Raw genomic sequence first — 57671 nt, forward strand, 5'->3', positions numbered from 1 at the left:
ACTGTAAACATGAAAAGAATCCTGAAATTAATCTAAAAAAGCAGGGGTATTAGCTTTAAAAATGTCAAATTGGGATAATAAGAGCCAAATAGCATATCCTTATTGACTAAACTTACAATAAGGACAACTAATAAACAATCTTCCAGAAATCCCTAAAACAAAAATGACTGAGTAAGCTTAATACTATACTCAGTCATTTTTTTAAGTCTCTTAAAAAAATAGAAACTTTTTCAGTGCCCTCGATTTTTCTCCCCTTTTGATAGGAGTTTTATAATGTCAATGCTAAGCGAGTGAACGCAAATCGCCCATTAAATCCAAATTGTTGTCCGGTTCGAGAATATAAGAAATATCCAGCACCTTGTAAAGAACTTCCGTCACGAACTTTATCTGGGTAAACATCAAAAAGATTGTTCGCACCAATAGTCCATTTTAAGTTTTTAGTCAACTGATATCCTAAACTTAAATCTGTAACCACCTTACTGCCGAATGTTTGTCTGTCAGCATCTACATTGGTAGCACCTTCTACTTCACCAAAGTATACATTGCGTAAGAATACATTAAACTTATCTACCGTGTAATTGAACGAAAGGTTGATTTTCTGACGAGGAACAGCGGATTCCAAATAGATTCGAGAAGCTTGGTCAAAATAAATACTTTCCTTGCCCGATAATTTTTCTGACGCTTTGATGTCGCCTAAAATATTAGTTTTAACAAATGTTCCTGATAAATCTGTGCGCAATGTGCCTTTTCCTATGTTTTCATTATAGGTAAAAACTACGTCTAAACCTTTTGTTTCCGTATCAATCGCATTGGCAAAGAATCTCGCCGAAGAAGCATTCGCTGTTTGAAGTAACGCATAGATTTCTTTGTCTTGTTCGCTCGCAGCAGCCGCATTTGAACCAGAGAAATTACCCGTGTACACAATGCGGTCATCAATACGAATATAATATCCATCTACAGTGGCTTTTAATTTGCCAAAGTTTCCTGTAAGACCAGCACTATACGAATGTGATGTTTCTTGTTTCAAGGAAGGAATACCTAATAATTGCGCTGGACGACTATCGTTTGTAAAAGTACCAGAGTTAATAATTTGTCCTTCTACGAATAAACTAGATGTGGCATTAAAATATCTTTGGTGCAAAGATGCAGCACGGAATCCCGTACTAGCAGCAGCTCTAAAATTAAAGCGTTCATCTATTTTGTAACGTGTAGCCAATTTCCAATTTAATGTAGAACCAAAATCTGAATAGTTTTCAAAACGTAATGCTCCTGTGACTAAGAAGCTTGGGCTAAAGTTCACCTCTACATCACCATAAGCAGCAACAGATGAACGTGATTCGTTCACCGCATTATCTGGTCTAAATCCTCCAAAGGCTTGTGCTCCTGAAGCATATGGACTACCATTTGCTGCAAATCGTGTTTGCACATTTCCATTGATATTTGGTATCAATATAGCATTTCCATTAGCATCCGTTCCGACCCGTAATGCTTTGCCATAATCAGCATAAGAAGCCTCTTCTCCAGCTACTATTTTATAGTTTTCATAGCGATGCTCTAATCCAAATGCTACGTTAATTCCAGCTAAGCTGTTTTCAAAAAATCTGTTGATATCGAAGTTGGTCGTATTTTGAGCAAAACGGTAGCCTCCATCGTCAAAGCTAGTAGGTGAAGCTTTAAGCAAAGAGGCATTTAAGGTGTTTTCCGTTTTAAAATCTATGGAATTTCTGCCAAAGGAATTAGAGAAATCTGCATTCCATTCGCCAATTTTTCCTTTAATACCCGTAGCAAACGATTGGTCATAATTGTCTGTAACAATTAAGGGAAGAAAACCTAAAGGATAGATTTCGCTTATATTTTGGGTTAGTTGTGCCGGTTGTCTTCTGAAAGCCGCTGACTCACCATTACGATAATTCAAACCACCAAAAGCATATACTTCTGCATGTTCATTTAAAGGAATAACCGAATTGAAGAACAATGCTCCTCCTCTTGTTTGTGCTTGACCAATACGTGAAACGAAATCTCCGCGTGTAAGGCCTCTTTTTGCCAATTCCGCATCTGTGATATTTGCTCCTGTAGGATTTGGATATTCTGTTGGGTTGTTGTAATCGGAAAAGATTACCCCTGTAAATTCTTTTTGTCTGTTTGTCGGTTCACGGAAGTCATAAGAACCTGAGAAGTTAATGTATCCACCTTGATTTCCCAGGGGTAAACCAAAGTTTAAGTTGGCTTGTACAGTCTGACCATCAAATTTATCTTCTGCATTTTTTGATGCATATCCACCATATGTTGCCGATGCACGTAATTCTTGTACATTATCTTCTAATATAATATTGATTACTCCCGCGATCGCGTCCGAACCATACTGCGCGGCAGCACCATCACGAAGAATCTCAATACGTTTAATAGCTGCGGTAGGAATAGCATTTAAGTCTGTACCAACAGAACCTTTACCAAAAGTACCATTGATATTCACGACAGAAGTGGTATGACGACGTTTGCCATTTATTAAAACCAAGACTTGATCGGGACCTAAACCTCTTAATGAAGCAGGGTCTATATGATCTGTACCATCTGAAATAACCTGTGTATTGGAATTAAAAGAGGGAGCAACATAATTCAATAGTTGATTTAAAGAGACTTGTGCTACATCTTTTGTTAGATTTTTAATATCGATGACATCTACTGGAGCTGTGGATTCCAGATTCGTGCGCGGTACGGCGCGGCTACCTATTACGACTACTTCATCCAAAGATTTGGATTCAAGATCAAAATCTAACGTGTTATTAATAGCTTCGGATATGTGCTTGGTAAGGGAAGTATATCCAACAAAAGATACCGTAATGGATTGTGATTTATCGGATAATTCAAGGGAATATTCGCCTTGCGCATTTGTAGTCTTGGAAATGCCATCATTTGTTCGAACTGTGGCTCCTGCAATATGTGCGTTATTGCTACGTACATATCCTTTTAGTGTTTTGGTTTGTGCATTAAGATTTGCACTTAGCACGATTAAAAACAAAAATGTGGTGAGTTGGTATATCTGCTTCATTGTTCACGAATTAAAATAGTTAATGATACAAATATATAAAATCTATATACTAACTAGATTATTTTTGATGAATAATTTTTAGTATTAATTATCTTGTTAAATGAATTTCCGAAAATTGATTAATATACGATTACTTTAGCTTTTCGTTATTTTTATGACGTTCAGAATCGCGGTTAGTTTTTTTATCTAAATTCTTTTGCAGCGCTTCCGTTAAATCTACGCCAGTCTGATTCGCGAGACAGATTAAAACGAAAAGCACGTCCGCCATTTCATCAGCTAAATTGACTTCTTTGTCAGACTTTTTGAAAGACTGTTCTCCATACTGACGCGCCATAATGCGAGCAACTTCCCCTACTTCTTCCATAAGCATCGCTGTATTCGTCAATTCATTGAAATAACGAACTCCAGTAGTGGTGATCCATTTGTCTACAATTTCTTGGGCTTCTTTTATCGTCATAATCAATTAAAAATTATCCTTGTCTTTGGTATTCATTATAATCGTTACAGGGCCATCATTGCGTAAATCTATTTTCATATCGGCTCCGAAAATGCCTAATTGAACTTCTTTATTCAGTAACGAAGTCAATAGTTTAGCCATTTCTTCGTACATCGGTTTCGCTTTATCTGGTTTTGCCGCACGGATGAAAGAGGGTCTATTGCCTTTTTTTGTTTGTGCAAAAAGTGTAAATTGAGAAATAAGCAAAATATTCCCGTTGATGTCTTGAATGGATTTATTCATCAATCCATTTTCGTCCGAAAAAATGCGTTGATTGACAATTTTATTGGCTAACCATTCCAAATCGTCATTTTTATCTTCCTCTTCAACACCCAATAAAACTAATAATCCTTGTTCAATAGCTCCTGTAATCTTATCATCTACCGTACAGGATGCATGTGATACTCGTTGAATAACTGCTCGCATGATGTAAAAGTATAAATTTCATCACGCACAAAAAAGCGGTAATCTAACTGATTACCGCCAAAATAAATATTCAGTAAAAAAATTAAAATCTCAAATTGAGCCCTACTAAGAAGTTTGTAGTAGCCTGCGGGTAGTAAAAATTATAATAATCACGGGTGCCTTTGGATTCAAATATCTGTCCCCAGGTATATCCTGAGGTAACATATTTTGAGTTGAAAATATTATTTACAGATATTAATAAGTCTATATTTTTGATTCCAAGAGCCGAAAACGAATATTGTGATTTCAGATTTGTATAGGTGAAAGGATCAATAGAACGTTCTTTAGCCGAACTATTATCTAAATATACTCTTGAAACATATTTTGTCAATAGTGAAATAGACCATTTTTCTGTAGGCAAATACGTGAAATTGTTTGAAAGAATGGTGTTGGCCGCTTTTGCAATTTGCGTGTTCTTATAATAGAATTGTTCTTCTTTCACAAATTCCCATTCATCATCCAGTACAGTGACGTATTCTATGAAGTTTTTAATTTTATTTTCGCTCAAAGCTGCGGTTGCTGACCAAATAAATTTAGGATGAATAGCCCAGCTAGCATCCAATTCCCAACCAATGCGGTAGCTTTTAGGGATATTTACACGAATCTCCCCTCCAGTATCATTCAATTGCCCCGTAGGAATTAATTGATCTTTGTATAACATCGCATAAAAATTTGTTCCCACATTGAAATTTTCATTTCTAAATCGGTATCCAGCCTCTATGTCCTGCATTTTCTCTGGTTTTGGAAATTCATTACGCGGATTTTCTACATAGTCCTTACGAATAGGTTCCTTGCTAGCGTAAGCGTATGATGCGTATATGTTGGAATTTGGATTCAAAAAATAAGTTATACCAAATTTAGGATTGACAAAGTGTAAGTTATCCTTAAAATTGATTGATTTTACCTTGTCGTCATCGCCATTGACACGATAATTTACGTTTCGGTATTGTACATCTAAGTTGAATAGCCAATCATTTAATTTGAGGTCTGTTTTTAAATATGTATTGAAATCTTTTTTCTTAGCATCATTGAAATAATATTTATCATCAAATAGTTGATTTGGATAGATTTCTACAGATTTTACTTCACCATAATGGTCACCCAAATATTCATTATAGGCTCCCCCAAAAGTAAAGTTTAATGCATTAGATGGTTTATAGTTCGCTGAAAAGGTTGTGCCATAGAAATGATTGTCTAACCATTTTTGACGTACTAAATCCGATTTTGCAATAGTGCTCCCACCTTGAACCAAATTTGGAATACCGTATTTGGATAATCTGTCATTTTCTCGGAATTCTTCATAATAACCCGCTCCGCGTGTATAATGCAATGCTGCGTTTAAATTCCATTTTTCATTTGCAATGTAGGTATAGTGTAGGTGAGAATGCGTTTGTGTGTAGTTATCCGTTTGATTGTCATAAGTATAATAATTATAACGTCTATCTGCGTTTAGAAGACGTTCGAATTCGCTACCTGAATATAATCCAAAAGCATTATTGGCATAGTCTTCCAAAGCAGTTCTATCACCAGTCAACAAAGGTTCGGGAGTTCCATACCAAGCTTGGTAGGTTTTTTCCTTTCCAGTGAAAACAGTAGCTTTTAAAATATGTTTATCCGTATACAATCCGCCATCCAAATAAAGCGATTTCAAGTCCGATGTTGCTCGCTCTATATAACCATTAGAACTGATGCGAGACAGTCTGGTGTTAAAGGCAAATTTGTTATTAATCAAGCCTGTTCCTGCTTTGATTGTATTTTTCCAAGACTTGTACGATCCAAAGCTGTTATTTAATTCTGCATAAGGCTTCGTTTCCAAAGCATCCGTTTGGATATTCAACGAAGCACCAAATGCTCCAGCTCCGTTTGTAGAAGTTCCAACACCGCGTTGGATTTGAATACTTTCGGTGCTCGATGCAAAATCTGGAAGATTTATAAAGAAGGAACCCATGCTTTCGGCATCATTTAGCGGAATGCCATTTAAAGTAACATTGATGCGCTGATTGTCTGATCCACGGATCGTCATATTGGTATACCCAATTCCTGCGCCAGCATCCGAACCAATGATAACCCCAGGAGTTTGATCTAATAAATAAGGAATATCTTGTCCCAGATTATTTTTCTTTATTTCCTCTTTGTCTAAATTTTTAAACGTAGTAGCTGAATTTTCTTTTGCGCGTGTAGCATAGACAAAAATAGCATCGGATTGAATGGTAGCTAATTGCAGCTGTACATTATATTCTAATTGATTTGCTAATGTACGAATGCTGAATTCCTTATATCCCAAATGTTTTACATTCAGTAATAAAGAACTTGGATTTTGCATATTGAATTGTACGGTACCGTTATTGTCCGTCTGTTTCGCTGTGTTTCCTAATACGACAGTCGCGTTTTTAAGAGCTGTAGATTTCTCATCTACCACTTTGACGGTAATAATTTGTTGTGCGAAACATACAGTCGCGATGAGGCTCAATGCCCCAGTAGCAATAAATTGCTTAAACATAAAATAATTCTGTTTTTTTGAGTTAAACCTAATTACTGCAAGGGGTTACAGCAACTTCTATTTAACCGCCCATTCCCTACGCTGGCATTATCCAGATCAGGTGTGTTTAATTTATTTTCCTATAAATTAAACCGGGTATAATCTCAGCCTGTCTTTGTGTTGTAAACAAGGCACCCCTATTCGATAAAGCAAATCTACCTTTTTTTTATGGTATTAATAAAAAAATGATATAATTATTACTAAAAAATTGTATCTTTCTCAAAAAATTGGAGAAATCTTATTTTTTAAAATCACACAACACACACATAAAATTAAATGATACAATACTTTTCCGCTGATTATGTTATTCCTGTAACGTCAGATCCTATAAAAAATGGTATAGTAGCTATAGAGGATGGGAAGGTAATAGGTGTCTATAAGGATATAGATACATCTATTAATAAAGCTGATGTTAAATCATTTTCCGGAGTGTTAATTCCAGGATTTGTGAACACGCATTGTCATTTGGAGTTATCTCATTTATTCAACGTTATTCCTGAAAAGACTGGACTATTGGAATTCATTGGGAAAGTAATGGAAAATAGAGGTAAAGATACAGAAGAGATAATAACCGCAATGCAAAAAGCAGATCAATTCATGTTTGAAAATGGGATTCAAGCAGTGGGTGATCATGCAAATACTGCTATTTCTGCAGAGATAAAAAATACTAGTAAAATTGTTTACCATACTTTTGTTGAGATTATAGGTCTTAAGGAAGAGGAGGTGAATGCAAAGATTGATGAGGCACGAGATATCGAGTTTTATTTTGATTCTAGGCATTCTTCTATTACACCTCATGCTCCTTATTCTTGTTCTAAATCATTATTCAAGGCTTTTAAGAAGTCTGTAAGCGAAGACAATATTATTTCTATTCACAATCAAGAGAGTGAAGAGGAGAATAAATTGTTCCGATATAAAACAGGTGATTTCTTGAATTTTTATGAGAAGATAGGGCTAGACTTAAAGGAATTTAAAGCGCAAGCCCGCAATTCGATTCAATCTTATTTGAATTATCTGCCAGCGTCTAATCATACTATTCTAGTACATAATACCTATACTTCTATTAAAGATTTGGATTTTATTACGAGAATGGGGCGAAAAGTAACTTTGTGTCTTTGTCCGAAAGCCAATCTTTACATTGAAAATGTTTTACCGAAGGTTCAATTATTTAATAATCACAAATTTGATATTGCATTAGGTACGGATAGTTTAGCTTCTAATAATACTTTGAGTATTTTGGATGAGCTGAAGACATTGCATCAAGCAAATCGCGAGTTGAATATTCTGGAAACGATTAAATGGGCTACAATTAATGGCGCTAAAGCATTGGGGCTTGAAAAAGAGCTTGGTTCATTAGAAGTAGGAAAGACTCCTGGATTGGTCTTGTTAAAAAATATAACCAATTTAAAAATCACTGACGAGGTTACATTAGAAAGAATTATATAATTGCTTACTTTTGCTTTAATGAAACACATTAATATCAAAGTAAAAGGTAAAGTACAAGGCGTTTATTTTAGAGCAACGACAAAAGCTGTAGCTGACCAATTGGGAGCTAAAGGTTTTGTCGTTAATCTTAATGATGGTTCTGTCTATATAGAAGCTGAAGGGGATAGTTTTACACTAGACTCGTTAGTGGAATTTTGCCATGAAGGACCAGACCGTGCTGAGGTAGAATCATTAGATGTAGAAGAAACTTCTGATATAAAAGGTTTCAAAAATTTCGAAGTTCTAAAGCGTCTTAAATAATTCATCTATTGTGTCGGGCATAAAAAAATTCCTAAGTGATACCGTAATCTACGGATTGACTACTATTATCGCGCGTGTCTTAAATTTTCTACTAACGCCAGTTTTTCTTCGCAAGTTTGAGTCGTCCATCTACGGGATATTCACTAATTTATATTCTTATGCGGCCATGATTAATGCCATCTTGGCATTTGGTATGGAAACGACCTACTTCCGTTATTTGCAGCGTGTAGAAAAAGAAGATAAGGAAAAAGTCTTTAATAATAGTTTTATCGTGACGCTGTTTGCTACTGTAATATTCGTAGCGACAATGTTCATCTTTGCGCAACCTATAGCATCTTTTATAAAATCTGTTGACCTCAATCCTGCTGAATATATCATTTTCGTAAAATTGTTTGCGGTTATTTTAGGTGCCGATGCCTTGGCGGTGGTTCCTTTTGCGCGTTTGCGTGCGGAAGGAAGACCTATCCGATATGGCGCCATTAAGATTGTCAATATTGGTGTATTGGTATTCTGTAATCTATTTTTGTTGTATTGGCTTCCGAGCTTGATAGATAAATATACATTTTGGCAAGAGCTTGCTGAAGGATGGTTTAGAGAAGGTTGGTTAGGTAATGTGTTTATTTCTAATTTGATAGCGAGTGTAGTTACATTAGCCTTGTTGATACCACAAATTGCTAAGTTTTCATTTAAGATTGATGCTGCTTTGATCAAAAGCATGATTAGTTATAGCTTCCCCATACTTATTGCAAACATTTCCTTTATTATTAATGAACATTTGGACAAAATGATGTTTCCAAAACTTGTTCCAACCACTGAGGGAGAACGGGATTTGGGAATCTATGGTGCTGTAGCAAAGATTGCGATTTTCCTTAATCTTTTTGTGACGGCATTTCGATTGGGAGCAGAACCATTTTTCTTTTCTTATGCGAAAAATGAAAATTCCAAGCAGGTGTATGCCAAAATAATGGAATATTTTATCATAGCGATGGTGATAGTAATGATAGGTCTCTGTGCAAATATTTCTTGGCTGAAGGATTTCATTCGAGGAGGGAAATTAGAAAGAGAAGTATATTGGTCTGGTTTACATATTGTGCCAATATTATTGTTTAATAATGTCCTTTTAGGAATTTATATGAATCTTTCTATTTGGTATAGATTATCTGATCAAACGAGATATGGATTATATATTTCAGGAGTTGGAGCGATAATTACAGTAATATTAAATATTGTATTGATTCCAACTTATTCTTATGTAGGGGCAGCATTGTCTACTACACTTACCTATTTTGTAATGGTTACCCTTTCTTACATTCTAGGACAGAAGAATTATGCTATTCCGTACAATGTGATCAAAGCAGTAGGCTACATGTTGATATCTGTTGCCTCGACAGCTTTCATGTACTTTGTGTTGGACAATAATGTTTGGTTGAGCAATTTTCTGTTGGTGTTAGTGTTAGTATTTGTTTTTTATTTAGAAAGAAAATTTATTGTCAATATAACTGGTAAGATTAAAAAATAGTTATATATTAGAGGTTAATATATAATTATTTTATGAAGAGATTTTTACTTTCGATGATGATTCTTTCATCAATTTTTGGCGCCTTTGCCCAAAATCCCGAAGAACTGCCTAATTATAGAAAAAGTGATATTCTAATAGACCCATTCTGGCTTATTGGAGGTTTAGCATTAAATGCTTCTTATGAACGATTGATCTCAGAAGATTCTGGGGTAGGAGCAAATGCTATTTTTGGATTCGGAGATAATCTTGAAGATTTTACGCAGATTTCACCTTTTTATAGAGCTTATTTTGGAAGCAAATACGCTTCTGGGTTCTATGTAGAAGGTTTTGTTCCTATTACAATCAGTAGAGAATATGACAATGTATTCTGGACTGACGAAAGCAACAGAGGTAAAAGTGCAGTGTATACTACAGGTGGATTGGGGTTTGGATTAGGAGGAAAATGGGTTGCAAAGAAAAAGTTTGTTTTTGAATTAAATCTGGGGATAGCCCGAAAATTTATTGGAGATCGTGGGCCCGGAGATGCAGTGACGGGTAAAGGAATGATTGGTGTTGGTTTTGCCTTTTAACAAAATAAAATAGCCGTTTTTTAGACGGCTATTTCTGTAAAATTATATTTAATATCTTCTAAAACTTCTAAGATTTCTTGTTCGTTGGAAAGTCCCACTAATTTTACACGATAATCTTTGAAATTTGGAATGCCTTTGAAATAATTTGCATAGTGTCTGCGCATTTCGAAAATCCCTGTTTTGTTCCCTTTCCACTCGATGGATTTAATAAGGTGTGTTTTACAAACCTCCACACGTTCTGCAATCGTCGGCCCAGGTAATCTTTCTCCTGTGTTGAAGAAATGCTTGATTTCTCTGAAAATCCAAGGATAGCCAATCGCCGCGCGCCCAATCATTATCCCGTCAACTTCAAATTCTTGACGCCAAGCTGCTGCTTTTTCGACAGAATCTACATCGCCATTCCCAAAAATCGGAATTTTAATACGTGGATTGCGTTTCACATCACGAATCATTGTCCAGTCCGCTTGCCCTTTGTACAATTGCGCTCTAGTACGACCGTGAATCGATAGTGCCTTGATACCTACATCTTGCAATCTTTCTGCAACTTCGTATACATTTTTTGTATTATCATCCCAACCCAATCGTGTTTTTACAGTCACTGGCAAATGTGTAGCTTCAACTACCGCTTTGGTCATCGCAACCATTTTGTCGATGTCTTGTAAAAGTGAAGAACCTGCACCTTTACAAACCACTTTTTTTACGGGACAGCCGTAATTAATATCGATCAAATCCGGATTTGCTTTGGTACATATTTCCGTAGATTGACGCATACTTTCGATATCACCGCCGAAAATTTGAATGCCAATAGGTCGTTCATATTCAAAAATATCCAATTTTTGAAGTGATTTTGCAGCATCACGAATTAACCCTTCTGAGGATATAAATTCTGTATACATCAAATCAACACCATTTTGCTTGCACACATAACGAAAGGGAGGATCGCTCACATCTTCCATTGGAGCTAACAACAAAGGAAACTCAACAAGGTCAATATTTTCACCAATTTTTACAGACATGATGCAAAAGTACATATAAATTTATAAAATATTAAAGGCAACAATGTTGCGTTAATATATTATTTATATATTTGCAACATTGTTGCAACAACTTAGTTTAATGTTTATTATCAATTAAAAAATTATGTTAAGAAAAATCACAATCAATTTGTATGCTGTATTATGTGTAATTGGTGTTTTGACATCTTGTGATAACAAAGAAGATTACACTGCTGACCTAGATCTAAGTAGATCTGAATTAATTTTTACACCTGTCTTAGGGGATGATGTGCTTCCCCATGGAGATCATTTTCATGGATTAGATAATGGAATTTTGGGGCAACCCTTGGTCTTGAAATTTGATAAAACTACACCACCTATTAATAACGTAGCTAAAATAAAAGCTGATGTAGCTTACAAAATTGAGCTCAAGACATGGGATAAAGAGGGTAATGAGATCCAAGATAATTTTATAAAAAATAAAGTGACTGCTGATAAGTATAAGGCTTTCTTACAAGGTGGGAATTTTATTCTAAATCAAAATTCTGAAACTGATCAAGGGGCGTTGTTTGTTCCTCGTGAAAAAAAATATGGAGATGGAAATGATGTTGTAGGAAAATATGAAGTAACTGGTGTGTTATCTTATTTTATTCTCGGAAAAGATAATGTGTCAAAAACTCCGAAAAAACTAAAATATGTACTTCGAGAACTGAAAGATGGTGAAAAGTCTAAAATTGAACGAGGAGATTGGAATAGGGACGATTACGAAAAGGCTTTCGTAGGAAAAAATATATTAGAGTTAAATTTCGAACTACAAGTCGAGGATAAATAATTTTTGTTAAAAGGAGAAGTGTATCACTTCTCCTTTATTATAATAAATTGACAAATTCTTTAATAGCTGCGGCTGGATCATGAGTTTTCATAAAATTTTCGCCGATCAAAAAGCTATTAAATCCTTTAGATTTTAAATCTTTTATAGTTTCTGCATCCGAAATTCCGCTTTCTGACACTTTGATATAATTATCAGGGATTTTGTTTACCAAATCATATGAATGATCTAGGGATACAGAAAAATCTTTTAAATTACGGTTGTTGACCCCGATAGCATCTATGGTTGGAAAAATATTTTGAACCAATTCTTCCTCATTGTGTACTTCAAGAAGCACGTTTAAACCTAAAGATTTTGCGTAAGTTGAAAATTCTTCGATCTCTGCAGGAGTAAGACATGCCGCTATCAACAATATGATGTCTGCACCGTAAGCTTTTGCTTCAGCGATTTGGTATCTGTCCACGATAAATTCCTTGCGCAATAACGGAATAGTCAATACCGCTCTTGCTTTTGTCAAATCTTCCAACGAACCTTGAAAGAAATCTGCGTCGGTCAAAACCGAAATAGCTGAAGCTCCTGCATTTTGATAACCTAAAACGACTTCTTCTACAGATGAGTGTCCATTTATTAATCCTTTGGAAGGCGAAGCACGCTTATATTCTGCGATTATTCCCGTTCTATCGGCATGCAGTACAGAATCTTTTACGGAATAGCACGTTCTCTCGAATAATGGATAAGTGGTCAATTCTTGTAAAGAAACCTTAGCCTTAGCTGCAGCTACTTCTTGTTTTTTTCTTTCTACGATTGTATCTAAAATAGTCATAGCTTATTTTAACCAGTTAGCAATAAGTAATTTACCGTTGTCAGTCAGCACAGATTCTGGATGGAATTGCATCCCACGTACATCATATTCTTTATGCGCTAAGGCCATAATAATTCCGTTGTCGTCCACTGCAGTCACGTGTAGTGAATCCGGCAAGGTATTCGGGTCTACAGCCCAAGAGTGATAACGTCCTATTTTAGAATCTTTAGGAAAGTTTTTAAACAGCTTTTCTGATTTATCAGTGACTTTAATCGATGTAGCTACCCCATGCAAAGGTTTTGGAAGATTGAATAACGTTCCACCGAAAACTTCCGCAATAGCTTGTTGCCCAAGACAAATCCCTAAAATACTCTTAGTAGGTGCGTATCTACGGATAACTTCCATCAAGAATCCAGCCTCTTCGGGAATACCAGGGCCTGGAGACAATAATATTTTGTCAAATTGTTCTACATAATCCAGTTCAAACTTATCATTACGAACCACGACGTATTCGTACTTCAGTTCTTGTAAAAGGTGAACAAGATTATATGTAAATGAATCATAGTTGTCTATGACCAATATTTTATTTGCTTTCATCTTATCTGAAACTACTTCATTCTTTAAAATCGAATCGATTTTTTCAAATGTTTCTGCTTTTTTGACGTATTGTTTTTTTAATTCTTCCAATTCGTTGATGCGCTCTTCTATAGTCGCTATCGAATCATTGAAATGTTTTTTGTCGGTACAATATTCTAACGGACGTATCATATATTTTGCGCTAAATCTAAAGCTCTGCGTAATGCTGCTATTTTATTATTTACTTCTTGAAGTTCTTTTTCTGGGTCGGAATCCAATACAATTCCTGCACCTGCTTGATAATGTAATACATTCTTTTTACTCAAGAAAGAACGAATCATAATAGCGTGGTTAAAATCGCCATTGAAGCCCATATATCCCAAAGCTCCTGAATAGAATGAACGTTGTAAGCCTTCGTATCTATCGATAAGTGTCAGGGCCATATGTTTAGGTGCGCCAGAAAGTGTTCCAGCAGGATAAGTATCACCCACCACATCAAAAGGATTGGCATTTTCTTTTAATTTCCCTGATACTTTTGATACCAAATGGATAATATGCGAATAATACTGTGCTTCTTTGTAGGATTTTACTTCTACACTATGACAATGTCTACTCAAATCATTTCTGGCCAAATCAACTAACATGACGTGCTCAGCGGATTCTTTAGGGTCATTCTTTAAGGATTCTGCAATTTTTTCGTCTTCTTCTAAATTACCTGTACGTTTGAATGTACCGGCAATAGGATAGATGGTAGCTTCTCCTTTTTTGATGGTAATTTGTGCTTCTGGTGATGAACCAAATAATTTGAAATCACCATAATCGAAATAAAATAAATAAGGAGACGGGTTAATGGAACGAAGGGCGCGGTAAACATTAAATTCGTCACCTGCGAAAGGCGTAGAAAAACCTCTTGATGGTACAATTTGGAATACATCTCCGCGCTGGATATGTACTTTCATTTTTTCGACTAATGCTTTGAATTCATCGTCAGTCATATTCGAAGATTCACTTCCTTTTACCTCAAAAGAATATTCTGGGAAGTTTTTGTTTTGAATCAAATATTCCAAACGGGTTAAGTCTGATTCTTCATTTTCCAAAAGATTCTCGAAAATGTACAATTGGTTTCGGAAATGGTCAATGGCAATAACATATTTGTAGATATGATATTGCATAAAAGGAATATGGCGAGCTTCATTTGTGGTGGCAGTCAACTTGATGTCTTCAAAATGTTCCACAGCGTCAAATGTAAAATAGCCAAAAAGACCATTTGAAATCACATTAACTTCAGGCAACTCTATACTATCAAAAGCTTGTCTGAATGTCGATACTTCCTCTCGAAGATTGATATCAGCAGCTTTTTTGATTTGTTTAACTTGATTTGGATACGAAATAGTTAACTCTTCTTCATTTAAAGTTATGCCGCCAATTTGCTGACAACAGATATAGCTAATGTTGTTGTCGCGACTATGGTATTCGGAACTCTCTAATAAAAGACTATTAGGAAACGTATCCCTTAATCTTAAATAAATACTTACTGGCGTGGTCGTATCAGCAAGTATTTTTTTATAATTAGTTTTAAATGAGTATCTCATATTTTTTAAAATGTTGTCAATAATAATAAAAAAGCCCGATGTATTTACATCGGGCTTAAATGGTTTTGGTTGATTTAATAAAAATGTTCTATCTTAGAATACCAATAAGTCATTACCCGATGCTTTTCGCTTCAGGCCACCACCACAATTGATATGTAAAATTCGTTTTCATTTATATTACAAATATTGTAATTATTTTTATACAATCAAATATTATTTAATAAAAAAATAAAAAATCATCAAAATGATTAATCATTTAATAAGTCAGGTCTTCTTTCCTTAGTACGTAATAACTGTTGTTCATCACGCCATTCATTAATTTTTGCTTCATTTCCACTCAACAAAATATCTGGAACACGAAGTCCTCTCCACTCTGCAGGACGCGTATAAATAGGAGCATCCAATAAACCGTCTTGAAAAGAATCCGATAATGCTGACGTCTCATCGGATAATACGCCTGGAATCAAACGTATTACTGCGTCTACCACTATAGCCGCTGGTAATTCTCCTCCTGACAAAACGTAATCGCCTATCGAAATTTCTTTTGTAACAAAAACGTCGCGAATGCGCTGGTCTATCCCTTTATAATGACCGCAAAGTATGATAATATTCTGTTTGGTGGAAAGATCATTTGCAATTCCTTGATTTAAGGTTACTCCATCAGGAGTCATGTAAATAATATCATCGTAGTCACGTTCACTTTTTAACTTTTCAATACAAAGAGCAAAGGGTTCGATTTGCATCACCATGCCCGATCCACCACCATAAGGATAATCATCTACAGATTTGTGCTTATTAAAAGCATAGTCACGAAGATTGTGGACATGAATTTCTGCTAATCCTTTTTTCTGCGCGCGCTGAAGAATAGAATGCGCAAAAGGACTTTCTAATAAGGAGGGTAAAACCGTAATGATATCAAATCTCATGGTACAAAGATAGAAAAGATTGTAATGTTATGTGGATGTCATTAGAAATGGATTTTAATAATACGACATACAAATATGAAAATTTTGTTTAAAATATGATGTTCCAAATATTATTCTGTTTATTGTTTGTTTTTTCGAATCTATGTTAACAGAAGGATTGTTTGCATAATTTTTAGTTAGTATAGGCTTTTTGTTGAGGATTGCTAAGCAAAATGTTTTTTTGTTAAAAAACTTGCAATAACAACTTCAATACTATAGATTTGCCTTCCGTTTGTTAAAAAATGTTAAACAAACGTTATATTTACTAACGAATTATTTATTCTGAATTAATGAAGAGCATAAATATGCAATTCATTAATAGATAGTCGTCTACCGTCTATTTGCCTTTCTGGGTTGCATGTGCAATTAATATGTAAAATTTTTAAAACAATTAATAAACACATGAAACAAAAGTTACTCAGTACTATGTTTGCGCTGGCTTGCCTTGCAAGTTCGACGTATGCGCAAGATCGTCAAGTGAGTGGTAAAGTAACATCTAAGGATGGGGCACCAGTGAGTGGTGTATCTATTTCTGTAGTAGGTACTACTTTCGCAACACAAACTGACGCTTCAGGTAGTTTTACCTTATCAGCGGCTCCGGGAGCTACTATCGTAGCTTCATCAATCGGTTACACAACTCAGCGTGTTATTCTTGGAAACTCTACAGTTGTTTCTATCATTTTAGAATCTGAAGATACAGCTTTAGAAGAAGTGGTAGTTGTTGGTTACGGTAGCACTACAAAAGAAGCTTTCACAGGTTCTGCAAAAAGAATTGACGCAGCGAATATTGAAAAGAAAAATGTTTCAAATATTTCACAAGCCTTAACTGGTGAGGTTGCTGGTTTGCAAGTAACTACTTCATCGGGTCAGCCTGGTACTTCATCTACTATCCGTGTTCGTGGTTTTGGTTCTGTAAACGGTAGTAGAGATCCTCTTTACGTTGTTGATGGAGTTCCTTACTCAGGAAATTTAACTTCTATCAACAATGCCGATATCGCAAACGTAACAGTATTGAAAGATGCGGCTGCAACAGCTATCTACGGTTCACGTGGTGCCAATGGTGTTATCATCGTGACTACTAAAACAGGTCGTGGTAAAGATTCTTTCATTGAAGCTGATGTCAACTACGGTGTAAACATGTCTTTATTGCCACGTTATGATGTTATTAAATCACCAGAAGAATATGTAGCATTAGGCTGGGAAGGTTTATATAACTACGCTCGTCTTTTGACTTCAGGAGGTAAACCAACATATACTACAGAAGCGCAATATATCAATTACGCTAATCAAATGTTGTTTAGATCAAGTGGCGTTGGTTTGAGACCAGCTAACAATATTTGGGAAACTTCTGACGTTTCGCAAATGATCGATCCAGAGACACGTACTTTCAATTCTAATATTAAAAGAAGTTGGAATCCAGAAAACTGGGAAGATTATGCTTTCCAAAATTCTAATCGCCTAGATGCAAACGTGAAATTTGGTGGTTCTACAGAAAAATCTGATTACTTCACATCATTTGGTTATTTGAATGATAAAGGTTATTCAGTAAACTCAGATTTCGAGCGTTTCTCAGGTCGTTTGAATTTGAACCAAAAAATTACGCCTTGGTTGAATGCTGGCGTTAACTTAAACTACGCACGTACACAACGTAATAATAATGGTCAATCTTCAGATTCAGGATCGATCTTCTGGTTTGTAGACAACATGCCATCTATCTACCCATTATTCAAACGTACTTCTACAGGTGAGATGATTGCGGATGATATTTTTGGTGGTTACCAATATGACTATGGTGATAGCAATGGTCGTCGTTTTGGTTCATTGACAAATGCGATTTCAGATGCTACATATGACATTAACCGTCATAATAGAAATGAATTATCGGGCCGTGGTTACTTAAACTTCAATATCATTAAAGGGTTGACTTTCGAAAACACTTTAGGTATGGAGTACTATAATAACGTATATACAGATAGAGGTAATAAATTCTATGGTTCTGCAGCTTCTCAAGGTGGTAGCTTATACCGTCAAACTACAGAGTTGAAGAACTTGAACTTGTTGAATTTATTACGTTATAAAACATCATTTGGTGGTGGTCACAACTTAGAGGCATTGGTTGCTCACGAGGTTACTGATTATGTATCAAGTGTTCAAACGGTATCAGGTTACAACTTGGTAGATAACGATATCTTAGAGTTCAACAACGTTGCCGTTTCTGATCCAGTTAAATCATACAAAAATGATTATACATTAGAATCGTTCTTTGGTCAAGTAAACTATGATTTCTCTCGTAAATATTACTTGTCAGGTACAGTACGTCGTGACGGTTCTTCTCGTTTCTTGAATGACAAATGGGGAACTTTCGGATCTATCGGTGCTGGTTGGATTGTGTCTAACGAAGATTTCTTCGCGAATAACTCAACTATTCCTTATTTGAAATTAAAAGCTTCTTACGGATTGTTGGGTGACCAAGCTGGTGTAGGTTACTACTCAGGATATGATTTGTACGATGTACAAAATGTAAATGACCAAGCTGCTACAATCTTCGAAACTAAAGGTAACCCAGATTTAACTTGGGAAACTTCAAAAATGTTCCAAGTTGGTGCTGAATTCGATTTAGGTAAATATGTATCTGCTTCAGTTGAATATTATGTGAAAAATACTTCAGACTTAATTTTCAACAAACGTTTTGGTACATCTACAGGTTTTGCTTTGATTAAAGTAAACGAAGGTAACTTAAGAAACCAAGGTTTAGAATTTGATGTAACAGGTCATGTTTGGAAATCAGATAAAGGCTATTTTAATGTGAGCGTAAATGGTGAAACATTCACAAATAAAATCACTAAAATGCCTACTGACCCAACTACAAATCTTCCAAAAGACATCGATGTTCAGTCTCCATATGCATGGGCTAAAGACAGATCTATCTTTGATTACTATATGCGTGACTTCGCTGGTGTAGATCCTTTGGATGGTGCTAGTACTTGGAAAGTATTCTATACTGATAATAATGGTAATGGTCAGTTTGATGCAGGTGAGCAAATTGCTTCATTGTCTCAGTTTGATAATGTAAATAACCTTGAAATTAAAGAAGGTGTTACAAAAACTTATGCTCAAGCTACTCAATACTACATAGGTAAAACATCTTTACCAAAATTAAGAGGTGCTTTCAACTTAAGTGCAGGATATGCAAACTTTGATTTAGCGGCTCAATTTGTTTACCGTATCGGTGGTTACGCTTATGACTATGCATATGCAGGTTTAATGGGTAATGGATATGTAGGTTCTAACAACTGGCATACAGATATGTTTAACAGATGGCAAAAAGAAGGAGACATCACTGATGTACCACGTATCTCTAACAACTCAAGTGCAGATCCAAGTGTAACTTCTTTGTCTTCACGTTTCTTGACTAAAGCTAACTACTTTGGTTTGAACAACGTGCGCTTAGGATATACATTCACACAAGCATTTGTTAAGAATGCAGGTATGAGCAACTTGAATGTTTGGGTATCTGGTGATAACTTATTCATGGCTACAGCTCGCAAAGGATTCAACCCAGCAGCATCTGAAAATGGTAATACAAGTACTTATTCGTACTCTCCACTTTCTACGATTTCAGTTGGTTTACGCGCTAAATTTTAATCACAATGGCAAAAAATAAATTTATATATATGGCATTGGCTGCTGCTACAATTTCGTTCAGCAGCTGTGAAAAGGATTTTTTGGAAAAAACTCCTACAGAAAAATTAACTCCACAGCAAACTAGTACGGAGTCATTGATCAAGGGTATGTATGCTCAAATGTACCAAACAGGTACTGGTGGTACTACTGGTCACGATGACTTTGGTCAAAAAGGTTATGATATTTACATGGACTTGTTGTCTGGTGATATGGCTTTGGAAGGTGTTAACTACGGTTGGTACGAAAACTTAGCTAACTTAACAGCTCCAGTAAATTTCACAGCTAACCCTAACTATACGCCTTGGAGATATTATTATGCGTTGATTTTCTCAGCAAATAGTATTATCGACAAATTTGAAGGTGTGGCTCCGACAGCTAAAAGTGATCAATACGCTTTTGCTCAAGCTAAAGCTACTCGTGCAAACGCTTATTTTTATTTGTTGAACTTATATTCACCAGAATTATACGGTACAGGTTCTGAGAAAGTTATTCCTTTATTGACATCAACTTCACAAGTTAACCAACCGAAAGCAACTGCTAAAGAGATCTTTGATTTGATTACTTCGGATTTAACTGAAGCCGTTGAATTATTAAATGGATTCTCGAGATCTACTAAAGGCGAAATCAACCAAGCTGTAGCTAAAGGCATGTTAGCCTATGCTTATGCGGCTCGTGGTACTCAAGAAGACTGGCAAAAAGTGGCTGACTTGACAAATCAAGTTATTACTTCAGGAGCTTATCCATTGACTACTTATTCTCAAGCTGCAGGTGTGTTGAGTATTGAGAAACCATCAGGTTCAGAAGGTTACTGGGAATGGGATTACAAAGTTTCTAACTCGGATGCAGGTTTCAATAATATTGAGACAGCAAGCTGGATGTGGGGTGCTGATATACAAGTGTCTACAGGTCTGGATTTAGTGTCATGGTGGGGACAAATGGACTTGTTTACGTACAGTTACACTTGGGCTGGTGACCCTAAAGGAATTGATGCAGACTTATACGATGCTATCCGTCCTAATGACGTACGTAAAACGCAATTCTATGCAGAAGCGGACTATTTACCTCTAGGTAAATTCTTCGCGCCAGATTTAATCATTGGCGGACAACGTACTATTACTACGGATTATATCTATATGCGTGTTGATGAATTGTATCTATTGAATGCAGAAGCGAATGCACATTTAGGTCAAGAAGCTAAAGCTATAGCTTCATTGAAAGCTTTACTAGCGCAACGTTTCAAAAATGCTGCTGACTATGCATACATCAATACCTTGTCAGGTAAACAATTGTTAGATGAAATTTACTTACAAACTCGAATCGAGTTATGGGGTGAAGGTAAATCATACTTAGCAATGAAACGTAATAAGGCTACTGTTACTCGTGGAGCAAATCACTTGTTCTTCGAAGGTGAGCCTTACAAATACAATGCTGATGAATTAACTTTAGATATTCCACAAGCCGAAATCATCAACAACCCTAATTTGAATAAATAGATAGAAATATAAATTTATTTAATACTTAATAAGCCCATGAGTTATTTACTCATGGGCTTTTTGTTGTGCGCCCGGCATGGGCGATAACTCTAGGGTGCAAGTCCCGAACACGCCATTACAGTTGGAAGTGTTAGCCGAAGGCAAGGGTGTCCACCGTGAGGTGGAATCTGAAGGAAGCCTCAGGCAAATTCTCGGTCTGACGGACAGAAACTACATATAAGGCCTACGACGCTGGATGAGGTTGCAACACAAACTAAAGTCCTATACTGTACAGAAGCATCAAGGTAAATGTAGCAGACACATGAGATGAAAGTTATCGTTCTTACCCGGGGAAATCTCACAGACTTGTGGAAGTTTTTTTTCAGAAGCAAGGAGTAAAGCTAGCTGTGAGAAGTCAGCCGATTTCGTAGTACTTGCTTACGGCAAAGCAAGGAAGGAATGAACCTTAAGTTAGTGGGCAATACATGAAAATTACCTAATGAAGGACAGAATGCAGAAAATTGATAAGGTTTATCAACCTGGTCACAAAAGAATAGGGCGGAACCCGAATGCTATGTGGGAGGGCAGACTTTTATTGGGATGATTGAAAAGAACCTCACCTATACAAACACAAAAGTAGATGGACTTTTAGAACAACTCCTTGACCGCCAGAACTTGAATGCTGCCTATTTACAAGTGGTTTGTAATCGTGGTGCTTGCGGTATCGATAAGATGGGCGTCGAATCCTTAGGGGATTATCTTAGAGAGCATAAGGAGAAACTTTTAGTATCCATCAAGCAGGAGAATTATTCTCCTTCTGCAGTAAGAGGAGTCGAAATTCCTAAAGACAATGGGTCAAAGCGAATGCTGGGCATCCCAACAGTAGTTGATCGGCTCATCCAGCAGGGCATTAGTCAAATCCTGACACCAATCTACGAACCTGAATTCAGTGACCACAGCTATGGTTTTCGTCCGGGTCGCAACGCGCATCAAGCGCTTCTCAAATGCAAGTCATACATTCAACAGGGGTATAATTATTCCGTAGACATGGACTTAGAGAAGTTCTTCGATACGGTGAATCACAGTAAACTGATTGAATTATTATCACGCAGGATCAAAGATGGAAGACTGATCTCACTTATCCATCGATACTTGAGAGCAGGTGTAGAAATAAACGGAATGACTAAAGTAACTACAGAAGGTGTACCTCAAGGAGGCCCACTAAGCCCACTTTTGAGCAATATTATGCTTGATGAACTGGACAAAGAACTGGAATCTCGAGGACACAAATTTGTACGTTACGCTGATGACCTTATGATACTTTGTCGTAGTAAACGGAGCTCCTCACGAGTGATGGAATCGATCACAAAATTTGTTGAAGGTAAGCTGAAGCTTAAAGTCAACAAAGAGAAAAGTGTGGTTAGCCATGTATCCAAGATTAAATTTCTAGGCTACAGTTTCTACAATTACAGAGGGGAATCACGTTTAGGCATTCACCCTAAAAGTCTAGGGAAGATGAAAGCGAAGATTAAAGTATTAACCTGCCGTAGTTGGGGTTGGAGCGATGAACAGCGAATTCTCTACTTGAGGGAATACCTCACAGGCTGGATGCATTACTTTAAACTAGCGGACATGGGGACGAAACTGGGGCATCTGGATATGTATCGTCGTAGGTTACGTATGGTCAAATGGAAACAATGGAAACACAGCAAGTCTAAAATTAGGAACTTGGTACAACTAGGTGTAAGTAAATACAAGGCGTACGAATGGGCACATACAAGGAAAAGTTACTGGCACACAGCAAAAAGCTGGATACTGACAACAACCCTTTCCAACGACTATCTTAAACAACTGGGATACCCATCTTTACTGGCAGAATACAAGCGAGTTTGTGTTACAACTTAGGGAAGCGCCGTATACCGAACGGTACGTACGGTGCTGTGGAAGGTCGGAACGAGAATTAATCCCGTTCCTCCTATCCGATTGACTGTACTTGAAGTTGTGGGTTTGTTACAAAATAATTTTGAATGAATTTCTAATATTCAATACTTCCTCCTTTTTCCTGTTTTATTTGATAAGTAATTGGATTTTTTTTGTTGTATTCAAGAAGGTAAAAATTCAACTTTTAAAAAAAAAATGGCAAAGTGTTAAAAAATGTAAAATATTTTTTTATATGTTTGTATAGTACCGTATCTAAATAATGGATAATTCGTTGTATAACAACGCTAACAATTACTAATCAAAAACAAATATTTATGAAACAAAAGTTACTCAGTACTATGTTTGCAATGACATGTGTGACAAGCTTGTCATTTGCGCAAACTCGAGAGGTGAGTGGTTTGGTTACTTCGTCAGATGGAACGCCAATTAGTGGAGCTTCTATTTCTATCGTAGGTACTAATACTGCTACTCAAACAGATGGCTCAGGTCGATTCAAAATTTCAGCGCCTGCTGGTGCAACTCTTAACGTATCGTTCATCGGATATGTATCTCAAAGAGTTTCAATAGGAAATTCCAGCAATTTAACCATTGCATTACAGCCTAATGATCAATCTCTTGACGAGGTAGTAGTTATCGGGTACGGATCTGGACGTTCTATTGGTAGTATTGTTGGGTCTAAAACTTCAATTACGGCTAAGGATATCGAAGGAAGACCAAACGCAAATGCTATAGAAGCATTACAAGGAAAGATACCAGGATTAAGTGTATTGACATCTAATGGTGAACCTTCTGCTACACAAAGCATTAGGCTGCATGGCTCAGGTTCTCTTGGAGCTAGTTCTACACCTTTATTTGTTGTTGATGGTATTCCAACTGATGCTGGCGCTATTGTATCTACAAATCCTGACGATTGGGAAAGTATTACCGTATTGAAAGATGCTGCAGCAACTTCAATCTATGGTGCACGTGCGGCAAATGGTGTTGTATATTTCAAATCCAAACAAGGGAAAATTGGTGAGCGTGGTACTATTACTGCCCGAGTGCAAAAAGGGGTGAATGATCTTGCCAGTAGAAAACATATCGAAGGCTTTATGACTACTCCAGAATTATTGTCATTCTGGGTAGAGACCGGCTATAGAACTCAAGCGCAGGTAGATGCCATTGTTGAGCAGTGGGGTGACGACACTTTTGATTGGGGAAAATATTACTATCGTGAGAATACTGGTATTGGACAATATGATATAAATTTCTCTGGGGGATCTTCTAAGACTACTTACTTTATAAGTGGTTCTTATTATGATCAAGAAGGTGTTATGTATCGATCTGGTTATACTAGAGGAACTTTGCGTAGTAATTTAACAACAAAGGTGAATGATTGGGTACGTCTAGGATTAAATTTAGCGGGTGATCAGGATAAGAGAGAAAGCAATGGGTGGGGATCAAACAATACTAACGGAGGTTTATCATTGCTAGCTCAACCTTTTTATTCAGCAATAGATGAGGATGGTAATGATTATTATGATATGGTTATACCAGGATTAGGTAGATACTCTCCAAAGTATTTAGCAGATATGCAGCCAAGTGTTGGTACGAATCAGTCATTTAATCCTACCGCATTTTTAGAGGTAACACCTATAAAAGGGCTTACCTTGAAATCACAAGGAGGTATGGACTATTATAACTATAGATCTTCAGCATTACGTTATCCTTCTTATCTCGGAGCTGTCGGAAATGGTACAAACTCTCAATCTTGGTCTCAAGGAGTACAGCTTACTTTTACTAATACAGTAGATTATAGAACATTATTTGATGATATTCATGATTTCTCAATATTATTAGGTCAGGAATCTACAAAATATGTTAATGAAGGTTTTTCAGCATCAGGATCTGGATTGACGGATGATCGTTTATTATTATTGGGTAATACTGTTGCTGCAGGGCGGGGTGTCGGTTCAAGTAAATCAGAATATGCTTATAACTCTTTCTTTGGAAGATTAGGGTATTCTTATGAAAGTAGATACTATTTAGATTTTACTTTAAGAAATGATGCCTCTTCTCGTTTTGGTAAGAATAACAGAAATGCTACATTCTGGGCTATAGGTGGTATGTGGGATGTTAAAAAAGAAAGTTTCCTTTCGGATGTTGACTGGTTGAATGAGCTTAGAATTAAGGCAAGTATCGGTACGCAAGGAAATAGTGCAATTGGTAATTATCAGGCTTTAGCTACTGTAGGATCAATTCAATATGATTCGCAACCTGCATGGGGGGTAAGTAGTCCGGGAAATCCTAATTTAGCATGGGAAGAGCAAACAAAAACTACAGTTGGAGTTGCAGGTGCTTTGTTTAATCGTGTAAATTTCAACGTAGAATTCTACAATAGAACGACTAAAAATATGTTAGTTTCTGTTCCATATCCTTACTCTTCGGGTTGGTCAGATATTACGTCAAATGTAGGATCATTGAAAAATACAGGGGTTGATTTAGAGCTTTCATTCAACGTATTTAAATCTCCAGATTACTATTTTACTCCGTTTATTAATTTAAATTATAACAAGCAAAAGATTACAGAACTTTTCCAAGGTAAAGAATATTGGATTATCCCTAATACAGGTGTGAGTTGGGCAGTAGGGAAACCTGTTGAATTCTTCTATCCGATGCAGGCGGGTGTAAATCCAGAGACTGGATTGATGCAATGGTATGTTCCTGGAGAAGATATCACTAAAACAAATAATGACCCAAGCAATGTGACATCTACTTTTAACGCTACAGCTTTGAATCAAAGTACAGGTCTTGAGCGTTATGCTCCATTTATTGGTGGTTTTGGTTTTGCATCAGGATATAAAGACATTTTCTTTGATATGGATTTTGTTTTCAATAAAGGAAAGTATATGATTAACAATGATATGTACTTTTTTGCGAATCCTTATAACTTCGCTGGATACAACCAATCTAAAGATGTGATGGATTATTGGAAAAATCCAGGAGATGTGACAAAATACCCTAAGTATGGAAGGGTAAATCAATTTGACGATGGTTTGCTTGAAGATGCGTCTTTCTTACGTTTGAAAAATATTCGGGTAGGATATAATCTTCCAAAATCACTTTTATCAAAACAAAATTTCTTTAGAGGTGCAAGACTGTATTATGTAGGAAGAAACTTGTTCACATCAACCAAATATAGAGGACCCGATCCTGAAATTGACAGTAATTTAGGTTTGGGTGTAAATCCAAATACTAAACAGTCGTTATTTGGTATTGAACTACAATTTTAACATCTAAGAATTTTAATAATGAAAATATTTAAATATATAGCTATAGGCTTACTTACTACAAATGTATTAAGCTCATGCGATTTGGACTTGTATCCATATGACGTGATTGAAACCTCACAGTCTTTTAACTCAGTGGGGGATGCAAAGAATTGGTCTGAACGATTGCATGCTGATTTGAGAGGAAGAGTATATGGGCATTACATTATGTCTACTGATATTCAGTCTGACCAATTAAATGCTACGGCAGATTATGGTAATAATTATGGAGACGTACATCGGTGGACACTTCTATCTGATAATTATCAAATAAGAGATTATTATCAAGGTTATTACAGTGCCCTTAACAATGTAAATATGACAATTGAAGGATTTAAAAATATCACTCCAAAAGATGATACTGAGACTAAGGCTTTGAAAGAATATACAGGAGTTGCTCATTTTGCAAGAGCATACTATTACTTCATGTTAAATATTCGTTTTGCGAAAGCTTATAATGCCTCTTCAGCTTCAACGGATCTTTCTGTTCCATTAGTTCTAGTGCCAGATATCAATGCGACTCCAGCCCGTAGTACAGTAAAGGAAGTGTATGATCAAATCTTAAGTGATATTTCTATTGCTAAAACTAATTTAGCTGAAAAAGCTGGAGCTACAAATGCAAAACAAATCAATCTTGACGTTGTAATAGCTTTGGAATCAAGGGTAAAATTATATATGCAAGATTGGAATGGTGCAAAACAGGCCGCAGAAACATTAATTAATTCGGGTAAATATAATCTATATACTACAGCAGAAGGTGTTAAAAATATGTGGCATAATGACGCAGGAAATGAAGTTATTTTTGCACCATTTGTATCGATTAATGAAGGTCCAAATGTAAATAATATTTATATTGGATGGAATGCAGGTACAAGCAGATATACTCCAATGTACCTTCCATCTCAATGGATAATAGACTCATATAGTGATAGTGATTTTAGAAAGGGAGCTTATTTCCTTACATCTCCTAAGGTGTATATGGCAAGTAAAGGAAAAGAATTTACAGGTACAATAGTAAACAAATATCCTGGAAATCCCGCCCTTAGAAATGCAGGTGCGGTAACAAATTACGCTCATTCTCCAAAAGTATTCCGAATTGCGGAAGCATATCTGAATGCTGCAGAAGCTTCTTTTAGAGCTCTAAATGAGGGAGTAGCACGAACTCATTTGAATACTTTGAGAGCGTCAAGAGGTTTGACAGCACTAGCGTCAACTGTATCAGGCACAGCGCTTTTGAATGAAATTAAATTAGAGCGATTAAGAGAATTTGCATTTGAAGGATTTAGATTAGAAGATTTAAAAAGATGGGGAGATGGTTTTACACGTCGTAATCCTCAAGATACTGAAATGTTGCAGACCGGAGCGGATTTTACCACTAAATCTGTTTCTGCGAATGATGATAAAATTACATGGGGTATTCCTGATAGAGATGTTGTTGCAAATCCAAATATAGTGCAAAATCCAGGTTGGTAATTAAATAATTGTATCAATAATCAAGTAGTAGGGAAGCCTACTACTTTTTTTGTTCATAAGGTTTTGTTAATTAAGCATTAAATATTGTTATTTGATCAGATTTTTTTTGTGAACGTATTGTGCATCCTAATAAAGCAAATGATAATTATAGAATATGTATTGATTCTATTGGAATGAAAAGAGATAAAAACAAGCTTTTATTACATAATAATTTATTGAGAGGTATTTAGTAATTGTAGTGGGAAATAAAATGTTAAATTTTTTAACATTTTACTTAAAAATGGTTATGTTAGCATTGGATAACGTGCTTCTGATGCGGTTGTCTAAATACTAACAAAAACTAATATTTATGAAACAAAAATTACTCAGTACATTTTTTGCAATGACATGTGTGACAAGCCTGTCATTTGCGCAAACTCGAGAAGTGAGTGGTTTGGTTACTTCGGCAAATGGAACTCCAATAAGTGGGGCTTCTGTATCTATTGTTGGAACGAATACTGCAACTCAAACTGATGGATCAGGTCGATTCACAATTTCTGTGTCTTCTGGTTCTACTTTAAATGTGTCCTATATCGGTTATAATACACAACGGGTATCCGTAGGTACATCAACTAATTTATCAATAGTTTTGGTTTCTGGCGATCAGGAATTAGATGAGGTTGTTGTTACTGCAATGGGGGTAACACGTCAAAAAAGATCTTTGGCACATGCTACTCAGGAAGTGAAAGCTGAACAATTAACTCAAGCTGCAAATAGTAATTTGGCAACAGCCATTCAAGGAAAAGTATCGGGTGTAGAAGTCACTCCATCTTCGGGTATGCCAGGTGCGTCTGCCAAATTAACGATTCGTGGTTCAAGATCTTTTACGGGAAATAATACACCATTGTATGTTATAGATGGTATGCCAATTGCCTCGACTTCTGATATCTCAACAGGAAATTCTGTCACAGGTTCGGATTACGCAACACGTGGATTGGATATAGATCCAAATGATATAGAAAGCATCAATATTTTAAAAGGGCAGGCAGCATCAGCGTTATATGGTATGCGTGCCTCAAATGGTGTGATTATCATCAACACTAAAAGTGGGAAAAGTGCAGGAAAAGGTAAAGCTCAAATAAATTATACTTCTAATGTGTCTTTTGATAAAGTTGCGGTATTGCCTGATTTTCAAAAGACATATGCTCAAGGGTCGGGAGGGAATTTCAACCCAACAGCTTCGACATCATGGGGACCATTGATTGAGAATTTAAGCAAGGATCCTGGATATGGAGGAGAAACAGATAACCAATATACAAGAAGAGATGGTAATAAACCAGGGATGTACTATTCAACTAAGCGTGCTGCGGCAGGTTTAGATCCATGGACAAAGGAAGGTGAAAGTTTTAATAACGTAGAAGAATTTCTTCAAGTTGGTTCTACATATAATAATGCTATAAACGTACTTCAAGGATTTGACAAGGGGCATTACGCAGTAACTCTGGGAGCTACAAATGCTACAGGAATTATTCCGTCTACTGGTTTAGATAGATATAATGGTAAGGTCTCTGCTCAAGTGGACTTATCGGATAAGTGGACTTCTGGATTTACAGGGAATTATGTGAACTCTAAAATTACGAAGCAAACGGGAGCTAATAATGGACTAATCGCAACATTGTATGCAGCACCTCCCTCATATGATTTAAAAGGAATCCCTTATCATATTGAAGGAAATCCTTACTCACAAAATAACTATAGAGGTGGAGGATTTGATGGTGTATATTGGGCTGTAAATAATAATGTATTTTCAGAGGATAACCAAAGATTCTTTGGTAATGGATTTACCCAATTTACTACAAACTTTACCGATACGCAAAAGCTAATTTTAAAATATCAATTAGGTGTAGATTCATATACGACTAATTATACGGACTTATGGGGATATGGTGCTGCGGGATATAGTACTGGTCAAATCGAGAATTATCATGTGTCAGTTACTGAATTAAATTCTTTAGCCACTGCATCATATAATTGGAACATAAATGACGATTTAGTATTTGATGCATTATTAGGTAATGAAATTGTAAATCGTGTGTATCGTCAAGATTACGGTTATGGTAGTCAATTTAATTTTCCTGGCTGGAATCATATGAATAATGCTTCTGTTATGCAGACCTCGCAAACATTACGACATAACAGAACTTTTGGTACTTTTGGAAGCGCATCATTAGGATACAAAAATATGTTGTATTTATCTGTGACGGGTAGGAATGATATTGTATCTTCGATGCCAAGAAACAATAGATCATTTTTCTATCCATCAATTGCTTCTTCATTTATTTTCACAGAGTTAGATGCGGTTAATAATGATATTTTAACTTTTGGAAAGATTCGTGCCTCTTATGCAGAGGTTGGTCAAGCGGGTACATATTATGAAACCTACTACGAAAGACCTTCATATGGAGGTGGATTCTCAAATGGTACTCCAATCATATACCCTATAGGTCAAATAAATGCTTTTACTCCAAGTTCTACCATCTATGATCCAGAATTGAGACCACAGAATACTAAAGCAATTGAAGTAGGTACGGATTTAACATTTTACAATGGTTTGTTTGAATTAAATTATACTTTTTCTAGACAAGATGTAAAAGATCAAATTTTTGCTGTACCATTAGCAGGATCTTCTGGATATTCTAGCATGATGACAAACGGAGGTAAAGTACATACAAATGCTCATGAGGTAACTTTAAATTTTTCTCCATATAGAGAAGGAAACTTTAGATGGGATATGTCTTTAAACTTTACCAAGATAGACAACTATGTAGATGAATTAAAAGAAGGAGTTGAGAATATTTTCCTTGGTGGATTTGTTGAACCACAAGTTAGAGCAGGTATAGGTGATAAATATCCTGTACTTTATGGTGCTTCATATTTAAGAAATGAAGCTGGTCAAATAGTTGTGGATGAAGATGGTATGCCTCAAGCGGGAGAAGAAAGAGTTATTGGTACAGTATCTCCTGATTTCTTATTAGGATTTAACACAAGATTCGAATATAAAAAATTACGTTTATCTGCTGTATTTGATTGGAAACAAGGAGGACAAATGTATCATGGTACGGGGGGAATCTTAGATTTCTATGGTGTTACACAGAAAAGTGCTGATTATAGAAGTGGTGAAGACTTCAAATTTCACTTACCTGCTGTCAAAGAAGTAAGTCCTGGAGTATATGATGAAAATGATATTATGATTCCTGCGAGCAAGGCATATGATTATTTTAATGCACTGAATGGCGTGTCAGAAGCTTCTATTTTTGGAACTTCATTTGTTAAATTAAGAGAAATTTCTATTGGATACCCAGTTTATTCTACTTCCAAATTCAAGATTGATCTAAACGGATTTGCAAGAAACATTATACTATGGTCAGAACTTAAAGGATTTGACCCAGAAGTTTCACAAGGTAATAATAATATGTCAGGAGCTTTCGAAAGATTCTCTCTACCAGGAACTTCAAGCTATGGTCTAGGTGTTAACTTTAAATTCTAAAATTGAGATGAAAATTAATATTATAAAATATATCCTTCTAGGTGCGTTGGCATTACCCTTGGTAATGTCTTCATGTTCAGAAGATAGGATGGATGAAATAAATAAAAATATCAATGATCCTGTTGATGTTAGTGCGAAATTTATAATCACAGATATTATAACCAGAACAGCATTTAATAACGTGGGAGGAGATATTAATACTTATATGTCTACGTATGTAGAGCATGAAGTAGGAACACATAATCAGTTGTGGGACGCAGAACATAGAGTGAATCAACCACATTTATCTTCCACTTTTAATAATTCATGGGTTAGTATCTATAATGCACTGCGTGATGCTAAAATTGTGATTAATAAATGTTCAGAAGGAGGAAGTGAGGAAGGAAATTATACTTCATTGGGTATTGCTCAAATTCTAGCAGCATATAATTTAGCACTTTTAACAGATTTATATGGTGATGTACCTTATTCTGAAGCTTTAAACCCTTTTGAAAATAAAACTCCAAAACTGGATAAACAACAAGATTTATATTCTGAGGTATTGAAATATTTAGATGAAGCTATTGTAAACCTTCCAAAAGGAGATGTAAGTGCAGTAGGAGGTCAAGATCTTTTATATTCTGGAGCGAGAGACAAATGGGCTAAATTTGCATATGGATTGAAAGCAAGATATACAATGCGTTTATTGAAAGTTGCAAGTAATGCTAATGCAACCCTAGAGGATGTTATAGCATTTGCGAATCAATCTTTCACATCAGCTAGTGATGAAGCAGCATTTAAAATTTATAATGCTCAAAATTTGAACCCTCTTTTTGATTTTCAATGGTCTAGAGATGGCTTAGCAGCAAGTAAAAGCCTGGCTGATAAATTAATTGAACGTAACGACCCACGCTTAAGAAGAAATTTTGTGGATGCAGATTGGGTACAAATTGATAATTTAGAGCCTGGCAGTGAGGCATATGATCTATTAGCTGTCAATGGTGAAAATGAACAAATACAGTATACTTATAATACTTCAACATTTGTTTTTTCACAAACAGCTCCGACTTTATTATTAAGTTATCACGAGATCCTATTCTTAAAAGCTGAAGCTATGCAAAGATTAAATAAACCTGCTAATGAAATAGAGGGGGTTTTAAGAGCAGCTGTTACGGCCGCAATTATCAATTCTGAAAAATCGGTGGCAACTGCGTTTACGGCGCCTACTTTAGCTCCATATGGGGGGTTAGAAGAAACGACTGATCCAATTGAAGAGAGTGAAATAGAGGATTATTTAGATAATGAAGTTATCCCATTATTTACAGCTAATCCATTAAAAGAAATTGCAATACAAAAGTATTTAGCATTTTTTGGAGCATCAGGAGAATCTACAGAGATGTACAACGACATTAGAAGATGGAAGGCTTTAGGAGGTGTTAATGAAAATTTGGTGGAGCTAAAAAATACAAACCGTTTCCCATTGAGGTTACCTTATGGAAATACAGAGACAACTACTAATCCTAATGTGCAAGCTGCTTATGGTAATGGACAGTATGTCTATTCTGAAAATGTGTGGTGGGCAGGAGGAACCCGATAATTTTATTTAATAAATATGTTAAAACTCTCCTTTAATAATTTTAAAGGGGAGTTTTGTTATAATTGTACTAAAAGATGCGTTCTGAACCCTCATGCTTTAACTTTCAATAGTATGTATTCAAGTAGCTGTTTTTGCAGCGTAAACCAAATTTCGATTTCAAAATTAATTTACGAAACAGAAAAATATCCCCTAAATAGAACTAAGGTACCATGGTTTGGATTCTACAGCAAATACAAGAGGTAAATCTTTAACAAAGTATAATTTTGAACAATAAGTACGCCTGAACGTAACTTATACAGCTACCTATTCGCCAAAATACTCAGTTCCTGAGCAACTCTTCCAGCAATGGATTTATATGCTTCTCCTACTTTGTCGTCAGCGTCTAGGATAATAGGAAACCCATTGTCTCCTGCGTCCGCTACGGATTTTACTAATGGAACTTCACCTAAGAAAGGAATTTGGTTTTCCTCTGCTAAACGCTTTCCTCCATCTTTTCCAAAGATGTAATATTTATTGTTTGGTAATTCGGCAGGAGTGAAATAAGACATATTTTCAACAATTCCCAATATTGGAACATTAATGCCTTCCATTTTGTACATACCAATTCCTTTGATAGCATCAGCTAGAGCTACATTTTGAGGTGTAGTAACAATCACTGCTCCAGAAATAGGATAAGTCTGGGCAACGGTGATATGGATGTCACCCGTGCCTGGAGGCATATCAACCACAAGATAATCTAATTCACCCCAGTCCGCATCGTTGAATAATTGCTTAATAGCCGATGTTGCCATCGGACCTCTCCATGGAATAGGCTGATTCGGATCCGTAAAGAACCCAATAGAAAGCAATTTCAAGCCAAATTTCTCTATAGGCTCAATTTTCGTAGAACCATCAGGAAGTTGGGAAGCCATTGGTTTAGCTCCTTCAAGACCAAACATAATTGGCAGTGAAGGACCATAAATATCCGCATCTAATAAGCCAGTCTTGGCACCTTTGCTCGCTAAAGCTAAAGCAAGATTACTCGCCACCGTTGATTTTCCTACTCCACCTTTACCAGATGATACGAGAATAATGTTTTTAATGCCTTTCAATTGATTGGGGTCCACACTTGTTACGCGAGAAGTCATATTGATTTCGACTTCAACGTCTTTGCTTATAAATAAAGCAATAGCATTTCGGCAAGCATGTTCTATATGACCCTTTAATGGGCAGGCTGGAGTTGTTAATACAACATCAAATTTTACTTTATTGGGAAGAATTTCAATATTTTGAATCATGTGAAGTGTCACCAAATCCTTCTTTAGATCAGGTTCTTCTACATGACTTAATGCATGTAATACTTGTTCTTGCGTAATATTCATAATATGCAATTTCAATTTGCACAAAGCTAATAATTAAGGGAAACAATCCTGTCATTTCTGTGTTTGATTATTTTGTACCTATGTTTGGGTATTTTAAACATGTGATTATTTCTTTTCCTCAAGATTGTGTTAGAATCTTTATTTTTGCAATTAAAATAATATCATACGATACGATTAACAATACCTTATGAAAAACATTTTATTAGCCTTTGCTTTTCTCCTTTCTTGGACAGGAGTTAAGGCGCAAGAGATCAGTAATACTGAAGATGCTCTTGAAAAGCCTAACTTTGTAAAATTAAATCTCTTAACATTAGTAGGAGGAAAAATTTCAGTAGAATACGAACGCGTTTTGAACAAGAGATTCGCTGTTGGTGCTGCAGTGAATTTGCGTCCAGAAAATAGTCTACCATTCAAATCATCCATTATGGATATTGTGGATGATAGTGAGATCAACTCATTATTGGATGGAATGAAGTCTTCAAGTACTGCTATAATTCCAGAAGTTAAATATTACCTTTCTAAAAAAGGATATGGTCAAGGATTTTATCTTGCCCCTTATGTCAAATATGCGAAATTGAATTATTCTGCTCCTTACACTTATGATGTATCAGTTGATTACCAAGGACAATTAGTTTATGATAGAGAAGAAACGATTAGTTTGAAAGGAGATTTGACAACTTTTACTGCTGGTATTTCTGCTGGTATTAATTTTAAATTGAAAAATAATATCTTTTTGGATTGGAGAATTATTGGTCCTGGCTATGGAACATCAAAAGGAAGTCTATCTGGTAAAATGACTTTGAATGCGGATGAACAAGCAGGTTTGAGAGAGCAATTAGGTGAGCTAAAAGAAAGTTTGAATGATTTGCCTTTGAAATTCAAAATGGATTATACAGTTCATGGCAATGGAGCAGACATCACGTTGAATAAAAGTCCGTGGGCAAGTATCCGTAGTGGTTTATCAATTGCTTATAAATTCTAGAATACGAATATAATTTAGTTAGGAAAGGTTATACTTCTTGAAAGTATAGCCTTTTTTTGTTTTTGTTATAGAAGTATTCCATAATAAAACTCTATTTTTATTCAAGATTTTAAATGCGAAAATTCATGAGTAATTTCTTTTCGAAAAGACGTAATAAGTGGTTTTTGATTGTAGGGGTGTCCGTGTTGCTCATCTTCGGGATTGGTTTTGCTGTCGCCATGTCCAAACGACAAGGTTTCTTGGATAAAGCGATGGTCAAAGTTCAGAATAAATTGAAACAGGACTATGACATTAACTTTAGCGTAGATAAATATTATTTCAAAGGATTAACGACTGTTGAGTTCAAAAATTTATTGCTTATACCTCAGGATAGAGATACCCTTGCATCCATGGAAACTTTTTCGGTTTCTGTACGTGTATTGCCCTTGTTGATTGGTGATGTGGAGATTGGTGCCATTGGCGTAGAAAATGGAGGAGTGTCTTTTGTCAAAAAAGACTCGCTAAGTAATTATGATTTTTTATTTAAGAAACGTCAGGACAATTCAGAGGCGGTGAAATCCGAATCAAAAGGTTTTGCAGATTTGGCTGAAAGATTAAGTAAGCAGTTTTTTGCAATAGTTCCAGATGATATGGATTTGAAAAATTTCAATTTATCATATTCTGACGATAAATTCACCCAGCATATTCATATTCCTCAAGCTATAATGAATTCTGGTCGATTTGAATCATCGGTATTGTTGAATGACCATGAAGCGGAATGGATACTTTCGGGTAAGGTGGACGCAGGTGCGCAGCGTATGCGTTTGGAAGTATCATCCAAAGAGCCAGATGTGGAATTACCATTTCTGCGTAGCAAATATGGTTTAGCCATCAGTTTTGATAAGTTAATATTCGATTTACAAGATATTACCAAAATCAAAAAGAATCTTTTGGAGGTGGATGGTGTCTTTGCTTATGAGAATCTAAAAGTTTATCATCGTCGCTTGTCCGATTCTACCATAATTTTGCCTCAGGCAGAGATGGAAGGAGGCATACAGTTTGCTGAAAACTATATCGCTCTGCGCGAATATTCTACTTTGCGGGTAAAGGATTTTTCTATCTCCCCACAAGCGAAACTGACTTTGAAACCTTCCAAACAGATCGATTTGGCAATACATACAGGAATGTTTCAGGCACAAGATTTTTTTGATGCCTTGCCAAAAGGGTTGTTTCAAAATGTAGAAGGTGTCAAAGTGGAAGGAAGTATCGCTTATGATTTGAATTTTTCTATTAATCTCGATAAACCTGATGATCTTACTTTCTCTTCCAAAATTGATGATGAAGATCTAAAATTGATTTCTTGGGGAGGGGCTAATATTGATTCGCTCAATTCCTCATTTGTGTATGATGCTTATGACGATACTGTGCTCGTGAAAAGATTTGTTGTCGGTCCTGAAAATCCCAATTTCAGAAAATTAGATCAAATTCCCTATGTCCTGAAAACTACCGTGCGAAATACAGAAGATCCTTTCTTTTATAAACACAATGGTTTCGAAGAGGAAGCTTTCAAATTGTCTATAGCGACCAATGTCAAAGAAAAGAAATTCAAGCGTGGAGCAAGTACTATTTCTATGCAATTGGTCAAAAATGTTTTTCTGAATAGAAAGAAAACTTTGAACCGTAAGTTCGAAGAGATATTGTTAGTCTGGCTGATGGAAGCTTCAGGACGTGTGAGCAAAGATCGTTTGTTTGAAATATATCTCAATGTCATTGAGTGGGGTAAGAATGTTTACGGGATAACTGAAGCCGCGGATTATTATTTTAAGAAAAAGCCAGAAGAATTGAATCTGGGTGAAAGTTTATTTTTGTCAAGTATCATTCCTCGACCAAAAACTGGGGTTTCTTCTTTTGAATATACAGGTCATCTTAAAGGGTGGGTGCAACGTCACTTCAATACTTATGGATCTATTATGCGTAAGCTGGGTGAATTAAATAATGTGGCTGTTCCTGAAAATTATGGATTTTATGAAGTAATTTTGCAACCCGCATTACGTCCCAAAGCGCCTATTGTTCGTGATTCTACTTTTGACGTGTTGGGGGAGCATGAGTTGATAATTAGAGAGTTGGAAGCAGAAGAAAATGTCCGCAAATCTATATTAGATAAATTAATTGGGGAAAAACATGAAAACAATTGAAATAGATGATTTGCGATTTGAGCCTTTCATCAGCTACGAGCAAATAAAGAAGCGAATACGTCTTATCGGTGTAGATATTAGCTTGAAATATGAAGATAAAAAGCCTGTATTCATCGGCGTGCTGAATGGATGTTTCATGTTTATGGCGGATTTGATGAAAGAAATCACCATTGATAGCGAAATGAGCTTTGTTAAAGTAGCATCATATTCTGGAACAGAACAAGGCCATATTTCCCAATTAATAGGTGTGGGATTAGACTTGAAAGACAGAGATATCATCATAGTGGAAGATGTCGTGGATAGTGGCAATTCTTTAAAATATACTATTAATGCTTTAGAAAGGGAAGGAGCTAGAAATATTTCAGTATGTACCTTATTATTAAAGCCTTCTTGTTTGCAACATGACTTTGATAATATAGAATATGTAGGTTTTGAAATTGAGAAAGAATTTGTAATTGGTTACGGTTTGGATTACAATGGTCTTTTCCGAAATCTAAAAGATATTTATAAAGAAGTGACTTTAGGAAATTAATCCCTAAAGTCACAATTTATTAAATGATCGTTAACCATCCCAACGGCTTGCATATATGCATAGCATATTGTACTTCCAAAGAATTTAACTCCACGTTTTTTCAAATCCTTTGCAATGAGTTTTGATTCATCAGATTCAAGAGCTACATCTTTCATGGTTTTGATGTTATTCAAAATTGGCTGTTGGTTAGGAAGAAATTGGTACAAATAATTGTAAAATGAACCAAATTCTCTCTGTATCGTAATGAAAATGTTAGCATTAGAAACAGCAGCTTCTATTTTTCCTTTATGTCTGATGATAGCGGGATCCAAGACAATTCTGTCAATATCTTCAGATGTGAACTGTGCTACTTTTTCGACATCGAAATCCGCAAACAATTTTCTGTAGCCATCCCTTCTTCGCAGAATCGTTATCCAGCTCAATCCGGCTTGCGCTGATTCTAATATTAAAAATTCGAATAAAGTCTTATCATCTTTTACCTGTTTTCCCCATTCTTCGTCGTGATATTGGGTGTATAGCGGATCTTCACCACACCAGGGGCAGCGTTGTACAGTTGTTGCCATAATTGTGTTTAAATATTTAGTACAAAATCATACCTTTGACATCGTATGTTAGGAAATGACTTTTTAAGGCAAATTATAAAAAATAAGCAACATATTTTGTTGTTTTTGTGTTTGCTATGTCCTTTCTTGTCAAAAGCGAATTCTGCAGATACTCTTTCTATAAGTCAAGAAGTTATTCTTCCTAATGATTCGGCTACTCAGGTGCAAACGGATACAGTTAGGTTTAATTATATTTTTTTAGATCAAAATCAAAAAGTGAAGATAAATCCTATTCAGGATAGTCTATTGCGGATGATCGAAATAGAATATACCGATTTGCGAGCCTGGTTCGCCAAAATGGACAAACTCAAAAAAGAGAGAAATCTATCACCGACCTACGAAAAATGGAATCGGCCGACTTGGCTTATAACTTCTCTATTATTGATATTGGTGAGTTTGGGCTTAGTTCGGATTTTCTTTTATTCTACATTTTTAAATATCATTTATGGATATTTCAATGAAAGGGTGTTAGCGCAGATTAGTAAGGAAGATAACGTATTAACTTCCTGGCCTTATATATTTTTGTATATCATTTTTAGCTTTTCACTAGGCTTATTTGTGGTTTATTATTTTAGTGCGAAGGAAGACTTTTTGTTCCTAACAGTTAAAAATTTCACTCGTTTGTCGGTTATAATTGGTGTTCTATTTGTAGCTAAATTACTACTTATTCGAATTATTTCTATAATATTTGAAGCGGAGAGAATTGCTCGGAATTATATTACAGTATTGTATGTGGTTTATTTCAACAGCATGCTTATTCTCATTCCACTTTTAATTTTGGCTATTTTTATGCCAATAAATTATTTAGATAATATTGCTCTTACACTAGTTATAGCTGCTATTTTGCTGTTTTCTTACCGTATTATCCGTACTGCATTTAGTTTATTAGGTAATCTAAAGTTTTCAATCTTTTATTTAATTCTTTATCTTTGTGCTCTAGAAATAGCACCGATTTTGATATTAGTGAAATCACTAAACAATTAAATAAGAATTTATGCAGATTGATGTTGCTAGAGCTAAGAAAGTGAAAAGCATCTTAGTTACGTTGCCAAGACCAGAAAACGACAAGTCACCTTATTTCGCGTTAGCGGAAAAGTACAACTTGAAATTGGATTTTCGTGGTTTTATACATGTGGAGGGAGTACCTGCAAAAGAGATTAGAAAGGAAAGAATAAATTTTGCTGAACACACAGCTGTTATCTTTACCAGTAAAAATGCTGTAGATCATTTCTTTAGAGTGTGTGAGGAAATGCGTTTTGAGGTTTCGGCTGAGATGAAATATTTCTGTATCTCTGAGGCTATTGCACTTTATCTACAAAAATATATTCAATACCGTAAGCGTAAGATTTTCTTTGGAAAGCAGACTGCTAAGGATTTGGAAGAGGTCTTAAAGAAACACAGTAAAGAGAAATTCTTATTCCCTTGTTCGGATGTCGCAAATGAAGAGACACAAAAATGGTTACAAGAGAATGGTTATAACTTTACACCAGCGGTATTGTTCAAAACCGTAATTACCGATATTACAGATCTGAAAGATGTGTTTTACGACGTGATTGTATTCTTTAGTCCTTCTAGTGTACAGTCTTTGTATGAAAACTTCCCAGATTTTGTTCAGAATAATACACGTATTGCCGCATTTGGTGCAACCACACAGCAAGCTTTGCTTGATAAGGGATTAATTCTTGATATTCCAGCACCAACGCCTACAGCTCCTAGCATGACTATGGCAGTAGAACAGTACATTAAGTTGGTAAACAAATAAAAAAATATTTTAATGTATTATAAAAGAGGTCAGTATGAAATAAATACTGACCTCTTTGCATTTTATACCGATTATTAATACAAGTTTCAGAAATTATTTTAATTATACTTTATTAAATGCTATAATTACCTTATTTTTATAAGCATTCCGACAGGAGTAATCCTATTGGACTAACCTATTTTGCTATAAACTTATGATTATAAATCATTTAAGATTTTTAAAATATCTTTGCGGGCTGCTACTAATTGTACTGAGTATTGGATGTAAGACATCCACAAAAAATGGAGAATTAATAGGTGTACGATTAGATAAACTTAAAACTAGTAAAACACCATATGGCATGGTTTTGGTCCCGGGAGGTACATTTATTATGGGACAGTCAGATGAAGATATTACATTTGCCCAAACTGCTCAAAACCGCCAAGTTACCATTGCGCCTTTTTATATTGATGACTCCGAGATATCGAATAGCGAATACCGACAATTTGTCTATTGGGTGCGTGATTCTATTATGGTTACCGATTATTTAGGTGATCCGTCCTATTTTTTGCAAAGTCAAACTCAAAGCAATTCAAAATATATTGATTGGGAGAAAGTAAGAAGACAATCACCTTGGCGCTCTACCGATCCGAATGTGAAAACTCGACTGGAAAGCATGTATTATCAGGGAGAGGATAAAGTGTTTGGTAAAAATGAAATGGATGTGCGATTGATCCATTATCATTATGAATGGTACGATTTAGAAAATGCTATTCGCCATAAAAATGATATGAATAAAAAGCGATCTGATTTTATTTATCGCGAAAAAATAGACATTTATCCAGATACTACAGTTTGGATGTCCGATTTTCATTATGCAGCTAATGAACCTTTAGTAAAAGGATATTTTTCTCATCCTTCATATGATGAATATCCAGTGGTGGGAGTGAGTTGGAAGCAAGCTCAAGCATTCAACGCATGGCGTACGCAATTATATAATAACCAAGCTGCAAAAAACAAAAGACCTCAGCGTTTTGATTATCAGTTGCCTACAGAAGCAGAATGGGAATATGCTGCTCGAGGCGGTCGAGTAGGCTCTCAGTTTCCATGGGGAGGACCAACAGCGCGAAATGCTCGCGGTTGTTTAATGGCTAATTTTAAACCAGGAAGAGGAAACTATATGGATGATGGATACGCTTATACAGCGCCAGTTTATTCTTATTTTCCCAATGATTATGGATTATACAATATGTCAGGTAACGTTTCAGAATGGACCCAATCTTCTTATGATGAATCAGGCTATTCTTATGTGCATGATATGAACCCAACTTATAATTATTCTGCTAAGGATGCAGATTCAGAAACAATGAAGCGTAAAGTTATACGTGGAGGCTCTTGGAAAGATGTAGGATTCTTCCTTCAAAATGGCACTAGACAGTACGAATATCAGGACACAGCTAAATCGTACATAGGATTCAGATCCGTAACTCGAGTAGCGGGATCTTCTTTAAGATAAAAAATAAACTAAAATTATAACTTAAATACTATTAACTAACCTTATAGACTTAAATAAATATGGCAAAGAAGAAAAAATTTGGTTTCGGTATTAATACATTAATCAATTGGGGTGCGACTGTTGTTATTATTGGATTAATGTTTAAAATTCTTCATTTCAAAGGTGGAGAATGGATGATCGGAATTGGATTAGCTGTTGAGGCTTTATTATTCTTTATTATGGGATTTATGGCTTCAGAGAAAGACGTGGATTGGACGCGCGTATATCCTGAACTAGATGAAGATTTTTCAGGCGAATTACCAACACGAAGTGTTGCTCCAGCAAATGCGCAACCCGTGGCAGTAGGCAATACAGCTGCTTTAGATAAACTTTTACAAGATGCTAAGATTGATGAGCATTTAATTGGAAACTTGGGAGATGGTTTACGTACATTCAGTGATAAGGTTGCTGCTATTTCCAAAGTAGCGGATACAGCTGTTGCTACTAACCAGTTTGCGGATAAGTTGAACGCAGCTTCTACAGGTGCTTCGCAGTTGAGTCATGCTTTCGAACGCGCTGCTGCTGATTTACAGACCTTCAATGAGGCTTCTGCAGATATGCAACAATTTAAAGAACAAGTTTCAGCATTTAACAAAAACTTGTCATCACTTAATGCCGTGTATGGTAATATGTTGTCTGCGATGAATATAAATAACCGCGCATAATTGTAGTGAAATCTAGGACATAAAAAGTAGGTAAATTACAAGAAATGGCAGGACACAAAGAAACTCCGAGACAACGGATGATAGGAATACTTTATTTAGTGTTACTGGGTTTAGTAGCATTGAATGTAAGTGATTCCATTTTAGATGCATTTAAAAATTTAGGAAATAGTTTAAATACTTCCACTCAAAATACGCAAACAGGGATTGATAATATGTTTCTCTCTTTTAGAGAGACCAAACTGAAAGAGAATCCTGAACGTGCACAGCCTATTTTGCAGAAGGCGGAGCAAGCTCAGGCTTTAGTTGCAAAACTTACTACACAAGTTGCAGAATATAATAAACTTCTTTCTGCTGAAGGTGGTGGAGTAGATGAAGAAACTGGTGATGTTAAATTCAGAAGTAGCACGGATATCTCAGCTCGATTGATGATCAATGAAAAAAGAGGTAAACAGCTTCGTGATTTAATTAATCAAACTGCTGCTGAACTTAAAAAATTAACAAATAATGAAGTTAGTTTTTCTTTGGCTGCTGATGATCCAGCTCCTCGTGGCGGAATCAAAAAATCTTGGGAAGAGTCTAATTTTGGCGATGGAATTCCATTGACAGCGGCAATCACTGCTTTAGAAAAAATCAACGCGGATGCTAAAAATGCTGAATCGGCGGTAGTAAAACATATTTTCGGTAAAATGGATCAAGCGGTGGTTAACTTGGATAAGTTTGCTGCGGTAGCTGTAGCTCCCACCTCTTATTTGATTGCGGGTCAACCTTATACCGCTAAAGTATTCTTAACAGCTTATGATTCTAAATCAAATCCAAAGATTACTGTCAATGGCAGCGCTATTCCAGTTTCTGATGGTCAGGGCACTTACTCGTATACACCTGGTGTGGGTACGCATACGTGGAAAGGTTCTATCTCAGTACAGCAAACAGACGGAACTGTGAAAGTGTATGAAACGGAGCCAATGACATTTCAGGTTTCACAACCATCAGCAGTGGTATCTCCGGACGCTATGAATGTAATGTATATTGGGGTGGACAATCCTTTATCCATTTCAGCCCCTGGAGTGCCAGCTGAATCTTTAAAACTATCGGGTTCTGGTGTAAGCTTGACATCAAGAGGTGGGGGTAAATATTCAGCACGCGTTACAAGTCCAGGAGAGGTAACATTAAATGTAAGCGCGACGATAGATGGCAAGACTCAAAATTTAGGAGCTTCAAAATTCCGTGTTAAACGTATTCCTAAGCCCACAGCAAAGGTTGGAGGTAAAGATGGAGGACGTATTTCGGCAGCTCAGTTGAGAGGACAGTCCGTGGTGTCGGCATCTTTAGAGAATTTTGATTTTGATGCCAAATTCCAAGTGACTAAATTTAATATGTATATAAGCAAGCCTAGGGTAGACCCTATTGGTCCATATGCGGCTTCAGGAAATAGTTTTAGTGGTCAGATGAAAACTGCTTTATCAGGTATAACAGCTGGTTCGGTGGTCATGATTTACGATATTGTGGGTGTAGGTCCGGATGGTGTAGCACAAAATCTAAACGCTATAACATTTCAAGTAACAAACTAATAGAATTTATATTCTATGAATAAGAAAATATTAACTCTAATCATTGGTCTAGGAATCACTCATGTGGTAAGTGCGCAGGTGGAAAATCTATCCAATAGTTCAAAGCCAGTGTATGAGAAAGAACCACCAGTAGACGGGTATGTCGTGAAATCAGATGTGGAAAATAGAAAGGTTATTCCATATGCGCCTATTCGTCAGACTGATGTAGCTTTCAGTAAGCGAGTATGGCGTGAGATTGACTTGCGCGATAAGATGAATCAAGCCTTTGCTTCTCCTAAAGCGCGATTGATGGATATCATTGTGGATGCTATTCAGAAAGGTGAACTGACGGCGTATGACCCTACACCAACAAAGAATGATCCTAATGGCGATAGTTTCAAGAATGTTTTGCCAATTGATCAGGTAATGGCTCGCTTAGGCGGAGATAGCGTCTTGGTCGAACAATATAATGAAAACAACGAGGTCATCGGTTCGCATTATGAAAAAAGAGATTGGAGCAGAGAGAGTGTTATCAAATTTAGAATCAAAGAAGATTGGATTTTTGATAAGCAGCGGGCAGTTTTTGAGCCAAGAATCATTGGAATCGCGCCGCTAATCACTCCTCAAATACCTGGTGCTGATGTTTTTGGAGAGGTATCCACTGTAACGCCTCCTGCAAGCAACGTGGATCCTTTCGATCCATTCGCTGTACAAGAGGAAACACAGCCTACAACTCCCGCACAACCTGCAGTGACTGCTTCTCCCGTATTTTCTAATTTGGGACCACAGGTTGATGCAACACCGGCATTTTGGATTTATTTTCCAGAAGCACGCCATGTGTTTGTGAATAAAGAAGTCGTCAATCGAAATAGCGATGCTACAGGACTGAGCTATGATGACGTGTTTATTAAGCGACTTTTTTCAAGTTATATTATTAAACAATCCAATTCTGAAGATCTACGTATCAAAGATTATATCAAAGATGATTTAGATAGATTATTAGAATCAGAACGTATTAAAAAAGCGCTCATGGATTATGAGCAGGACCTATGGTCTTATTAGTTAGTGATTTATATCACTAGAAAATAAAGAATATTTCTACAAATTTGGTCACTGTATTTTGTGTCTATTGCGTATAGTTATAAAATATGGAAAGAGTTAAAAATGTAGGAATATTTTTTTTTATGTTTGTATTTACTTAGTAAAAAACTAAAAGCTTGTGAAACTAAAACCTGTTGATAGCATTTCGGGAATTTCTCCAAAAGATTTTGTTAGAGATTATCTTAACAAAAGTCAGCCAGTTATCTTGAAAGATTTTATTAGTAAGGATAGTGCTTGCTGGACAAAATGGAGCTACGACTATTTCAAGGAAATAGCGGGAGATGTGATGATTGATGTCTACGGTAAGGAAGAAGAAGGACAAAGTTATGCTGCAAGTCCTCCAGTGGGTAAAATGAGCTTTGGTCAATACTTAGATAAAATCAGCTCTGAACCTACAGAATTACGCTTGTTCTTGTTTAATTTGTTGAAAATTCGTCCTGAACTTAAAAAGGATGTTATTTACAATGATGTCACTGGTGGCAAAGTATTGCAAGGACTGCCTTATATGTTTTTTGGAGGTGAAGGATCTGCAACGCGTAATCACTTTGACATTGATATGTCACACGTTTTCATATCACAATTTCAAGGTTACAAACGTATTTGGTTATTCCCGAATGATCAATCTGATTTGATGTACAAATTACCTTACAACTTCCACAGTATAGCTAATCTAAAAACAAGTAGTGTAGAGGAATATCCTGCATTGAAATATTTGGATGGTTTTGAAGCGGTAATTGGTCCCGGTGAGACCTGTTATATGCCAGCAGGATGGTGGCATTATATCCAATACGAAACAGAAGGATATTCTATTTCGGTGCGCGCATTAGCCAATTCTTTAGGAGAAAAATTGAAAGGCGCTCGAAATCTATTTGTAACGCGTCATTTTGATGATACCATGCGTAAAATTTTTAAAGATAAATGGTTCAATTATAAAATTGAAACCGCAAAAAAACGTGCTGGTAAAGCAATGAAAAGATATAAATAACATAAAAGGGTCGAATTTAAATTCGACCCTTTTATGTTTACTCTGAGACCTCATCCTCTTGTTTTATAGCATTCCTATAAAACAACGTGTACGGATCCGAATCATAAATATGTGCTTCAGGATTATGTTTAAAAGGAACCTCTGTATTAAATATTTCCTCTAAAGTCGCTCGTAGGAAGTTTACGAATTCATCCTTTTGTGCAGCTAAGAAATCACCTTCCATCAAAGCTCCTCGGCTGCCATAGAAAAGAGTTCCTTCTTCGCGCATTTTTCGCGCTACATATAAATTTGGTTCTAAGTTTTGAATACCCGTTTTTTGTTCAAATACATAGGCGTAAAATAGCGTTTGAACTAAAGCTTTATTCTCTGTATTAGCGGCAAAAACCTTTTCTATAGAGCTGAATTTAACAGCGTCAGCACCAGTTTTGTAGTCTACAATGCGTTTTTTGACTTCTCCTAAGTCGGTTACAACTTCGTCTACACGGTCAATTATCCCGTAGATTTGAACGGTTTCTTCTTTACCATTAACCAAAATTGGAAAATCTAGGACATAATCTTCATCGTTCTCCAGCTCGATAATGCGGAAAGACTGGTAGTTTTCTGCGTCGTATTCCAAATACATTTTGACATACTCGGATGCAATCTTGTGCATAATGCGTTGCAAGCTGTTTAATTCTTTAAGTTCTTTCGTCTCTATCCCGTACTGTCTTCCGATTTCAAGAATAATAAGCGCATCTACTTCTTCCACTTTCTCCCGCAGCACCTTGGTGGAAGTAAACTCTTCCAACCCTTTATAGGGCTTTAAAATGGTTTCCATCACATTGTGAATGACAGTACCCAAAACGTTCATTTCAAATTCCTGAGAGATACGTGGAGGTTCTTTTATTTCAGCCACATGCTTAAAGAAGAATTGCAAAGGCGATAGCAAATAAGTTGTTAGGGCTGTTGCCGAAATTTTGGCTTTGCCATCAAGGTATTTAGCACGCATATAATCCCAGACTTGACCAGTTTTTGGGATGCTGAGCTCCTCTTCTTTGGGTGGGAAAAGAATAGGTTGTTGCTGTTGTTGTTTGATGAAATTGAAATTGCTTTCAAATTCCAACTGCCGGACAAAGCGGCTTTCTTCGCCTGTGCTACTTTCATCCACAATGCTGTTGTAAAACACATGTATTCCAGTGCTGTATTGCAGATGGCGATAAAATAAGTACGCTGAAAGTGCATCTTGGTTCTCTAGAATTGGTAAACCATACGCTCTACGCAACGTGTTTGGAAGAAAAGTCGCAGCGCTAGATGTTTTCGGTAAAATACCTTCATTAGCACCTAAAATGTATATGTTGTCAAAATTCAAACATCGACTTTCCAACAATCCCATGATTTGCAATCCATCCAATGGATCACCTTCAATTGCGGAGTTGATCGGTGCAATGGCTTTTCGTATGAGGCCAATTTGGAAAATAATACTCAATTGTGGTATTTTTTCAAATCCTAAATGTAATTGATTGAGCACTTTCTTGGTTTCAATCAACAAGTTGGCATCAATTTGTTTGATTTGTGTGTCTTGCGCCAAAGAAATCAGCAATTCATCTAAAAGATGAATTAATGTTGGGATAACTTCTTTGGAAGAATTTAACGGTCTGAAAAAGTGTGGCAGAACGGAAGTTTGGACGCAAATATCTTCAAAATTAATCTCAAAAAGCTGTTTATCCCCGATAAACTTTTGAAGTGTTGATTTTTCTTTAAAGGAGATTTTTGTCAGCGGATTATTCAGAAATGTTTCTACATCTTGATAGGTTATTTTAGTTTTCTTAAGATGTGAAATTTGTTCATGAACACGCATCCACAAATCCAAAATTCCAAATATAGGCGACTGTGTCAAAGGAAAACCAGTCGTAATGTTGACTTTGATATTGGGAAGACTTTGCAGTAAAGGAACCAATAAGGATTCATCAGCCAATAAAATAGCCGAAGATTTTCCTTCTTTCTCATTCTCTACTAAGACGTCATGTAGCAATTTTGTTTGACTAACTTTTCCCGTAGAGGCATACAAATGAATGTTATCTTTACGTGAACCAATAATATTTGGCACTTCGCCTAAGGCATTTTGCAGTTCTGTTTGGAAAATATTTCTTCGAATAAATAATCCTGCTTCTTGCTGTTTGTCCTCCAAATAATAGGCGTCCGCATCAAAGTAAAATAACGCTTTTTCTTGTTCCTGCCATTGTTTGAAAAGCTTAGCTTCCGCATTATTTAGCGCATTGAATCCTATAAAAAGAATTTTCTTAAAAGGTTGTACCAAGGCTGTGCTGTCCAATTCTCCATCAGCTAACTGGCGATAAATTGTTGGATAGTTAGTTTGTTTTTGGTCTACAAGTTTTTGTTTGAAAGCACGATACAAAACGGGAAGTCTTTTCCAAAGCTTCAAGAATCGTTCTTGAATACCTGTATGCCCTGCGATACTGAAAGATTGCCAAAATTGACGAATAAAATCCTGTTGTTCTTTGGTCAAATGCTGAAACTCAATATCTATTTTGCTCGTATCGTACAGTTCCATGTAAATATCTTCGATATTGACCAAGTCATAATCCAACTGCCCAAAATCGCTCAATATAATTTCTGCAATCGGATAAAATTCTTCAAGTGTTTCTTGTTCGTGTCCTTCTTTGGCTAATAACTCGTTGTGAAGTTCATACAGATAGAAGAATTGTGTCAATTGGCTTACTTGCTCCGCATCTGATGCCAAACTAAAAAATTCTTGTATGGTATAAAATTGTGGCGACCAAATGGCATGTCCGTACGTATCCGCAAGATGTTTCTTGAGATAGGTGATAGGACGTTTATTGTTGAAAACAATCGCAATCTCGGACAGATCTGTTCCGAATCGTTGTTTTATATCTTGTGCTACTAATGCTAAAAATGATGTGTTCATGTCGACTCTCTTAATCTATTTCACCTCTACTAATTCATTCACCTTGGCATAGAATAAAAAGCCTCGTATATTCTGATATCCTAGATTTTGTAGAGCTTTCATATACTGATCTACTTGAGTTTTGTGTTCAATGTAATTGTCTCCGGTGAATTTAAAATCCAAAATGATGGTCTCATCCTCTTTGGTAAATACTTTATCAGGACGGAGTGTTCGTCCATCCGCGGTTATGATAGCTGATTCATTCCAGATCTTATAATCTCCAGAAAGCCATTGATTAATCTGTGGATGATGCCATATTTGGTAGATTTCCTTTTCTAAGAGATCTTTGTTTTCAACGGCTAAAATTCCTTCGTCAATATAGCGTGCAATGATTTTATGGATATCGGATTCTTTGGATGCTTCCGCCATAACCTCGTGTGCCAAAATTCCATATTGCGATGCTTTTTCGAGCATCAAAATAGTATTTATTGTTCGGGTGCTGTTTTTCTCTAATGCTTTTTCCATTGCGACCGAAATAGGATAACGTTCTAATGCAATATGGCATGGAGTGTCGGAATCATTGCTATCTTCTTTTGGTATAATATGGTCTATTTGGACTTTTTCTTCTTCCAAAGGAAAAGGTGCATTAGGATGATCCAACACTTGGTAGATGACATCCGAAATCAAATCATTGCAAATTTTTAATTCTCCAGACTTCTTGTCTGTTGCAAAAGCAGGTGCTGTGATGTAGATATGCTCTTTGGCACGAGTAGTAGCGACATACAGGGTATTCAGCGCATCCATATAATTAAACAATTTTTCCTCGAAATACTGCTGATAGAATATAGATTTTCCGACCGAAGAAGTGTACTTAATTGGAATTCTGCCCAACTGTCCAAAAGGAGTGTTTTCGGTATTAATCCAAAAATCACCATTTGTCATTCCATCTAATGTCCATGAACAGAAAGGAATCATGACGACATCATAAGCTAAACCTTTGGACTTGTGAATCGTGGTGACTTCAATAGCATTTACTTTTCCACTGGATGGCAATACAGCTTTGTTGCCATCTTCTTCCCAAAATTCTAAAAATTGATTGATTCCCCGTTCTCCACTTGCGGTGAAATTGCCCACAATATCTTTGAAAGTTAAAATGTAAGGCAAATGCACATTGTTATCCGAAGTAAAGCCATAGATTTCTATGAGTTTTTCAACCAAATGAACCAAAGGTAATTTTTGCCATACATCCCAGTCGATAATTAATCTATCTGGAATAATACTTTGGAGTTTTTCAATGTTATTTTCTTTGAAATGCAACCACGCTTCTGGCTCAAACGATTTTTGCTTAGTTATAATCTGATAAAGATAGGCCATGCGAGCATGGTGAATTACATGTTTGTCACTAGTATAAACAAAGGCTTTTAGAGATTCTACCAAAAGATTTATAGCATCATTTGAAACTAGCGAAAGTGCATCTCCCGAAATCACATCAAAATGTAATCCCGTAGCATTTTTATATTCCATCAGCTTTTGAATGATTTCTACAGCTTGTCTGTTGCTACGCACTAAAATACCGATTTGTTTAGCTTCATACCTTCCCGTAGAAATCCATTCACCAATTTTTTCGCAAAGTTTGCGTGTAGACTCCTCTTGTGCTTGATTTGCACGCCATCGGCTATCTTCTACTTTTATATATTCTATTTCGATAGATCCCTGTTTATCCGGGTTATTTAATTTTTTTTCTGGAATTTCTTGTGCAGAGTTTTCATAAGCTCGGACAAGCATACTGTCATTTTGCGCATTTTTCCACCAGCGCAATCCTTCTTCCGAAAGTTCATTTTTTGCGGTGTCATTTAGCACATTTTGCATGTGTGCCGGAATTGCTTGATACAGGTAATTGTTAAAGCGAATGATATTTGGTAGACTTCTGAAATTCGTTTCTAGAATACCGTTATCAATAAAATGGTTTTTACCTTCTGTATCTAAGTGAAAATTTTGTGCAACTTGTTCTTCGACCTGTTGCAAAAGAATGCGCCAATCACCATTGCGCCAACGGTAAATACTTTGTTTTACATCTCCAACAATCAAATGTTCGTGCTGCACCCCTTCGGTATTACTCAGAGCATTAAGTAAGAGTGGGCTGTAATTTTTCCATTGAATACGTGAAGTATCTTGAAATTCGTCAAATAAGAAATAATTATAGCGATTGCCAATCTTTTCCCAGATAAAGGTTGGGTCATTGTGCGCATCTAAGCCTAATTTATTCAGTAATATCTGCGAATCCGAAATCAATTGAGCACTATTTTCTTTACGCCAAGTGCTAAGCAAATCTGACATTTCTTTCAGCAAGCGAAGATAATAAAGGTTGCTTTGTACGGATTGATAAGCAATATAGGTCGGCAATAGTTGTTCTAAGGTCACAAACTGGCTCAATACCGGTCTGAAACCTTCAATTAAATCGTAACGGAGATTTTTGTCTTTATCGGTATAAGCTTCTTCATTATCGATGAGTTTGGTATATTTTCCGAGTAACTCTATAAGGCCAGATAAAGATAATTTCTGAACTTGTGGCGTAATTTTGTTGGCAGAAACTAAAGGATTTCTAGATTTCCCTTTCATTTCATTGACATCCACCTGCAAGGCTTTGAATGTCTCCTGAAAAGATTGAATCGCAAGACTTAAGCTTTCAAGATACGATTGCGTCTTCTCGAAAATATCTTTATTGAGTAGATTGAATATCTGATTTGTATCTGCCGAAGCCAAGGCTCCATCAAACTCCTGGAAATTTTCTGTGAAAATCAATCCAGCTAACTGACTCAATTGATTGCGGTAATTCCAATTCTCGTTGTTGTTGATTTTCTTCTCTGCGTAGGCAATAATCCAATCCAGTAATTCTGGTTTTTCGTCCAACAATTGATTGAGCATCATGGTCAAATCCGTTTTGACCTTGTTTGTATTCATTTCAATCTTATAGGCTGCATCCAGATTAAGTTCATACGTAAACGAACGAATGACTTTTTGCGAAAAACCATCAATGGTGCTAATCGTAAAATGACTATAATCATGCAGGATCTTACGATACACACGATGGGCTTTCTCTTGTATAAGTGCAGCAGACCAATTCGGATTTTGATTTATAAGTAGTTTTCTAAAACTTTCAATGTTATCGGATACATTTCCAGTCGCCAGTCCTTGCAATACAGAAAGAATACGCTCTTTCATTTCGGCTGTGGCCTTATTAGTAAAGGTTACAGCAAGAATTTCTCTGTAACTATTTTCATTATTCAAGAGTAAGGTGATATAATGTAAGGTCAGGCTAAAAGTTTTACCTGAACCTGCGGAAGCTTTAAGAATTTTCAGCGGAGCAACATGCGTCATTTTCGAAATACGATTTGGAAGAATGAAAGTACGTTAAAAAAGCTGTTATATCAAGCGGATTGTAGAGTGAGCTCATTTAAAGCTTTTTAGTTTGAAAAAAACTTTTTATCTTTGCGTCCCCTCTTGCACGAAGTACGGGGGATATGTTGAATACATAAATAATAACAAAACATGGCAACTAAAATCAGATTGCAAAGACATGGTAAAAAAGGACGTCCTTTTTACCACCTAGTAGTAGCAGATTCACGTGCTCCACGTGATGGTAAATTCATCGACCGTATCGGTTCTTACAATCCAAACACAAATCCAGCGACTATCGTTTTGGATTTTGACAAAGCTTTGGACTGGGTGAACAAAGGTGCGCAACCTACAGACACAGCTCGTGCTATCCTTTCTTACAAAGGTGTATTATACAAAAAACACTTGCAAGGTGGTTTGAAAAAAGGTGCTTTTGATGAAGCTGCTTTAGAAGAAAAATTTGCTGCTTGGACTGCTGCTAACGAAGCAAAAATTGCAGGTAAAAAAGACGGTTTAGCTAACACGAAAGAAGAAGCTAAAAAAGCTGCTTTGGCTGCTGAAGCTACTAAAAAAGCTGCTAAAGCTGCTGCTATCGCTGCTAAAAATGCTCCTGTTGCTGAAGAAGCACCAGCTGAAGAAGCGGAAGCTACTGAAAACACTGAAGAAGCTGAAGGTTAATTCTTTCATACAGTATTCAAGAAAAGCCGATTCGATTTTGAATCGGCTTTTTTTATGTAAATGAAGGTGCTGTGGTTTTTATTTTTTAATTTTGCCTTTTTAATTTCAAATATGACAATAGAGGAAAGTTTTTACATCGGATATGTATCTAAGACACGTGGTCTAAAGGGAGAAGTGCAATTGTTTTTTGAGTTTGAGGATTACAATGAATTGGATTTGGATGTGATTTTTCTTGAAGTCAACAAGAAATTAGTACCTTATTTTGTAGATACAATCAAATTACAAAAGAACAGTACGGCGTATGCGACTTTTGAAGATGTAGATCATATCGACAAAGCGCAAGCGTTGGTGCGTCGTAAGGTGTACCTTCCTAATGATAAGATGCCAGAACGTGATCCTGATGATTTTAGATGGACTGATTTGGTCGGTTTCCTAGTTATTGACGAAGAGCATGGTGAATTAGGTGAAATCATTGAGGTACGTGAAATGCCACAGCAGTTTATCGCTACTGTAGATATGGACGGTAAAGACTTGATGTTTCCACTTTCGGAAGATTTAATCTTAGGTATTGATGCTGAGGAGGAAATAATTGAGGTGGACTTGCCAGAAGGATTAGTGGATTTGTATAAAGAGTAAAAATATTCATAAGAAATACGAAAGCGAATGGAGATTTTTCAATTCGCTTTTTTTGTTCTTTCTCCTTCAGTTTTCTTATTCTAGATTAATTTTTTCCTCCATTTATTTAAATATGTTTGTTTAGTTGTGGAAAAGTAATTTTCTGTAATGTAATTTAATTTTATAATATTTAAATAGAAGCACTTAAAGTACAGCATTATGAAGCCTGAATATGAAAATCTAAAAGCGATTAAAAATGAAGATTCCAAACGTTTTGAACTAACGGTCGATGGTTATACCGCGTTCATTGATTACAAGGAGAGAAATGGAGTAATCACCTTAATTCATACAGAAAGTCCTGAGGAGTTAGCTGGTCGAGGAGTGGCTACAGCATTGATTGAAAAAACCTTAGCTTATCTTGAAAATAATAAGATAACATTAGTTCCGCTTTGTCCATTGGTGGTAGCTTACATAAAAAGACATCCGGAATGGGTAAGAATTGTCCGCGAAGATTATAAAGCCAAATTTGTTTAATAGCTCGCCTAAATTATGGATTCAACGAAAAAACTAATTACTTATGAAGTTGCTGCCTCTATTGGTGCCGTAAATTATATAACTTCTATTACCGCAAATGGTAAAGAAATAATAGGAGATGAACCCCAATCGTTAGGAGGGCAGGATACAGGATTCAATCCTTACGAACTGTTGGCTTCTTCTTTGGGAATGTGTACAGTAGCGACCTTGAAAATGTATGCCGATAGGAAAGGATTTAATCTAGGAAGGATTGACGTAAAAGTCGAATTGGAACATAATACTACAGACAAGGTAGCTACTTTTCGTAAGTCTATTTCTTTTGAAAATAAGGATATCGCACAAAAAGATTTAAAGCGATTGATGGTTATAGCTGAGGCTTGTCCTGTCAATAAAATCCTTTCTAATGAAATATTAATAGAAACTACGTTTGAAGACTAATAAAATCTTAAGATTTACGTTGATTTTGTTGTAGATTTCGCAAATATTTTTTCTTTTATATTTTAACTTTTGAGTTAATACACCGATATTAGCGGAGCTTATAGAGAAAGGCAGAGGGAATAGACCCGCTGAAGCCTTAGCAACCTGACCATAGTCAAGGTGCTACATTCTACCCTGAGGGAAAGATAAGTTTTGGATAGACCGTACCTCCGTGTCTTTTCTCTTAGCCTGAACGAAAAGAATAAACATGAAAATCGTAGATCATATTAAAAACGCTAAAGGAAAAACGCTGTTTTCTTTCGAATTATTACCTCCTGCAAAAGGCCAAGGTATCCAGAGTATTTTTAATACCATGGATGAATTGATGGAATTCAACCCGCCGTTTATAGATGTAACTTATCACCGCGAAGATTATTTGTACAAACAACATGCGAATGGATTATTGGAGCGTGTGGCTTATCGTAAACGTCCTGGGACGGTTGCTATTTGTGCTGCGATTATGAACAAATACAAAGTAGATGCTGTGCCGCATTTGATTTGTGGAGGCTTTACGAAAGAAGAAACCGAAAACGCGTTGATAGATTTAGATTTCTTGGGAATCGATAATGTATTGGTTTTGCGCGGTGATGCACGTAAAGGTGATCCTGATTTTATACCTACTACAGGAGGTCATGCGTATGCTACGGATTTATTAGCCCAAGTAGCTGATATGAATAGCGGGAAATACTTACATGAAGATATCGAAAATAGTTCGAAAACGAATTTCTGTATAGGTGTTGCGGGTTATCCCGAAAAACATTTTGAAGCTCCGAACTTTAATACCGACTTCAAATGGCTGAAGAAAAAAGTAGAGATGGGCGCGGAATTTATTGTGACACAGATGTTTTATAACATTGAGAAATATAAGGAATTCGTAGTTAAATGCCGTGAAAATGATATTCATGTACCTATTATTCCAGGTTTGAAACCATTGACGACGAAAAAGCAATTAATTGCTTTGCCTAAAATATTTCACTTAGATATTCCAGAAGAATTAAGTGATGCGGTGGAAACGTGTAAAACCAATGCTGACGTGCAAAAGATAAGCAATGAATGGATGGTCAATATGTGTAAGGAATTGATTGAATTTGGCGTTCCTGTATTACATTTTTATACGATGAGTAATCCAGGTCCTACAAAACGAATAGTAGAAAAATTAGCATAACAGAAAAAGCTTCCTTGTGGAAGCTTTTTTTATGGGTGTTAAAATCTGTTAATTAACACTTTAGCTATTACAATTCCTCTAAATTTATAATAGTTTCCAACACGCCTTAAACAACTATTATGAATTACAATAAAATCAACATTCTTTTGGGATGGTTCTGCGGAATAGTAGCAACACTAGTGTATGTCCTTACAGCTGATCGGTTTAACAGTTGGTGGGATACTGGAGAATTTGTAGCTTCTGCCTATAAATTGCAAGTTGTCCATCAGCCAGGTGCTCCTTTATTTTTGATGGTTCAAAATATCTTTAGCAACTTGGCAGGAGGGGAAGTCAGTAAAATCGCGTTTTGGATGAATGTTGGATCTGCTGTCTGCAGTGGACTGACGATTACCTTTCTTTTTTGGACGATTACTGCTTTGGCTCGAAAAGCTGTAAACATATCTTTCTCTAAATCTTCCATTTCGACTAATATCCAGATCTTTGGGGCTGGTCTTGTTGGTGCTTTGGCTTATTCATTTACGGATACCTTTTGGTATTCTGCAGTGGAAAGTGAAGTTTATGCAATGTCTTCCTTATGTACTGCAACTGTATTTTGGTTGATATTGAAGTGGGAAGCGAGAGCCGACCAGGACGACGCTAACCGATGGCTATTGGTCATTGCATTTGTAATGGGCTTATCTATCGGGGTGCATTTATTGAATCTATTGACGATTCCTGCATTAGCTTTGGTGGTGTATTTCAAAAAGACGGCTAAAATTTCCCTAAAAGGTGTGTTGACAACGTTAGGAATCGGCGTTGCTATCCTAGCATTTATACTTTGGGGTGTGATTCAATATAGTGTAAAATTGGCAGCCTATTTTGACTTATTCTTTGTGAATAGTTTGGGATTGGGATTTGGGTCTGGCATTTTGGTATTCATTGTTCTTTTAATTTCGCTAATAGTTTTGGGATTATATTACGCTAATCAAAAGAAAAAAGTGATACTACATCTGTCCATTTTATCCCTTTGTTTTGTCTTATTTGGTTTTAGTTCCTATACAATGCTTTTGGTCAGGGCACAAACCAATATTTCTTTAAATAATAATTCTCCAGACAATGCGTTTTCATTCTTAGGTTATTTAAGCCGAGAGCAATATGGTTCAGAACCGCTAATCAAAGGACCTACGTATAATTCAAAACCTATTGCTGTACAGGAAAACCATACGTATAGAAAAGATGAGGAAAAATATACAAGGGTAGATGCGCCAGGTAAGTATGCTTATGATAATGAAATGTTTTTTCCACGTTTATGGAGTGCGGATAAAGCTCCTTTCTATTCATACTATACGGGATTAGATCAGGATGAAGCTCCAACCATGTGGGGTAATCTGAAATTCTTTTTTACGTATCAGGTAAACCATATGTATGCGCGTTATTTCCTTTGGAATTTTGTTGGCAGGCAAAATGATGAACCCAGTCATGGTAGTGCGATTAATGGAAATTGGATTGCGGGTATTTCAGCTTTAGATGACACGCGATTAGGAAAGGAATCCCT

At 36.1% G+C, this 57671-nt stretch carries 41 protein-coding genes and 1 riboswitch (1 of these 42 running past the window's edge); of the genes, 28 read left to right on the forward strand and 13 right to left on the reverse strand.

Annotated elements, in window-relative coordinates; translation table 11 throughout:
* Positions 1 to 268 precede the first annotated feature (268 nt).
* The 4 genes from H8B04_RS01270 to H8B04_RS01285 all read right to left on the reverse strand — a co-directional run bounded on the left by H8B04_RS01270 (position 269) and on the right by H8B04_RS01285 (position 6510).
* On the reverse strand, positions 269 to 3049 hold the full coding sequence (locus H8B04_RS01270; RefSeq protein WP_190301207.1) for a TonB-dependent receptor: 2781 nt from the start codon (positions 3047 to 3049) through the stop codon (positions 269 to 271).
* Between the two features lie 130 nt (positions 3050 to 3179).
* Positions 3180 to 3506: a nucleotide pyrophosphohydrolase gene (locus tag H8B04_RS01275; RefSeq protein WP_165292131.1), complete on the reverse strand. Its 327-nt coding sequence runs from the start codon at positions 3504 to 3506 to the stop codon at positions 3180 to 3182.
* Positions 3507 to 3512: 6 nt separating this feature from the next.
* Positions 3513 to 3971, reverse strand: a complete 459-nt coding sequence (gene dtd / locus H8B04_RS01280) for a D-aminoacyl-tRNA deacylase (RefSeq protein ID WP_165292132.1) — start codon at positions 3969 to 3971, stop codon at positions 3513 to 3515.
* A gap of 82 nt (positions 3972 to 4053) precedes the next feature.
* Positions 4054 to 6510 carry a TonB-dependent receptor gene (locus H8B04_RS01285; protein ID WP_190301208.1) on the reverse strand — a complete coding sequence of 819 codons (2457 nt, stop codon included), beginning with the start codon at positions 6508 to 6510 and terminating at the stop codon, positions 4054 to 4056.
* A gap of 315 nt (positions 6511 to 6825) precedes the next feature.
* On the opposite strand from H8B04_RS01285, the gene H8B04_RS01290 reads away from it, so the two are divergent.
* The 4 genes from H8B04_RS01290 to H8B04_RS01305 are packed head-to-tail and all read left to right on the forward strand — an operon-like array spanning position 6826 to position 10383.
* Complete coding sequence (locus tag H8B04_RS01290) at positions 6826 to 7995, forward strand: amidohydrolase family protein (protein WP_190301209.1); 1170 nt, start codon at positions 6826 to 6828, stop codon at positions 7993 to 7995.
* An 18-nt stretch (positions 7996 to 8013) separates the two neighbouring features.
* Positions 8014 to 8295 carry an acylphosphatase gene (locus H8B04_RS01295; RefSeq protein ID WP_165292135.1) on the forward strand — a complete coding sequence of 94 codons (282 nt, stop codon included), beginning with the start codon at positions 8014 to 8016 and terminating at the stop codon, positions 8293 to 8295.
* Positions 8296 to 8305: 10 nt separating this feature from the next.
* Entirely contained in the window at positions 8306 to 9814 is a 1509-nt protein-coding gene (locus H8B04_RS01300) for a lipopolysaccharide biosynthesis protein (RefSeq protein WP_165292136.1), read from the forward strand.
* 32 nt (positions 9815 to 9846) lie between these two features.
* On the forward strand, positions 9847 to 10383 hold the full coding sequence (locus H8B04_RS01305; protein WP_190301210.1) for a hypothetical protein: 537 nt from the start codon (positions 9847 to 9849) through the stop codon (positions 10381 to 10383).
* Positions 10384 to 10403: 20 nt separating this feature from the next.
* Here H8B04_RS01305 and dusB read toward each other — a convergent pair whose 3' ends face one another.
* Entirely contained in the window at positions 10404 to 11399 is a 996-nt protein-coding gene (gene dusB / locus H8B04_RS01310; protein ID WP_165292138.1) for a tRNA dihydrouridine synthase DusB, read from the reverse strand.
* A 124-nt stretch (positions 11400 to 11523) separates the two neighbouring features.
* Here dusB and H8B04_RS01315 point away from each other — a divergent pair, with 124 nt between their 5' ends.
* The gene (locus H8B04_RS01315; protein ID WP_165292139.1) at positions 11524 to 12210 is read left to right on the forward strand and encodes a hypothetical protein; all 687 of its coding nucleotides are present in this window, start codon (positions 11524 to 11526) and stop codon (positions 12208 to 12210) included.
* A gap of 37 nt (positions 12211 to 12247) precedes the next feature.
* Here the strand turns inward: H8B04_RS01315 and trpC are convergent, their stop codons facing one another.
* The 4 genes from trpC to trmD form a co-directional block, all read right to left on the reverse strand.
* Positions 12248 to 13030 (reverse strand): indole-3-glycerol phosphate synthase TrpC, encoded by a 783-nt coding sequence (trpC, locus tag H8B04_RS01320; RefSeq protein WP_165292140.1) that lies wholly within the window; start codon positions 13028 to 13030, stop codon positions 12248 to 12250.
* A gap of 3 nt (positions 13031 to 13033) precedes the next feature.
* Positions 13034 to 13606, reverse strand: a complete 573-nt coding sequence (locus H8B04_RS01325) for an anthranilate synthase component II (protein WP_165292144.1) — start codon at positions 13604 to 13606, stop codon at positions 13034 to 13036.
* 167 nt (positions 13607 to 13773) lie between these two features.
* Positions 13774 to 15177 carry an anthranilate synthase component I family protein gene (locus H8B04_RS01330; RefSeq protein ID WP_190301211.1) on the reverse strand — a complete coding sequence of 468 codons (1404 nt, stop codon included), beginning with the start codon at positions 15175 to 15177 and terminating at the stop codon, positions 13774 to 13776.
* A gap of 248 nt (positions 15178 to 15425) precedes the next feature.
* On the reverse strand, positions 15426 to 16103 hold the full coding sequence (trmD, locus tag H8B04_RS01335) for a tRNA (guanosine(37)-N1)-methyltransferase TrmD (RefSeq protein WP_190301212.1): 678 nt from the start codon (positions 16101 to 16103) through the stop codon (positions 15426 to 15428).
* 441 nt (positions 16104 to 16544) lie between these two features.
* Between trmD and H8B04_RS01340 the strand changes: the two genes are divergently transcribed.
* The 7 genes from H8B04_RS01340 to H8B04_RS01370 all read left to right on the forward strand — a co-directional run bounded on the left by H8B04_RS01340 (position 16545) and on the right by H8B04_RS01370 (position 33122).
* The gene (locus tag H8B04_RS01340; RefSeq protein ID WP_165292143.1) at positions 16545 to 19787 is read left to right on the forward strand and encodes a SusC/RagA family TonB-linked outer membrane protein; all 3243 of its coding nucleotides are present in this window, start codon (positions 16545 to 16547) and stop codon (positions 19785 to 19787) included.
* A gap of 5 nt (positions 19788 to 19792) precedes the next feature.
* Positions 19793 to 21319, forward strand: a complete 1527-nt coding sequence (locus tag H8B04_RS01345; protein ID WP_190301213.1) for a RagB/SusD family nutrient uptake outer membrane protein — start codon at positions 19793 to 19795, stop codon at positions 21317 to 21319.
* A 579-nt stretch (positions 21320 to 21898) separates the two neighbouring features.
* Complete coding sequence (gene ltrA, locus H8B04_RS01350) at positions 21899 to 23203, forward strand: group II intron reverse transcriptase/maturase (RefSeq protein WP_223815200.1); 1305 nt, start codon at positions 21899 to 21901, stop codon at positions 23201 to 23203.
* Positions 23204 to 23553: 350 nt separating this feature from the next.
* Positions 23554 to 26511 carry a SusC/RagA family TonB-linked outer membrane protein gene (locus H8B04_RS01355; RefSeq protein WP_190301214.1) on the forward strand — a complete coding sequence of 986 codons (2958 nt, stop codon included), beginning with the start codon at positions 23554 to 23556 and terminating at the stop codon, positions 26509 to 26511.
* Positions 26512 to 26529: 18 nt separating this feature from the next.
* Positions 26530 to 28020: a RagB/SusD family nutrient uptake outer membrane protein gene (locus H8B04_RS01360; RefSeq protein WP_190301215.1), complete on the forward strand. Its 1491-nt coding sequence runs from the start codon at positions 26530 to 26532 to the stop codon at positions 28018 to 28020.
* 349 nt (positions 28021 to 28369) lie between these two features.
* Positions 28370 to 31546, forward strand: a complete 3177-nt coding sequence (locus H8B04_RS01365; protein ID WP_190301216.1) for a SusC/RagA family TonB-linked outer membrane protein — start codon at positions 28370 to 28372, stop codon at positions 31544 to 31546.
* Positions 31547 to 31553: 7 nt separating this feature from the next.
* A complete protein-coding gene (locus H8B04_RS01370) occupies positions 31554 to 33122 on the forward strand; it encodes a SusD/RagB family nutrient-binding outer membrane lipoprotein (protein WP_223815201.1) in 1569 nt (522 codons plus the stop codon).
* Positions 33123 to 33421: 299 nt separating this feature from the next.
* Here H8B04_RS01370 and H8B04_RS01375 read toward each other — a convergent pair whose 3' ends face one another.
* Entirely contained in the window at positions 33422 to 34483 is a 1062-nt protein-coding gene (locus tag H8B04_RS01375) for an Mrp/NBP35 family ATP-binding protein (protein ID WP_190301217.1), read from the reverse strand.
* 187 nt (positions 34484 to 34670) lie between these two features.
* On the opposite strand from H8B04_RS01375, the gene H8B04_RS01380 reads away from it, so the two are divergent.
* The 3 genes from H8B04_RS01380 to hpt all read left to right on the forward strand — a co-directional run bounded on the left by H8B04_RS01380 (position 34671) and on the right by hpt (position 38171).
* Positions 34671 to 35465 (forward strand): DUF3575 domain-containing protein, encoded by a 795-nt coding sequence (locus tag H8B04_RS01380; protein ID WP_190301218.1) that lies wholly within the window; start codon positions 34671 to 34673, stop codon positions 35463 to 35465.
* Positions 35466 to 35590: 125 nt separating this feature from the next.
* Complete coding sequence (locus tag H8B04_RS01385) at positions 35591 to 37639, forward strand: transglycosylase domain-containing protein (protein WP_190301219.1); 2049 nt, start codon at positions 35591 to 35593, stop codon at positions 37637 to 37639.
* The gene (hpt, locus tag H8B04_RS01390) at positions 37626 to 38171 is read left to right on the forward strand and encodes a hypoxanthine phosphoribosyltransferase (protein ID WP_165291975.1); all 546 of its coding nucleotides are present in this window, start codon (positions 37626 to 37628) and stop codon (positions 38169 to 38171) included. The genes H8B04_RS01385 and hpt overlap by 14 nt, the downstream gene beginning before the upstream one ends.
* On the opposite strand, the gene H8B04_RS01395 is transcribed toward hpt, so the two are convergent.
* The gene (locus tag H8B04_RS01395) at positions 38168 to 38734 is read right to left on the reverse strand and encodes a DNA-3-methyladenine glycosylase I (RefSeq protein WP_190301220.1); all 567 of its coding nucleotides are present in this window, start codon (positions 38732 to 38734) and stop codon (positions 38168 to 38170) included. The two genes, hpt and H8B04_RS01395, sit on opposite strands and share 4 nt — an antisense overlap.
* A gap of 126 nt (positions 38735 to 38860) precedes the next feature.
* Here H8B04_RS01395 and H8B04_RS01400 point away from each other — a divergent pair, with 126 nt between their 5' ends.
* From H8B04_RS01400 to H8B04_RS01430, 7 genes are all read left to right on the forward strand, one after another.
* On the forward strand, positions 38861 to 39757 hold the full coding sequence (locus H8B04_RS01400) for a DUF4271 domain-containing protein (protein WP_190301221.1): 897 nt from the start codon (positions 38861 to 38863) through the stop codon (positions 39755 to 39757).
* 10 nt (positions 39758 to 39767) lie between these two features.
* Positions 39768 to 40535 carry a uroporphyrinogen-III synthase gene (locus H8B04_RS01405; protein ID WP_165291972.1) on the forward strand — a complete coding sequence of 256 codons (768 nt, stop codon included), beginning with the start codon at positions 39768 to 39770 and terminating at the stop codon, positions 40533 to 40535.
* Between the two features lie 193 nt (positions 40536 to 40728).
* Entirely contained in the window at positions 40729 to 42030 is a 1302-nt protein-coding gene (porK, locus tag H8B04_RS01410) for a T9SS ring complex lipoprotein PorK/GldK (protein ID WP_190301222.1), read from the forward strand.
* Between the two features lie 59 nt (positions 42031 to 42089).
* Positions 42090 to 42734 (forward strand): type IX secretion system motor protein PorL/GldL, encoded by a 645-nt coding sequence (porL, locus tag H8B04_RS01415; RefSeq protein ID WP_165291970.1) that lies wholly within the window; start codon positions 42090 to 42092, stop codon positions 42732 to 42734.
* A gap of 44 nt (positions 42735 to 42778) precedes the next feature.
* Positions 42779 to 44302, forward strand: a complete 1524-nt coding sequence (gene porM, locus H8B04_RS01420; protein ID WP_190301223.1) for a type IX secretion system motor protein PorM/GldM — start codon at positions 42779 to 42781, stop codon at positions 44300 to 44302.
* Between the two features lie 15 nt (positions 44303 to 44317).
* Complete coding sequence (locus H8B04_RS01425) at positions 44318 to 45343, forward strand: gliding motility protein GldN (protein WP_190301224.1); 1026 nt, start codon at positions 44318 to 44320, stop codon at positions 45341 to 45343.
* 157 nt (positions 45344 to 45500) lie between these two features.
* A complete protein-coding gene (locus tag H8B04_RS01430) occupies positions 45501 to 46367 on the forward strand; it encodes a cupin-like domain-containing protein (RefSeq protein WP_165291967.1) in 867 nt (288 codons plus the stop codon).
* A gap of 37 nt (positions 46368 to 46404) precedes the next feature.
* Here the strand turns inward: H8B04_RS01430 and H8B04_RS01435 are convergent, their stop codons facing one another.
* Both H8B04_RS01435 and H8B04_RS01440 read right to left on the reverse strand, forming a co-directional pair.
* Positions 46405 to 49293: a PD-(D/E)XK nuclease family protein gene (locus H8B04_RS01435; RefSeq protein WP_190301225.1), complete on the reverse strand. Its 2889-nt coding sequence runs from the start codon at positions 49291 to 49293 to the stop codon at positions 46405 to 46407.
* A 15-nt stretch (positions 49294 to 49308) separates the two neighbouring features.
* Positions 49309 to 52650 (reverse strand): UvrD-helicase domain-containing protein, encoded by a 3342-nt coding sequence (locus tag H8B04_RS01440; protein WP_190301226.1) that lies wholly within the window; start codon positions 52648 to 52650, stop codon positions 49309 to 49311.
* A gap of 171 nt (positions 52651 to 52821) precedes the next feature.
* Between H8B04_RS01440 and H8B04_RS01445 the strand changes: the two genes are divergently transcribed.
* The 6 genes from H8B04_RS01445 to H8B04_RS01470 all read left to right on the forward strand — a co-directional run.
* Positions 52822 to 53346 carry a 30S ribosomal protein S16 gene (locus H8B04_RS01445; RefSeq protein WP_190301227.1) on the forward strand — a complete coding sequence of 175 codons (525 nt, stop codon included), beginning with the start codon at positions 52822 to 52824 and terminating at the stop codon, positions 53344 to 53346.
* A gap of 111 nt (positions 53347 to 53457) precedes the next feature.
* A complete protein-coding gene (gene rimM / locus H8B04_RS01450; protein ID WP_190301228.1) occupies positions 53458 to 53982 on the forward strand; it encodes a ribosome maturation factor RimM in 525 nt (174 codons plus the stop codon).
* A gap of 198 nt (positions 53983 to 54180) precedes the next feature.
* Entirely contained in the window at positions 54181 to 54495 is a 315-nt protein-coding gene (locus H8B04_RS01455) for a GNAT family N-acetyltransferase (protein ID WP_190301229.1), read from the forward strand.
* Positions 54496 to 54510: 15 nt separating this feature from the next.
* Positions 54511 to 54933: an OsmC family protein gene (locus H8B04_RS01460; RefSeq protein WP_190301230.1), complete on the forward strand. Its 423-nt coding sequence runs from the start codon at positions 54511 to 54513 to the stop codon at positions 54931 to 54933.
* A gap of 95 nt (positions 54934 to 55028) precedes the next feature.
* A riboswitch (SAM riboswitch) is annotated at positions 55029 to 55125 on the forward strand.
* 55 nt (positions 55126 to 55180) lie between these two features.
* Entirely contained in the window at positions 55181 to 56137 is a 957-nt protein-coding gene (locus H8B04_RS01465) for a methylenetetrahydrofolate reductase (RefSeq protein WP_190301231.1), read from the forward strand.
* Between the two features lie 119 nt (positions 56138 to 56256).
* Positions 56257 to 57671, forward strand: the 5' portion of a protein-coding gene (locus tag H8B04_RS01470; RefSeq protein WP_190301232.1) for a glycosyltransferase family 117 protein. Its footprint extends 1576 nt past the window's final position; 1415 of the gene's 2991 nt are visible here — the first part of the coding sequence; the start codon lies at positions 56257 to 56259; its stop codon lies beyond the right edge, outside the window.

The sequence above is a fragment of the Sphingobacterium litopenaei genome, assembly GCF_014692495.1.
Lineage (GTDB): Bacteria > Bacteroidota > Bacteroidia > Sphingobacteriales > Sphingobacteriaceae > Sphingobacterium > Sphingobacterium litopenaei.

What these genes read in the sequence shown, in the direction of transcription:
- H8B04_RS01270 (WP_190301207.1), bottom strand. Translation starts at nt 3,049, where the DNA reads ATGAAGCAGATATACCAACTCACCACATTTTTGTTTTTAATCGTGCTA.
- H8B04_RS01275 (WP_165292131.1), bottom strand. Translation starts at nt 3,506, where the DNA reads ATGACGATAAAAGAAGCCCAAGAAATTGTAGACAAATGGATCACCACT.
- dtd (WP_165292132.1), bottom strand. Translation starts at nt 3,971, where the DNA reads ATGCGAGCAGTTATTCAACGAGTATCACATGCATCCTGTACGGTAGAT.
- H8B04_RS01285 (WP_190301208.1), bottom strand. Translation starts at nt 6,510, where the DNA reads ATGTTTAAGCAATTTATTGCTACTGGGGCATTGAGCCTCATCGCGACT.
- H8B04_RS01290 (WP_190301209.1), top strand. Translation starts at nt 6,826, where the DNA reads ATGATACAATACTTTTCCGCTGATTATGTTATTCCTGTAACGTCAGAT.
- H8B04_RS01295 (WP_165292135.1), top strand. Translation starts at nt 8,014, where the DNA reads ATGAAACACATTAATATCAAAGTAAAAGGTAAAGTACAAGGCGTTTAT.
- H8B04_RS01305 (WP_190301210.1), top strand. Translation starts at nt 9,847, where the DNA reads ATGAAGAGATTTTTACTTTCGATGATGATTCTTTCATCAATTTTTGGC.
- dusB (WP_165292138.1), bottom strand. Translation starts at nt 11,399, where the DNA reads ATGTCTGTAAAAATTGGTGAAAATATTGACCTTGTTGAGTTTCCTTTG.
- H8B04_RS01315 (WP_165292139.1), top strand. Translation starts at nt 11,524, where the DNA reads ATGTTAAGAAAAATCACAATCAATTTGTATGCTGTATTATGTGTAATT.
- trpC (WP_165292140.1), bottom strand. Translation starts at nt 13,030, where the DNA reads ATGACTATTTTAGATACAATCGTAGAAAGAAAAAAACAAGAAGTAGCT.
- H8B04_RS01325 (WP_165292144.1), bottom strand. Translation starts at nt 13,606, where the DNA reads ATGAAAGCAAATAAAATATTGGTCATAGACAACTATGATTCATTTACA.
- H8B04_RS01330 (WP_190301211.1), bottom strand. Translation starts at nt 15,177, where the DNA reads ATGAGATACTCATTTAAAACTAATTATAAAAAAATACTTGCTGATACG.
- trmD (WP_190301212.1), bottom strand. Translation starts at nt 16,103, where the DNA reads ATGAGATTTGATATCATTACGGTTTTACCCTCCTTATTAGAAAGTCCT.
- H8B04_RS01340 (WP_165292143.1), top strand. Translation starts at nt 16,545, where the DNA reads ATGAAACAAAAGTTACTCAGTACTATGTTTGCGCTGGCTTGCCTTGCA.
- H8B04_RS01345 (WP_190301213.1), top strand. Translation starts at nt 19,793, where the DNA reads ATGGCAAAAAATAAATTTATATATATGGCATTGGCTGCTGCTACAATT.
- ltrA (WP_223815200.1), top strand. Translation starts at nt 21,899, where the DNA reads ATGATTGAAAAGAACCTCACCTATACAAACACAAAAGTAGATGGACTT.
- H8B04_RS01355 (WP_190301214.1), top strand. Translation starts at nt 23,554, where the DNA reads ATGAAACAAAAGTTACTCAGTACTATGTTTGCAATGACATGTGTGACA.
- H8B04_RS01360 (WP_190301215.1), top strand. Translation starts at nt 26,530, where the DNA reads ATGAAAATATTTAAATATATAGCTATAGGCTTACTTACTACAAATGTA.
- H8B04_RS01365 (WP_190301216.1), top strand. Translation starts at nt 28,370, where the DNA reads ATGAAACAAAAATTACTCAGTACATTTTTTGCAATGACATGTGTGACA.
- H8B04_RS01370 (WP_223815201.1), top strand. Translation starts at nt 31,554, where the DNA reads ATGAAAATTAATATTATAAAATATATCCTTCTAGGTGCGTTGGCATTA.
- H8B04_RS01375 (WP_190301217.1), bottom strand. Translation starts at nt 34,483, where the DNA reads ATGAATATTACGCAAGAACAAGTATTACATGCATTAAGTCATGTAGAA.
- H8B04_RS01380 (WP_190301218.1), top strand. Translation starts at nt 34,671, where the DNA reads ATGAAAAACATTTTATTAGCCTTTGCTTTTCTCCTTTCTTGGACAGGA.
- H8B04_RS01385 (WP_190301219.1), top strand. Translation starts at nt 35,591, where the DNA reads ATGAGTAATTTCTTTTCGAAAAGACGTAATAAGTGGTTTTTGATTGTA.
- hpt (WP_165291975.1), top strand. Translation starts at nt 37,626, where the DNA reads ATGAAAACAATTGAAATAGATGATTTGCGATTTGAGCCTTTCATCAGC.
- H8B04_RS01395 (WP_190301220.1), bottom strand. Translation starts at nt 38,734, where the DNA reads ATGGCAACAACTGTACAACGCTGCCCCTGGTGTGGTGAAGATCCGCTA.
- H8B04_RS01405 (WP_165291972.1), top strand. Translation starts at nt 39,768, where the DNA reads ATGCAGATTGATGTTGCTAGAGCTAAGAAAGTGAAAAGCATCTTAGTT.
- porK (WP_190301222.1), top strand. Translation starts at nt 40,729, where the DNA reads ATGATTATAAATCATTTAAGATTTTTAAAATATCTTTGCGGGCTGCTA.
- porL (WP_165291970.1), top strand. Translation starts at nt 42,090, where the DNA reads ATGGCAAAGAAGAAAAAATTTGGTTTCGGTATTAATACATTAATCAAT.
- porM (WP_190301223.1), top strand. Translation starts at nt 42,779, where the DNA reads ATGGCAGGACACAAAGAAACTCCGAGACAACGGATGATAGGAATACTT.
- H8B04_RS01425 (WP_190301224.1), top strand. Translation starts at nt 44,318, where the DNA reads ATGAATAAGAAAATATTAACTCTAATCATTGGTCTAGGAATCACTCAT.
- H8B04_RS01435 (WP_190301225.1), bottom strand. Translation starts at nt 49,293, where the DNA reads ATGAACACATCATTTTTAGCATTAGTAGCACAAGATATAAAACAACGA.
- H8B04_RS01440 (WP_190301226.1), bottom strand. Translation starts at nt 52,650, where the DNA reads ATGACGCATGTTGCTCCGCTGAAAATTCTTAAAGCTTCCGCAGGTTCA.
- H8B04_RS01445 (WP_190301227.1), top strand. Translation starts at nt 52,822, where the DNA reads ATGGCAACTAAAATCAGATTGCAAAGACATGGTAAAAAAGGACGTCCT.
- rimM (WP_190301228.1), top strand. Translation starts at nt 53,458, where the DNA reads ATGACAATAGAGGAAAGTTTTTACATCGGATATGTATCTAAGACACGT.
- H8B04_RS01455 (WP_190301229.1), top strand. Translation starts at nt 54,181, where the DNA reads ATGAAGCCTGAATATGAAAATCTAAAAGCGATTAAAAATGAAGATTCC.
- H8B04_RS01460 (WP_190301230.1), top strand. Translation starts at nt 54,511, where the DNA reads ATGGATTCAACGAAAAAACTAATTACTTATGAAGTTGCTGCCTCTATT.
- H8B04_RS01465 (WP_190301231.1), top strand. Translation starts at nt 55,181, where the DNA reads ATGAAAATCGTAGATCATATTAAAAACGCTAAAGGAAAAACGCTGTTT.